This window comes from Pseudoalteromonas sp. SWYJZ12 (genome assembly GCF_015864395.1).
Lineage (GTDB): Bacteria > Pseudomonadota > Gammaproteobacteria > Enterobacterales > Alteromonadaceae > Pseudoalteromonas > Pseudoalteromonas arctica.
The window spans coordinates 173015-230685 of sequence record NZ_JADYXH010000002.1; the positions used below are offsets into that span (position 1 = coordinate 173015).

Consider the following 57671-nt stretch of genomic DNA (forward strand, 5'->3'; position numbering starts at 1 on the left):
GCGAATTTTGCTAATGCTTGGTTTTATTCAGCCTTTATTGTGGGTTGCAGGCGTGTTATTACTAGCGCTGGCTAAAATTTTAGACAATATGGAAATTGGCCACAATGTAATGCATGGTCAATACGATTGGATGAACGACAAGCAACTTAACTCACAACATTATGAGTGGGACATAGCGTGCGATGGACAAAGTTGGCACCGCGTTCATAACTTTGAGCACCATACGTATACAAATATTATTGGTAAAGACAGAGACTTTGGTTATGGCTTGTTGCGTTTAAGCGATGATTTTAAGTGGCGTTTTAAAAATGTATGGCAGTTTTTTACGTATATTAATTTAAGTGTGTTATTTCAGTGGGGCGTGTCGTATCACGAGTTGGCTGCAGAGCGTGTTTTTATTGGTAAAAAGAAAGAAAACCGCGAAGGGCTTGTATCACACTCTACATTAAAGCAGCGCTTTTTTAGTAAAGGCGCTCGCCAGTTAATTAAAGATTATGCGATATTTCCGTTACTTGCAGGGCCTTTATTTTTATGGGTATTGGCGGGGAATTTAGTAGCTAACTTAATCCGTAATTTATGGACATCGACCATAATATTTTGTGGTCACTTTACTGAAGAAACGCAAACTTTTAAACAAGAAGACTGCGTAAACGAAACCCAAGGGCAGTGGTATTACCGCCAAGTACTGGGTTCGTCTAATATTAAAGGGCCGCATTGGTTTCATGTTTTAACAGGGCATTTGAGCTGTCAAATAGAGCATCATTTATTTCCTGATATGCCGTCTTCGCGCTATCAAGAAGTAGCACCTCAAGTACAAGCTGTTTTGAAAAAACACGGTGTTGATTATCATACGGGTGGATTTTTTAGACAGTATACGTCGGTGTTAAAACGTATTATTAAATATTCGTTTAAATAAACATGTTTTAATTAACGAATGAAAAAATCGGTCTGTGTAACTACACTGACCGATTTTTTTGTTTATTGCACTCAATACGGTTGATTAGTAAACAGCACTTGCAAAAAATTCTCATAGTTAATTAAAAAAGCCTTACTTTAGCTATGGTTAAATGGCGGGTGATTGTCATACAATGGAGGGAAATAGACCACACAAGAGAGATTAAAATGGCCGCATTTGGTACCGTGTTTATGCCGCAGATGATTCAAGCTCGTTTTTCTGATAATAAATGGAGCGAAAGCTCAATTGTCCCTTCCGATAAACTTGAACTTCATGCTGGTGCGCACGTTCTTCATTATTCAAGTACATGTTTTGAAGGCTTAAAAGCCTTTCGCCATGAAGATGGTTCTGTTTATCTTTTTAGAATGGATGCAAACATTGCACGCATGCAACAAAGCTCAGCGCTATTAAGCTTACCGAGTTTTGACAGTGATATGCTAAAAACGATGATTATCGATATTATGCGTGAATACGCAGATGAAACGCCATTACCACCAGGCTCTATGTATATTCGCCCAACGCACATTGGTACTGAGGCGGCAATTGGTAAAGCAGCTGCGCCATCAATGAGCTCGCTTTTATACACGTTACTATCGCCAGTAGGTGATTACTTTGCAGGTGGTGCAACAGCACTGCGCGTATTGCTTGAAGAAGATGGCATGCGCTGCGCTCCGCACATGGGTATGGTAAAAAGTGGTGGTAACTACGCCAGTGCTCTAGCACCTATAAGTGCTGCACGAACTAAGTATCAAGCAGATCAAATTTTATTTTGCCCTGGTGGCGACGTACAAGAAACCGGTGCTGCTAACTTTATACTTATTGATGGCAACGAAATTATTACTAAAGCGCTTGATAGCACGTTTTTACATGGTGTAACGCGCAACAGTATTTTAACCATTGCAAAAGATTTAGGTATGACGGTAAGCGAGCGTAACTTTAGCGTTACTGAGCTACTAGAGCGTGCTGCTAAACCAGGTACTGAAGCGGCGCTTTCGGGCACTGCAGCTGTACTAACTGCTGTGGGTACGTTTATTCATAACGATAAAGAATACAAAGTAGGTACTGGCGAGCCAGGCCCTACGACTGCGCGCCTTCGCCAAGCATTGAACGATATTCAATGGGGTAAAAGTGAAGACAAGCACGGCTGGTTAACTAAAATCTAATTATAGATTTAATAGCAACTCGCATTAAAAAGCCACCTAATCGGTGGCTTTTGTGTGTTTGGTTACTTTAAGCTGTGCTTATTAGAACTTCATTTCTATTTTACCGTACACGTAGCGTCCGTTAAATCCATACGGCGAGAAGCTAGAGTAAGCAAATAAACGTGAGAAGGTGGTTACATCGTCAACATTTTCACGGGTTGCATCTGGGTAAACATCAAAAATGTTATTAGCACCTAAGCTCAGCGATACGTTTTCACTAAGCGAGTAGGCTACATCTAAGTCGGTTATCCATTTAGGCTTTAGCACTTCGTTACGTTCTGGGTTATCTGAAGGGTCTTGAGTTTCGCCGTAACGTGTTGTTCTAAGCGTTGTACGTATGTCGTCGTTAGTCCATGTTGCGCTTAAGTTGTACTTATTACGCGGTGTGCTTACTTCAAAACGACGCAGCTCAGTGCCTGAGAACAAGTTGTCTTGATCAAACCCTGCACCTTGAAGCTCTGCTGGTGGGTCGATAATATTTGTTACTTCATTTTTGCCGTAGTTATAACCTAGGTTAAAGGCTAAATCGCCGTAACCATCAGTTGCTACATTATATGAGGCAACCACATCAACACCACGGGTTTTGCTGTCAATTGCATTTAAGAAGAAACGACCTTGGTTAGCGCCTGTGCCTTGGAGTAAATCGGCAATAGCAGCACCCGATAAGTTGTTTGATAGCACAATGCGGTCATCAATTAATATTTGGTAGTAATCAACCGATAAGCTGAAATTAAAGTCGGTAGACCATGTAAAACCAACGCCGTAGTTTGTTGCTTCTTCAGCATCAAGACCTGGTGAGCCCAGTGCTTTTGCTACATCGCTGCTTGGTGCGAACGTACCTGTTTCGGTTGGTTCGCCATCAACAAATACAGTGGCTACTGAGGTAAAGTATTGCTGCTGCAAAGAAGGTGCTCTAAAACCAGTAGATACAGAGGCGCGTAGTGCTAGGTCTTCAGTTAATGAATAACGAGTTGCAATTTTACCGTTAAGTGTATCGCCAAAGTCCGAGTAATCTTCATAACGGGCGGCAACCGCTAAATTCCAATCGTCGGTTAGGTAGGTTTCAAGGTCTATATATAAGCTCACGTTGTGGCGGCTGTTATCGCCCTCTGATTCGGGTGTAAACCCCGGGAATACTTGTGCGCCCGCTGCGCCAAATGGGCCATCAACAGGGTCGGTTACTGCGCCTCCTGGGCCAAATGTGCCTTGTGCATATGATGCTTCTTCGCCTGCATCTATTTGGTATCCTTCGCGGCGATACTCAGCACCTACAGCTACGTTTACAGAGCTTTCTAAAAAGCTGACGTCTACTTCGCGACTAAAATCAACGTTTAAAGTAAGTTGATCGTAGGTAAGTGTTCCTGCATCAAAGCTTGTTTGGCTAGTAGGGCCGTATGAGGTATTTAAGCTATTTATAACACCAAACTCAAATGCATCTTGACCATATACGGCCGATACATCGTAATTCCATTCACTTACAAAACCTTTAGCGCCAAGTGCCAGTGAAAAGTCATCTATGTCTGAGGTAATAACAGGTAAAAAGCCGTCAGGGTAAACTTCTTCTATATTACGGCTATCGCTTGCACGGCGATAAAACCCGCCGCCTTCGCCTTCACGTTTGCTGTAAGAGCCAAACGAATATAAGTCGACTTCGTTTGTTAACTGGTAACCTGCGTTATAAAACATTGAAAAATCTTCAACATCGCCATTACCAAAGTTATGGTTATATCGATTTACGGTAAGTTCACGTGGGTCAAGCGCACCGTCTACTGAACCGTCATCTATGCGTGCGTAGTTTTCACGGTTATCGTAGTCTGAGCGGTTAGTTGAATGGCGGTCGCGGTATTCTGTTGAGATGTTTAAAAAGCCATTATCGCCAAGCTCAAAACCCATATTACCTTGCAGCGTTAGTGTTTGGCCGTCTGTTAAAGAGCGATCGCCCCCTTCGGTAAAGGCTAAATTACCATCACTGCCTTCAGAAACTGATTTTAGCTGTGGTACACCGTCCATTTCGGTTACGTTAGCACCATATATAGCCGCAACTGAACCACCGCTGCTGGCACTTTTAAGTACAATATTAATAACACCAGCTATAGCGTCAGAGCCATATTGCGCTGCTGCACCATCGCGTAATACTTCAATACGGGCAATAGCATTTGCAGGTATCGCATTTAAGTCAACCGATGATGAGCCACGACCCGTTGAGCCATTTAAGTTAAGTAATGCGTTGCTGTGGCGGCGCTTACCATTAACAAGTACTAATGTGTGATCGGGTGCCAAGCCACGAAGCTGAGCGGGGCGTACATGGTCGCTGCCATCAGTAAGTGATGCTTGTGGGAAGTTAAAGCTGGGTAATAAACTGCTAAGTAGGGCATTCGTTTCAGTAAAGCCTGAGTTTTTAAGTGCATCTGCACCAATTATATCGATGGGTACTGCGCTGTCTTCTACTGTACGGCCTAATCGGCGAGAGCCGATTACGCTTATTTGTTCGATGTTTTCTTCTGCTTTAGTGTCTTGCTCTGCAGCATTTACGCAGAGCGAACCAAGTAGTGCAGCAGACGCGCTCATTGCGAGTAATATTTGTGGTACCGATTGCTGTAATTTAAATAACGGTTTTCTATTCATGCTGTATTTCCCCATACCCATTGAATTATTTTAGTTTTGTACAAAAAGATTAATACCAACCCGCAATAATACTTAATCATTTTTAGGGGCTAAACGTGCCGTTACCTGCGTTAAAAAATTCTCATTTAGAGCAACTAAATAGCGAATTTTTTGCCTAGATATCAACACGTTTTTCCATCCTCAAAATAGATCACTTAATTAAGCGGATTGGTATAAACTTTTTTGTTACCTTGAACATATACTTAATTAACAAAGCCAGTCAATTGAATAGCATTCAATTAATTTAAGGGTTTTTATAATTACATTTGGTTGTTTTTTATAATGATCATTGTTTTAGTTATATAGCGAAGGTAATTGCTAAGTAATTGATGGATAATGAATTATATTTAAAAGTTAAATTTAACGTTTAATTAACTGGTAAGATGAGATGGATGGTTTAAATTAATTATGGGTAGGGAACCATTTTTATTGGGCTGGCAATAAATAGCTGTTGATCTATAAATATTTTTAAAAATGTAAAATAAAAGTACACCCATTAAATGTTAACTAAATTAACATTTAATGGGTGTACCATAAATTATGTACTACTTATTAGAACCTATACTTTAAAGCATGAAGCAATTTTGTTTTTATAAGTAATTGGTATAAAAAAGAGTGCTAAAAATAGTGTTAAAATTTAATTTTTCCAACAAGCATATCTTTAAACATTACCCAATCTCCCCATAAACTGTAAAAAGGGTGTTTAAAAGTAGCAGGGCGGTTTTTTTCAAAAAAGAAATGTCCGACCCACGCAAACCCATATCCAATAACAGGTAATAGCCACAATAAACTGTAGTGTTGTTTTAATAATGCTATTGCGATTACAGCAAGAACAAGTGTACTTCCTATAAAATGTAAGCGGCGGCAAATCACGTTGCGGTGCTCTTTTAAATAATAAGGGTAGAAGGCTTTAAAGCTTTTAAACGTGGGGTTTTTACTTTGCATAGTGTGCTCTTTTATTGTTTTTTATTTTAATGAGGGTCGTGCTATTAAAGCGTAAGTTTACATTTGTTTACAGCGATAAATGGCGCTTAACGCATCTAAATAGACAAAAGGGCTAAAAGTTAATAACTTAGGCGCACTATTAATAAATAAGAATGGAACTCAGGATGTTTAAACACACTCTAGCATGTGCTGTAATTGTAGCGCTTAGCGGCTGTTCAGAGCCAACTAATACGGTAACTCAAGAAGAAGTAAAAGCACCAATGAAGCAAGTTAATGCAGTTATATACCCAGAAACAAAAAAAGGCGATATCGTAGACACCTACTTTGAAGAAGCGGTTAGCGACCCATATCGTTGGCTTGAAGATGACATGAGCAGCGAAACTGCCGATTGGGTTAAAACGCAAAACAATTTAACGTTTTCTTATTTAGAACAAATACCTTATCGCGATAAGTTAAAGCAGCGCCTTGAAAAACTAATGAACTACGAAAAAATAGGCGCTCCTTTTACTGAAGGCGATTACACCTATTTTTATAAAAACGATGGCCTGCAAAATCAATATGTTTTGTACCGCAGTAAAGATGGCGGCGACGTTGAAGTATTTTTAGATCCAAATAAGTTTAGTGAAGATGGTACTACGTCTATGTCGGGTTTATCGTTTTCAAAAGATGGCTCACTGCTCGCGTATCAAATATCTGAAGGCGGCAGCGATTGGCGTAAAATTATAGTTATTGATGCACATACTAAAGAGCAAGTTGAAGAAGCGCTTGTTGACGTTAAATTTAGTGGCATTGATTGGTTAGGCAACGAAGGTTTTTATTATTCAAGTTACGAAAAACCTAAAGGCAGTGAGCTTTCGGCTAAAACAGATCAGCATAAAGCGTATTATCATAAGCTAGGTACTGCTCAGTCTGCTGACCGTGTTGTATTTGGTGAAACTGATGAGCAAAAACATCGCTATGTAGGCGCTGATGTAACCCATGACGGCCGTTACTTACTTATTTCAGCTAGTACGTCTACCTCAGGCAATAAGCTGTTTATAAAAAACTTAGCAAAAGAAAACAGTGAGTTTGTAACGGTTGTTGGAAATACTGATTCAGATACATCAGTTATTGATAACGAAGGCAGCAAGCTGTTTTTAGTTACTAACCTCAATGCACCAAACAAAAAAGTAGTGACGGTTGATGCAAGTAATCCAAGCCCAGAAAATTGGGTTGATTTAATTCCTGAAACTAAAAACGTACTAAACCTTACAAAAGGTGGCGATACCTTTTTTGCTAACTACATGGTTGATGCGATTTCGCAGGTAAAACAGTACAACAAAAAAGGCGAGCTAATTCGCGAAATTACATTACCAGGCGTGGGTACTGCACGTGGTTTTGGCGGTAAAAAAGATCAAACAACGCTTTATTATTCGTTCACTAACTACAAAACACCAGGTACTACTTATACGTTTGATGTAACTACGGGTGAATCGGGTGTTTATCGTAAGTCGGCTATTGACTTTAATAGTGATGATTACACGTCTGAGCAAGTGTTTTACACCTCAAAAGACGGTACTAAAATACCGATGGTAATTACCTATAAAACAGGCATTAAGCTTGATGGTTCAAACCCTACTATTTTATACGGTTACGGTGGTTTTAATATTAGTTTAACGCCAAGCTTTAGCCCCGTTAATGCAGTATGGCTTGAGCAAGGTGGTGTGTACGCCGTTGCTAATATTCGCGGTGGTGGTGAGTACGGTAAAGACTGGCACAATGCCGGCACTAAATTGCAAAAGCAAAATGTGTTTGACGACTTTATTGCCGCAGCTGAGTATTTAAAAGATAAAAAGTACACGTCTAAAAAGCGTTTAGCACTTCGCGGTGGATCTAACGGTGGTTTGTTAGTTGGCGCAGTAATGACTCAGCGCCCAGACTTATTTCAAGTTGCTCTTCCTGCTGTAGGTGTACTTGATATGCTACGCTACCATACATTTACTGCCGGCGCTGGTTGGGCATACGACTACGGCACCAGTGAGCAAAGCAAAGAAATGTTTGAATACATTAAAGGTTACTCACCACTTCATAATGTAAAAGCAGGTGTTGAGTATCCAGCCACTATGATCACAACTGGCGATCATGATGACCGCGTTGTTCCTTCGCATTCGTTTAAGTTTGCAGCTGAGCTTCAAGCAAAGCAAACAGGTAATAACCCAACGCTTATTCGCATAGAAACCAATGCGGGGCATGGCGCAGGTACTCCAACGAGTAAAACAATTGAGCAGTACGCTGATATATTTGGTTTTACGCTATATAACATGGGCGTAGAGTCGTTATAAAAGCGCTTTAACAAAATAGCTAACTTTAATAGTTGAGCAAAAAGGCCGAGTAAATTTAATTTACTCGGCCTTTTTAATGTTTGTTAGTAGTTAGCAGTTAGCTATTGCATAGGTGAAAACAATCGTTGATACGTTTTATAAGCGTACTCGTCGGTCATTCCGCTCAAATAATCGCAAATTATACGCATCCCTTGATTTTGTTTTTCGGCTTCTATGTATTGTGCTTGTGTAGTTTCGGGCAATAAACGCAGCGGATCGCTAGCAAACGCGGTAAATAACTCTATTAGTAAGTTTTGACCTTTGAACTCTATTTGCTGCATTTCGGGGTCACGTATTAAACGTTGAAACACAAAATGCTTAAGTATTTGCAATACACTGTCGTATTGGGCATCTAATTTAGCAGTGTACTTTAAAATAGGGCATTCAAAGGCATCGTTTTGAATATCTAAATGTATATGAATAATAAAGGTATTAACCAGCTCACCTATGGCGTCTTTTCGCTCGTAGTCATTTTTTGAAAACAAGCGCTGGGTCAGCGATTCAAGCATGGTGTTTAACCAGTCAAAGTTTAGTGCTTTTAAATGAGGTAGAGCATGAGTTTGCCAATCGTCTAATGTAAGTACATGTGTTGCAATGGCATCTTCTAAGTCGTGTACGGCGTATGCTATATCGTCGGCATGTTCCATTATGGCGCTGTCGAGCGATTTATACGTTGTTTTAGCGCGGTACTTATCAATAGCGGCATGGTTACCCAGCAACGTTTTATCGTTTTGACTCAGTGGCTCTACTATCCAATTGAATATGGCTGCATCGTCGTTGTACAACCCTTTGGCAGGTCGCCAATCATCTGCTTTTATAAATGCACGAGCGGTTGTATCGTCGGGAATTGTATGCCAAAGCGTATTAATAAACGCGGGGTATTTTATAAAACCTAATAAAGTACGACGAGTTAGGTTCATCCCGTGCCCATTACTGTAGGGCTCAAGTTTTGTAACTATGCGCAGTGTTTGTGCGTTACCTTCAAAACCACCGTGATCGCGCATCATGTAATTTAGCGCTATTTCACCACCATGACCAAAAGGCGGATGGCCAATATCGTGCGCCAAACACAGTGTTTCTAGCAGTCCGGTTGATGGAAAGTGCGTAAAGTCGCTATGTTGCGCTTTTAAGTGGCGCAATATGCCAGTACCAATTTGCGATACTTCTAAAGAGTGGGTAAGGCGAGTGCGATAAAAGTCGTTTAGGCCAATACCCATAATTTGGGTTTTAGCTTGCAAACGCCTAAATGCAGCGGCATGAATAATACGCGAACGATCGACCTGCCACGGCGAGCGATTATCGTTAGGACGATGTTTATATTGCTCTATTATTCGGCTTTGCCATTGTTTATCCATACTGCTTACTCACACATCGTTAATATTATTAAACTTTGCTCAGTATACCCATGGACTTATAAATTGCGAATGAACAAATGCACTACATAGGCTCTGTTTTATCTAAAACCCAAATACACTGCTGAAAATTCAACCGTAAAAGGTCATCAAACCCCAGTTATTCGCGTTTATAAAGTGGCTTAGGTATAATGCGCCTTCGTATGCTTGTGTATTAACCATGCATAGCTGTTGTTTCAAAGAGAGAATACATGTTAAAAACGATTTTTAAGCTTTTACTAACCGTGTTTTTTGTATGGGCGCTTGCATACCCGTTTATACAAAATGATGATGTTGATTTAGACGAGCAAACGTCAGAACAACCAAAAAAAGTGAAGAAAAAAGAAAAACCATTACATAATGTAAAACTGCCAAAGTTTTCAGAATTTAGTGATGTTAAAGAAAAAAAACATGCATTTTTTAGCTTTATTCGTCCGCACGTTGAAGCCGAAAATAAAAAAATATTACAGCAACGCGCTAAGCTCGAAATAGCACGCATGATGTTACAAAACGAATTACCTTTAGAAAAAAAGCAAAACAAAGATATTGCTAAAATTTTAAAGTCGTATGACTTACCAACCACGGTTGATACGCTAATACTTACGCAAGCACTACGCCGTGTTGATATAATTCCTAAAGAATTAGCGCTTATGCAAGCTGCAAACGAATCTGCATGGGGCACATCACGTTTTGCACGTATTGGCCTTAACTTTTTTGGTCAGTGGTGTTACACAAAAGGTTGTGGCATGGTGCCAAAACGCCGTAATACCGGGGCTGCGCACGAAGTTGCTGCGTTTAAATCAGTAAGAGCTGCTATAAACTCTTATTTTAAAAACATAAATACGCATCCTGCTTATAAAGATTTGCGCGCAATACGTGAAAACTTACGTCTTGAGCAAAAACCAATTTTAGCGACTGAACTTACACAAGGTTTAATGTCTTACTCTGAGCGCGGTGAAGCGTATATAGAAGAGTTAAACACGATGATTAGCCAAAATAGAGCCTACTTTGATGAATAAATACATTTTTAATTGTACCAACGCTATTGTGTTAGTACTGCTGAGCATTAGTGCGTTTAATGTAAATGCGAGAGAATTTGTGATGTCGTATGACGGTTTTTACGACCGCTTAAAAATTGTTAACAAAGGCGATTTTCAATATGCGCGAGTTAACTTTTACATTAGTGATATTGGTACTAATGAAACATGTGCGATTAAAAGCGGTACTATTTTAACCGAAAGAAACGAGTATCCACTTAACTTTACCGATAAAGCACAATTACTATTGCCGTTCGATAAGCAGCTTGATACCGATAAAGCGGTCATTGTAGTAGAGCCGCTCAACCCTGTACACGATTGCCAATTAAAGCTACAAATAGAAGCAAACGAACTTGAAGGTTTAGTATTTTCAAAGCAGTCGTTATATACCATTAACGAAGAACTTGATGAACTATTAACTGATTTGTCGGGCTTTTTTGTAAGTAAATTAATGTGGTTTTTATTACCAGAGCAAAAGGGCGTAGCAGTTACATTTAAAAGCCCAATGCAATTTGATGATGAAAATATAACGTGTGAAAAGTCAGTGTGTTATTTTGCAGTTGAAGATAGCTGGGAAGATGATAGCGCGGTGCTTGGCGATATATCGCAAGTTATTAAAGTAACGCCTTGGATTGTTAAGTGATCATCGTTTAGCTAAATAGCAAACCTATAAAAAGCGGCATTTAGCCGCTTTTTTTATATCAAAATCAGTACTCGTTTTTAGCCTTTAGTTTTTATTTAATAAGTGGTGCTGATGAATCGCGCTGCATTAAAGTAGGTTCAAAAAAACGATTTATAACGAGGTTTTTATTTTGATATACGTCTTTAAGTACTAATTTAGCAGCCATTTCGCCCATTTTCCCGACCGGATTATCTATGGTCGTGAGTGTAGGGTATAGGTAGTTTGCAAAAATAACGTTATCAAATCCAACAATCGATAAATCAATTGGTAAGTTATAACCGTGCTCTCGTGCATACTTCATGGCACCGGAGGCCATTTCGTCATTGGCGCATACCAGTGCAGTAAAGCTAAGTTTTTCATCAATAAAATGTTTTAAGCCTTTACTACCGCCAGTTTCGTTAAAGTCGCCAATATAATAAAGCGTAGGATCAAATTTAACACCAGCCTCTGTAAGCGCTTGTTTATGACCTTCTAAGCGGTTAAAAGCATCGGCTTTAAACTGCGGGCCTGCAATATACGCTATTTGTGTATGGCCTTGATTTAATATCGATTTAGTGGCTAGGTAACCACCTAATTGATTATCTAGGCTGATGCAGTTGTCTTTTAGTTGCTCTACGTAACGGCTCATTAAATAAACGGGTGTAGAGCCTTGACTTAGTTTTATTAGGTAGTCGTCTGAGACGGCTTCTACGTGCAAAATAATAGCATCGCAGCGTCTGCTAATTAAAAACTCAATGCCTTCTTGTTCTTTGTCTTCTTCACTGTGTCCGGTGGTAATAATAACGTGTTTACCCGCAGCACGAAGCTCTGACTCAATACCTGCCATCATTTGGGCAAAGAAAGGACCATGTAACTCAGACACTAAAATACCGACACTGTTAGTACAGTTAGAGGCTAAAGATTGCGCTATTGAATTAGGCTTGTAGCCAAGCTGCGCCATAGCATCAAGCACTTTTTGTTTAGTTTTATCGCTTACACGGGTATTTTTGTTCATCACGCGAGAAACGGTGGCTAACGATACGCCCGCAAGCTCTGAGACTTGATAAATTGTTGCCATGTTATTTGTTCACTCGCTTATCCTTAACTACTTCGGCTAAATAATACCTTAGAGTATATATCTTAACTAGCTGTTAGTTTAGATTGAATATTTTCAACAATCTGATTAGTCAGTGTATATTTTTTCATTATGTAGGCAACAAATAATGAGCCAAAAGCAGGTAGTACAGTGAATGACAGTAAAATACCGTGTTGGGTATCAAGAGTTTGTACTGCATCGGCCTGATAACTGTAAAAAGATAACAACCAGCCTGCAATTGCTCCGCCTACAGCCACGCCCATCTTAATAAAAAATATAACGCCTGAATAAACCAAACCCGTAATGCGTACACCTGTTTTTTCATGCCCATAATCTATGGTGTCGGCCATTTTTGCCCACAACAACGGGGTTGCCATATCTAAAAAGAATTTCCATAAAACAAAGGCAGTAAATGCGAGTACTAATTGATCTTTACTAATAAAGTAACTAAAACCACAAATAGCGGCGGCAATAACTTGTAAGCTTATATAGGCCTTTATTTTACAAAAGCGCTTTGCAAGTGGTTGAGCTAAAGCACAACCTACCATGCTGGCTGCAACACCTAGCGTCATAAATAAAGTGATTAAATCGTCTCGACCTAAATAGTATTTTACGTAGTAAACAGCAAGCGTAAGCCTTAATACTTGCCCGGTAAGTAAAAAGAATGCAGCTAAGCAAAGTGTTCGCCATTGATCGTTTTTAATTAATGCTTTAACACTTTGGGCAAAAGGAATGTTTTGCTCTTTAGGCTGTTGTATACGCTCTTTTGTGCCTAAAAAACAAAGTAAAAACAGTACAAAACCTAAAATACTCATTGCAGTCATTGTGTATTGATAGCCCTTTGCTGCATCGCCTTGGCCAAAATACTCAACCATTGGCATAGTACAACCCGCTACTATAACGCCGCCTAACATACCAAATACAAACCGGTAAGACTGAATAGTCACGCGCTCTTTTACATCAGCCGTAAGTACGCCGCCCAATGCACAATAAGGAATATTGATAGCGGTGTAGACAACCATAAGTAAAGTGTAGGTAGTAAAGGCATAAATTATTTTATCGGTGCCTTCTAAATCGGGCGTAGTGAACGCTAAAATACTAATAATGGCAAAAGGGAGGGCAAGCCAAAGTAAGTAGGGGCGAAAGTGCCCCCAGCGCGTATGTGTTTTATCAGCAAGGTTACCCATTAACGGGTCGGTTACGGCATCAAAAATACGCACTGCTAAAAACATAGTACCTACAACAGCAGGCGATAAACCCACTACGTCTGTGTAGTACAGCATTAAAAACATCATAACTGTTTGAAAAATAATATTACTGGCGGTGTCGCCTAAGCCATACGCTATTTTTTCTTTTACACTGACCATGATTGTTTATCCCGCTTTATACTTGTTTTTAGTTGTGGGTATACTCTTATCTTTTAGAGATGAGTTCTTTATAAGCTAAGCCACTATTTTTAATGGTGCGTTGCTGCGTCTTATAATCTACATACACAATACCAAAACGTTTTAAATAACCTTCTGCCCACTCAAAGTTATCCATTAAGCTCCAAGCAAAGTAGCCATCTATAACAACACCTTGTTCAATCGCATTATGAACCGCATTTAAGTGATCATTATAGTAATTTAAACGATCTAAGTCGTTAACTTCACCATTATTATATGTATCGGGCATGGCTGCGCCATTTTCTGTTATATAAATAGGCGGTAGGGTGTATGTTTTATTTAGCGATACGAGCAAGTCGGTGAACGATTGCGGATAAATTTCCCATCCCATATCAGTCAACGGACCCGTTGGTGCAATGGGTTCATAAATGTCAGTAGGATGCGCCTTATAAACTTGGCGGGTATAAAAGTTAATGCCTAAGTAATCAATTGGCTGAGAAATTAATTCCATATCACCAGGGTGTATGTCTGGTAAATGATCGCTTGGTAATTGGTTAATTATATCGGGGTACTTACCATCCATTATTGGTTTCATGTACCACTGATTTAAGTAGTCATCAGCGTATTTGGCACTGTCTATGTCTTGTTGATTATCGGTAAGTGGGTATGCGGGTGTAAAGTTAAGCACAATGCCGTTTTGAGTATTAGGCGATGTTTTATTTAGCACGTTCATGGCCAGACCATGAGCGAGTAATAAGTGATGAGCTGCTTTTTTACCATACTGCTTGCCGACTAGGCCTGGGGCATGAATGCCAATTTCGTAACCCAAAAACGCGCTGCAAAAGGGTTCGTTTAATGTAGCGTACGAATACACTCGAGTTCCAAATGCGTTAGTAATTAGTTCTACGTATTGCTCAAATGCGTAAGCAGTTTTTCTGTTGAGCCAGCCGCCTTCATCTTCAAGGTGTTGCGGTAAATCCCAGTGGTACAAAGTAACAAAGGCTTTTATATTTTTTTGTTTTAGCTCATCTAAAATATCAGTATAAAACTTAACGCCTACAGGATTTAACTTTCCGTCTTGAGTCATCACGCGAGGCCATGAAATAGAAAGCCTGTAAGCATCAACACCTAGAGACTCTATTAAATCTATGTCTTGTTGCCAATTATTGTAATGATCGCAGGCAATATGACCATGTGAATTGTCAGCAATTTTACCTGCAGTACTACAAAAGGTATCCCAAATACACGGTAAGCGATGCTCATATCCGCCCTCTATCTGAAATGATGCTGTAGCTACACCATAAACAAAGTCTTTTGTTAATAGAGGTGAATTAAATGGTAATGATATTTTTGTCATTGGTTACAAACCTTTTTGAGAACTTAATTGCACGCTTAGCGCTTATTTTTACTGACTTTCAGCGGGTACAAAACATTATTAAAAATAAAAGTGGTTGAAATATGTAACATGTTCGTATTTAATTAGCCGTGAAAGCGCTTACATTTTTAGGTTAATGTTAATTAATCTTCAGGTCAACTCTTAAATACTGCGCCTTAGCGGGGTTTGTATTAATTACTTACTGAAGATCAATTTATAATAATAAATTGCGGAGAGCACATGGCTAGTTCAGCACCACTGACATCACACACACAGTCGCAAAACCACCAAGATAAAAACTATGGTTTTGCACTTACATCTTTAACTTCACTGTTTTTTATGTGGGGTTTTATTACCTGCTTAAATGATATTTTGATTCCGCATTTAAAAGCGGTTTTCGATTTAACGTATGTACAAGCAATGCTTGTGCAGTTTTGCTTTTTTGGCGCTTACTTTTTAATGTCACTCCCTAGTGGACACATTGTTAAAAAGCTTGGTTATAAAAAAGGAATCGTGGTTGGGCTTTTAATTGCGGCAGTAGGGTGTGTCTTATTTTACCCAGCAGCGTCTTTACATAGTTATCCTGTATTTTTATTCGCTTTATTTGTACTTGCCAGTGGCATAACGTTATTACAAGTATCTGCAAATCCTTATGTAAGTTTGTTGGGTTCAGCAAAAACAGCGTCGTCTCGTTTAACGCTTACTCAAGCTTTTAACGCGTTAGGTACTACGGTTGCACCATCATTTGGTGCTCTGTTAATTCTGGACTCAGCGTCAGATGCCTTTTTAACACCGGCACAAAATGCAGAATCAGTACAACTTCCTTACCTCCTTTTAGCTGCAATGCTTATTTTACTAGCCGGTATTTTTGCTTGGCTTAAATTACCAGACATTATGAGCGAGCAAAAAGAAGCGGCTAAAAACTCAGAAAAAATTGAAGGCAGTGCATGGCAATACCGTCACCTAACATTAGGTGCTGTGGGTATATTTATGTACGTTGGCGCAGAAGTGGCAATTGGTAGCTTTTTAGTAAGCTTTTTAGCACAAGAAAATATAGCAGGGCTAAAAGAGCATGCTGCAGCTCATTACATCACTTATTATTTTGGTGGTGCTATGGTTGGGCGTTTTATTGGTGCTGCTGTAATGCAAAAATTACCTGCTGGTAAAGTACTTGGCTTTAACGCAACCATGGCTATTATTTTAGTCGTTATTGCCATGAGCACGTCGGGTCAATTAGCAATGTGGTCAATACTATTGGTTGGTTTATTTAATTCTATTATGTTCCCCACTATTTTTAGTTTAGCGTTAAATGGACTTGGCAAACATACAGCTCAAGGCTCTGGTATTTTGTGTTTGGCGATTGTGGGTGGTGCAATAGTGCCACTTTTACAAGGTGCACTTGCTGATAGTGTGGGTGTTCAACTTTCGTATGTTTTACCTATTTTATGTTACATATTTATCGTGTTCTATGGTTTAAGCGGTAGCAAACCAGTTCAAGCGCAGGAGACTCTATAATGAAAACCCCTTTTACACTTAATAAAATAGCCTTAGCAACATTAATTGCATCAGTAGGTACTTTATCGGCTTGTTCAAACGACGCAGTAACATCGGTTGAAACTAATGAAACGTTATCTAAAACAGCGCAAATTTGGCCAAAACTTAATATTGCCGTTAAAAAAGATGCCGATATTGAAGCTAAAATAGTTAACTATTTAAAAGCCATGACACTTGAGCAAAAGGTTGCTCAAATGATTCAGCCAGAAATTCGTGATATTACCGTTGAAGATATGCGTAAATATGGCTTTGGTTCATATCTTAATGGCGGTGGCGCATTCCCTAATGGCGACAAACATGCAACACCAATGGACTGGGTAGCCTTAGCAGAGAGCTTTTATCAAGCTTCTGTCGATGACTCAGTTGATGGCAGTAGTATCCCAACTATGTGGGGCACCGATGCAGTACATGGCCATAATAACGTAATTGGCGCGACGCTTTTTCCACATAACATTGGTTTAGGCGCGGCGAATAATCCTGATTTAATCGAGCAAATAGCATCGATTACTGCAGTAGAGGTAATGGCTACGGGGATAGATTGGGTATTTGCACCCACTGTAGCAGTAGTACGAGACGACCGATGGGGCAGAACGTACGAAGGCTACTCTGAAGATCCAAAAATTGTACATGATTACTCAGCAGCCATAGTAAATGGCTTACAAGGTAAAGCCGATGGCGACTTTTTAAGCGACAAGCGTGTAATTAGTACCGTTAAACACTTTATTGGCGACGGTGGCACCGTTGATGGGGATGATCAGGGAAATAATATAGATAGCGAACAGTCGCTATTTGATATTCATGCCCAAGGTTATGTAGGTGGTTTGTCGGCGGGTAGCCAATCGGTTATGGCTTCTTTTAATAGCTGGAATGGCGTTAAAAATCACGGCAATAAATACTTACTTACAGATGTATTAAAAACACGTATGGGTTTTGATGGTTTTGTAGTGGGCGATTGGAATGGCCATGGGCAAATTAAAGGCTGTACTAACGAAAGCTGCCCAGAAGCTGTAAATGCTGGCCTTGATATATTTATGGTGCCAACAGGCGCGTGGAAGCCGCTATATGAAAATACAATTGCACAAGTTAAGTCAGGCGAAATTAGTATGTCGCGTATTGATGATGCAGTGAGCAGAATATTACGCGTAAAACTTCGCGCTGGTTTATTTGATAAACCAAGTCCGGCTAAGCGTCTTTACTCTGGAAAAACAGAGCTAATTGGTGCCCAAGAGCATCGCGAAGTCGCACGTCAAGCTGTGCGCGAATCGCTTGTATTACTTAAAAATAAAAATAACCTATTACCTATCGCAGCTAATCAACGCGTACTTGTTGCAGGTGATGGTGCTGATAATATAGGTAAACAGTCGGGTGGTTGGAGTATTACGTGGCAGGGGACTAATAATAAAAATGCTGATTTCCCTGGTGCTACTTCGATATATAAAGGGCTTGAAGAGCAAATATCTGCAGCAGGTGGAAGTGTTACTTTAAGTGCTGATGGCACGTTTGAACAACGTCCTGATGTTGCCATTGTTGTATTTGGTGAAGAACCTTACGCAGAAGGGCACGGCGATAAAGATAACCTTGAGTTTGAACGCGGAAATAAAAAGTCATTAGCACTTTTAAGCTCGCTAAAAGAGCAAGGCATTCCTGTTGTATCTGTGTTTATTTCAGGTCGACCTATGTGGGTTAACAGCGAACTTAACGCATCTGACGCGTTTGTAGCTGCATGGTTGCCAGGTACAGAAGGCGCAGGTATTGCTGATGTTTTACTAAAAGCGGCAGACGGCACCATTCAAAATAACTTTAAAGGTAAACTATCGTTTTCTTGGCCTAAGTCGGCGGTACAAACTGCGGTTAATAAAGGCGATGAAAATTACGACCCATTACTCCCTTATGGTTTTGGTTTAACGTACGGCGATAAAAACGTGTTAGCTGACGACCTTGATGAAGACTCTAAACTTGATAACTCAGGGCTTACGAGTATGGATATACTTGTTGGTGCACCTGTAGCACCATGGCGCTTATTGTTAAAATCGGGCAATGAGCTTTTAGATGTATCGAGTAGTACTCATGAATTTGGTGCAATTAAATACCGAACTGAGGACAAAATAGTACAAGAAGACGCGCGCCAATTTAACTTTAGCGGTGCAGAAAAAGCCAGTGCTGAAATAGTAACAAGCTTTGCAGAAGATACCATTGCCTACGTTGAAGCCGATAGTGTGATTAGCTTTGATATTAAATTAAACGAAGCACTAACGAGCGATATAGCACTTGCTATGATTTGCTCGGGCGAATGTGGTGCAAGCATTGATTTAGCAAACGTAGTGGATAAAACCATTGAGAATAAATGGCAGTCAGTATCAATCGATTTAGGTTGTTTTGCTGATAAGGGTGTTAATTTTGCAAACCTAACAAGCCCATTCAGCTTACGCAGCATTGGTAAAGCGTCAATTTCTGTGGCTAATATTCAGTTTGTGCCAAATAAGGCAGGCGAAGCTACACTGTCTTGTAAGTAGTTTATTAACTCTATTGTGTGTATACCAAAGCCCTTCGAATGAAGGGCTTTTTTTATGTAGAGGTTTAATACTAACCTGCATAAATACTTGAGCTAATTGATATAACTAAAAAGGAACAAGTCACTATAAATACAAAGGGTTACCACGTTTTTATAGGAAGAACCTTTTTTATAATAGCTTGTAAAATAATTAACACTGCATTAAGAGGTTTTTTTCGTCAAAGCTAACTACTTTATCTCTGCCGGTTTCTTTAGCAAGATAAAGGCGTTTATCAGCCAACGACAGTAAGTCTTTTACACTCATTTTACCATTTACAGAGTGACTCACTCCCGCGCTCACAGATAGTTTTATATGCGCGTTTTGATAATAAAACGGATGCTTAGAAATATTTTCACGTAAGTGCTCTGCATATTCTTTAGCTGCTCGTAGGGAATAGTCTGGTAGTAATATTGCAAATTCTTCACCGCCTATTCTGGCGCTAATACCTTCATCAAAAAATTGCTCTTTTATGTGCTGCGCAATCCATTTAATTGCTTGATCGCCCGTATCGTGGCCGTACTTATCGTTTACATGCTTAAAAAAGTCGATATCTAGAATAATTATAGATACATCTATATTATTGTTATTAGGTTGTCTAAGGACTGCTTTGGCGTTATTAAAGAAACCTCTGCGATTAAATAACTGTGTAAGAGAGTCGGTATTGGCAAGGTTCGATAGCGTGTATTCACTATTGGAAAATAACAAAAATGGCAGTATAAGAGCACTCAGTGTGGCTAATAGTAAATGACTAATAAGCACAATTTGCAAAGGGGTTGCTACATCTTGAATACTCGAACTAAGTACCGGTATTGATAGAAATATAGCATTTAAAAACATAACTCCACTGTGCACTAAAAAGCAGGTAATTAACGCCTTTTTCTGGGCTTTAGCAACAAAGCTCATGCTTTTGATTAAATACGCTGTGTAAATAAATAATCCGGCAATTACTAAACTCGTTAGCATTTTTGCTGCACCGAAAGGATAAATTGCCAATAACAATAAGCTAGAAAAACCAAATATGCAGTAAAGAGGCATTAAGCTAATATTTTGTACGTTTTTGTATTTATATAGTCCAACAATAATTAAAAGTGGGCTAGTAATCATTGAAACACTAGCTAAATAGTGGGTTATTAAAGGAAAGTCTATGAATAAGCGCAAACATGCCAGTATTTCGGCTAATGCAAATGTGGCACAGGCTAAACCAAATAATAAAAAAGATGTTTGTTTTTTATATTTATAAATTGAGAGAAAAAATAAGCTTATGAACAAGTTAAGGATAAAAGAGAAGAAGATCACAGTAGGCAAATGAAACATGATTTATTCTCTTTATTATAAAATGATGAAATATATATTTAACTAACTGTTGTAATTATTATGTATTAATAAGAAAAGGTCAATTCAGTTAAAAGGATTGCTTTTTCAATTTTTATATTTTACCTCAAGAATTATTAACGCCCGCTAAACCAAACTCGCTAAAGCTGATTTAATATCAGGATGATGAAAACTATAATTATGAACGAGTGCCTTTTTAGGGACTACAAATTGTCCCGTTGTTAGTAAGTCTGACATTTCACCCATTAATAATTTAAGCACTACGGTTGGCATAGGGATAAATGCAGGTCGCGATAACGCCTCGCCTAAGCTTTTACTAAATTGAGCGTTGCTTACAGGATTTGGCGCAGTTGCGTTAACTGGGCCAGATATTTCTGGATGCTTAATAATAAAAAGTATTAGCTGAATCATATCGTCGATGTGTATCCACGACATTCCTTGCTCGCCATTACCAATTGGGCCGCCTAAACACAATTTAAAGGCAGGGAGCATTTTACTTAATGCTCCACCTTTTTTAGCTAAAACAATACCCGTGCGCAAAAGGCACACTCTGGTGTGTTCTGATTGCGCGAGTAGCGCTGCATTTTCCCAGTCTTTACAAAGCTGGTGGCTAAATTCGTCGTGTGGGTTTTCAAAAGTTTCATCAATAGGGTTACTATTTTGTCGACCATAAAACCCAACGGCGCTTCCAGATATATAAGTATGCGGGGCAGTGCTACAAGCTTTAATAGCTTCACTAATTTGTTGTGTAACACCAATACGGCTGTCGCGTATTATTTGCTTTTGTTTGTCGCTCCAGCGTTTATTTACAATAGGTTCGCCAGCTAAATTAATAACAATATCAACAGTGTTAAAATCTACTGCATTGACATTGCTTACGGCTTTAACTTTATGGCCCAATAATACGTTTGCTTTAGTCGGATTTCGGCTAAGCACAGTAACAGTATTATGATGAAGTAAAAAAGGGCATAAGTGCTTACCAATTAATCCCGTCGCGCCAGTAACAAATATATGCATTATTAATCCTTACAATAAAATAGTAGCAAGTGATTAAAAAACATACTCGCTAGCAAACAGCTTTGCAAATTTATACGTAAAACAGGCTTTTATGATCACTTCGTAATTATTTCATTTAATTACCTTTTGCCTTACACTAAAGCCATATCATTAATAAAAGGATTAATAAATTGGCAAGTTTAACTGGAGTAAATAAAAGCTTAATAGTTTTTGCTTCCTTAGTGGTCGTACTCGCGGGGATAAAAGCGGCAAGTGTAATTATTATTCCGTTTATTTTGGCGGCGTTTATTGCCATTATTTGTAATCCGCTTATCAAGTTTTTTGCGCGCTACCGAATTCCTAAAGGCATTGCTGTTATGTTGGTAGTGCTTATTATAGTTGGCTTAGGTGTAAGCCTTGGCGGGCTTGTAGGGCAATCAATAAACGATTTTTCGCAGCAACTTCCTGAGTATAAAACACAACTCAAAGAAGAATTTGTATGGCTTGTAGATTTAGCATCTCAATACAACATACTGATTAATAAAGAACAGTTAATCAATATGTTCGACCCAGGTAAAATGGTTGATGTAGCCACTAATATGCTCACCGGTTTAGGTGGCGTAATGGCAAACATGTTTTTAATTATTTTAACCGTTGTTTTTATGTTGTTTGAAGGGCCAATGCTGAGCAAAAAAATACATATGGCACTTGAAGATCCCGATAGCAAAATGAAGCAAATTGACCGCTTTTTAGAGTCTATTAATTCATATCTGGCAATTAAAACACTAGTAAGTTTAGGTACGGGTATTATTGCTGCGTTTTACTTATGGATTTTAGACGTTGACTACTTTGTGCTGTGGGGGGTATTGGCATTTATGTTCAATTACATTCCTAATATTGGGTCAATTATTGCGGCTGTACCGGCTGTATTACTTGCGCTTATTACTCAAGGTCCGTTAATTGCGGGATTGGTTGCTGCAGGTTATTTAACAATAAATACGGTAATGGGCAATATTGTAGAGCCTAAGTTTTTGGGCAAAGGGCTGGGTCTTTCAACGCTAGTGGTATTTTTATCATTAATATTTTGGGGCTGGTTATTAGGTACTGTGGGTATGCTTTTATCTGTGCCATTAACGATGATTGTGAAAATAGGCTTAGAAGCCAGTGCAGAAGGTAAGTGGGTTGCCACTCTACTAGGCAGTGGCGAAGACGTTGCTAAAAATAACTAACATCTATAACTATCAAGGGCTGTAAAATTAAAGCCCTTGATGGTTAAGTTATCAGTAAATACAGGGCTATTAATTAACAAACAATTTAATAGCGTCATCCACCGCGTTTATTGCGCCTTCTAAATATCCTGCTTCTTGTTTTGCAAACTCACTCGCTACAAAACGAATGTTCAAGTTATTTAATTGCTCATCTAAGCCTGAAAAATCAAATTCTGGGTGCTGCGAAGGTTGAGTTTGATCGTCTCTATTAGCTACAAACTTATCGTCTGCCCAGTCTTTAATAAAATACCCCGTTGCCTTTTCAGCATCTTTACCATAAAAATAGCTAAGCTGTTGGGCACAGGCTTGAATTAATTGCTCTTTAGTTACTTGGTTTCGTGATAAGTAGGGCACACCTATAAAGCCAAATAATGCGGCGTAATTGCCATCTTCAGCACTGGCATCGTGAATTTCGACCATTGGGCCTACGCGACTAAAGCATTGTCCTGATAAGTTTTTATCACGCCAAAATGCATGTTCAAAAGTAGCTATAAATTTGGCTTGTCCTGCCATCCATGTAGGTACACTACTAAGGCGGTTTATGAGCGTTTGAGTAGCCCATAGTTCAGGTGTTAAGTGTGTTGTAACCATACGAGCAGGAATAGCTGAAATTAGTTTTTCAGTAGTAAGGTGCTTTATATTACCTAAGTGATTAACCGTAATTTGCCAGTTATTATCACCTTTTTTAAGCTCAGTGACATTGTGTTCTAATAACACTGAATCAGGATTAAGTTGCTCGTATAAGGCAGTTATTAAGGTATTCATGCCGTGTTTGAGTCTAAATAGTTGCATATCTCCAGCACCTGCAATTTGTTGAGGCTGCTTGGCGTTAGGGGCTTGATATAACACATCACCTTTGTTGTATTGCTCAAATATACTTAAGTGGAGTGACTTTACTAAAGCTTGGATTTTTGGTTGGTGAGGAAATATCCACGTAGGACCCAAATCAAAACTAACATCGTTATTTATTGGTGATTGCGCAGCAAAAATTCGGCCGCCTAATTGCGATTTAGCTTCCAGTAATAAGTACTCAATATTAAGCAGTTGTAATTTATACGCACTGTATAAGCCGGCCAGTCCGCCACCTATAATTATTACTGGTTTAGTCATTTGTTTACCTATTAGCTATTTAGCAATCTACTAGTAGGTAGTTTGTTTTGATATGAATAAATTGTCAAGTAGGCTAAAGGGAACGAGTAGTGAAACGTAATACCAATCTGCTTATATACGAGGTCTATTTAACGTTAAGAAAATTACGCTAGATCTAGGCAAAAATTTTTGTATCTAGTTGTTCTAAATAAAAAATTTTTAACGACGTTATAGTGCAATTTAATTCGTTAAATTGATCAAAGATTTATGCAGGTTGGTATAACTAGTTTAGTGTGCTTAAGTTACGTTAAAATGGGTGTTTTAGTGATTCTGTAAATTGATTTATAAGCTCTATTTCACAGAGTTTATAGCTAATGGCCGCTGTTGTCGCATTAGGAAGTTTTATTAAGTAACGCCATTGGCAGGCGCTCTCAAGGTACTTTTCGTTATTTTTAATGCTGCGCATAAATAACGGCAGTACTTGCGTATTACCTGTGCTTTCTTGTGATTTAGTTAGCTCATATTTGCGCTTTTGTATCCAACTGCCTTGTGCTTGCTTTGCTTTATCAATCTGGCTATCTAGGCATTGAATATACCGCTTAGCTTCATCGGTTGTTGCTTTAGCGGCTAAAGTACATGCTTCATTTGCAAAGCTGTACTGGTTTGTAGCTAATAGCACAATGGCAGTTAGTTTTAATAAATAGTTACTTTTTGTCATTGTAATTAAACTCTAAAATAAATTGAGCGCCGGCTAAGTTATCAGCATCGGTAATGGTAAGCGTCCCGTTATACGACTTAACTAAATCAGATACAATCGCCATGCCTACGCCGTGTCCGCTTTCGTATGTATCGAGGCGAGTACCACGTGTAAGTAAAGATTCACGTTTATCCTCTGGCACACCAGGGCCATCATCGCTAATTCCAATACACAGAGTTTTACTTTGGATTACTTGTATTTCTACTTGCGAGCGACACGCTTTACAGGCGTTATCAATCAAGTTACCGAGTAATTCCATTAAATCTGTTTGGTCACCTAAAAAGTAATCTTTTTCAGTTACAGTGCAGTTAAAAATAATATCTTTATCACGGTATACTTTTGCCATAGCACTGAGTATTGAATCAAGTACTGGCTTAATAGGGGTTTGCTTTTTCCACGTGTCTGATGCACCGGTTGCAGCACGCTTTAATTGGTGCTCGATCATCACATTAATTCGGTCGAGTTGTTCTTGTGCATCGGCATCGTTTGCCAATGGACTTGATTTTAGTACTGCAAGCGGTGTTTTAAGTGCATGAGCAAGGTCGCTTAATGAGGCTCTGTAGCGCTCTTTTTGGCGCTGTTGCGACTCAAGTAGCAAGTTTAGGTCTGCTTTTATTGTTTGCAGCTCTACAGGGTAGAGGCCTTTAATTTCTTGAATATCACCCGATTCAATCGCTTTTATTTCTTTATCGAGTCGTTGGAGTGGGCGAGCGCTCCAAATGAAACCAATCGCCATTAGGCCTGCAATTGCAATCCCCATGATAAACATCCAATCTACAAGGGTTTGCTTAAAGCCATCCATTATACGAAGTAGAGCGTCGTTACGTTTGACTAATATAAAGCGAGCTTGTTCTGATTGATCTATGTTGTTTAAAATTACAGTCAGGCTAAGTTGCCAGTACGCGGTATTATTATACTCCACGCGCCTGAAGTCGGCGGCACCGGCTTTGGTCTCTATTTGCTCTGGTACATAGTTTAAATTTACAGCCGATTCTGAGTTCCAAACAGGGTCATCATCGCGGTAAATCATTGCGTAGGTATCTGAATTTAATCTGTTTAACTCAGGCGCTAAAATAGTGCTGGGCATAATAATACCATGCTCAGTAAAGTCGACTTCAGATATTAGCGAGTAGAGCTGTGCCTCGAGGGTTTTTTCTGTCGCATCAACTAGTGAAGCGTAATACGCTTTGCCAATTGAATAAAATAAGATAGGGAGTGCGACTAATAAAACAAAGACAAGGATAAATCCTTGCCTTATTTTTAACGATATTTGCGGTATTACCACTGGCTTTTAAGCCTGTAACCACGCCCACGTAGTGTTTCTACTGGGTTTAGTACGCCTTCTGGATCAAGCTTTTTACGCAAACGTAGTACAAATACTTCAATTACGTTTGAATCAAGGTCGAAGTCTTGGTCGTAAATATGCTCAGTAAGTTCTGATTTAGAAATTACTTTTTGCGGATTTACCATTAAGTATTCAAGTACTTTATATTCGTAAGCTGTAAGGCTAAGTTCTTTATCATCAACCCATACTTGTTGTGAACGTGTATGAATTTTAATTGGACCCGCAGTCATTTCTGGATTTGCTTTACCAGCACTGCGACGAATTAATGCATTACAACGTGCAATAAGTTCTTCAACATGAAATGGTTTTGTAAGGTAGTCATCTGCACCTGCATCTAAACCTTCTACTTTATCCTGCCAGCGATCGCGCGCTGTCAATATTAAAATAGGGATAGTAATGCCTTGTGCTCGCGCTTTATTGATTAGCTCAATACCGTCTATTTTAGGTAAACCTAAATCAACTACGGCCATATCAAGCGGGTATTCTGTAATGTGGAAAAGACCTGCTTCACCATCGTGACATAAATCCACGCTGTAACGTTCTTTTTCTAAAGCATTACGTAGGTTATCTGCTAAATGTAAATCGTCTTCAATAACTAAAATTCGCATTTGTTAATCCTTTTTCACTTCGCCGGTTTTTTTATTTATATGTAAATCAACGACGTGGCCGTCAGATTTGAGTATTCGTACGGTATAAAAATCTGTTTTTTCGGTAATTTTTAAGGTCTTACCGCCTATTGTTTTCTTTGCAAGTATTACGGCTTTCTTTTTGTCCACCTCAGCATGAGATGCTTGGGTGGCCGTCGCTGCTTGAGCAAAGTTAGCTAAGCTAACACAAGCAATAAAACCGAGGCTTAATAATACGCGCATAATGGAAAACTCCTAGACCAGACCCACTTAGTTTAATTAACTAAGTTACTAAAATTCAAGTAAAAACGCTAAATTCGCTTTTATCTCAGTAATTTTAATTAAAATCTTGTGAACAAACCCTGAATTACAGTGCAACACACGCTCTTAGGGTTTAATACACTTTTAAGCAGGGAACACTTTTTTGAAAGGTTTAACAATTGTATTTTCATAGATGCCAGCGGCAACGTAAGGGTCAGCTGCTGCCCACTCTCGAGCTGCTTCTATTGACTCAAACTCAGCAACAACTAATGAACCGGTAAAACCTGCTTCTTGAGGATCTTCACTATCGACTGCCGGAAACGGACCCGCAGTTAATAAACGGTTTTGTGAATCAAGCTCACTAAGGCGTGCTAAATGTGCCGGGCGTGCTGCTTTTCTAAGCTCTAAGCTGTTTTCAACGTCTGTTGAGTGAATCATGTACAACATAAGGAATCTCATAAAAATTGTTAAATTTGATTAACGCAATACTACCACAGCGTTGAAAATTGGTGAATTAAAAGCGTATTTACACAGGTTTACACTTCGATTTTATTTTTAAGCTGTAATTGCTTGAAAATATCTGTGTAACACTGGTAGAGTCGCTGAAATATACAAAATAATAAAAAGGTTTTATGCATGAGCGAAAATAGAGAACGATTTAGTTCCCGTCTCGGATTCATAATGGCAGCGGCAGGTTCGGCTGTTGGTATTGGTAATTTAGTTGGTTTTCCGGTTTCTGCTACCAAAAATGGTGGTGGCGCATTCTTATTAATTTACGCCTTATTTGTCGTATTCATTTGTTTACCAGTCATGATGGCTGAAATGGCAATGGGTCGTAACGCTCAAAAAGATCCACTTGGTTCGTACAAGCTATTATCTAATAACGATAAAAAATGGAAGCTAGCAGGTTTTTTAGCGGTGCTTACACCATTTATGATTGCTGTGTTTTATATGGTAATTACGGTTTGGATTTTTGGTTACTTAACGCAAACAGGCCTCGGTAATTTAGATTTACTTGCAGATCCTGGCCACTTTGGTGTTTTTATTAATAGTTACACTGTGTTTGGTTATATGGCCGTTGTGGTTATTATTGTTAACTTAATTTTATTAGGGGGTGTTAAACAAGGCATAGAAAAAGCCGCTAAATTTTTAATGCCAGCCTTACTTTTCATGCTACTTGCCTTAGTTACTTATGTATTAACGCTTGATAACGCAATGGCCGGTGTTAAATACTACATTATTCCTGACTTTTCTAAGATGAGTGCAAGTGTACTTAATGGCGCATTAAGCCAAGCGTTTTTCTCGCTATCGCTGGGTATGGGTATATTAATGACTTACGCGTCGTACATTTCTAAAAAGGATGACATTGTAAGTAGCGCTAAAATGGTCGCTATTACAGACTCACTCGTTGCGTTTGTAGCGGGCCTAATGGTGTTGCCCGCTATATTTAGCTTTGATCCAAACACAGACCCATCAGCACTTTCTGACTCGTCTGTATCAATGATTTTTGTATACCTACCTAAAATATTATTAGCACTGCAAAATGATATTGGTTATGTAGGTGCATCTATTGTTGCGTTCTCATTCTTTTTATTAGTATTTTTTGCAGCGATTACTTCACTTGTTTCAATAGTAGAAGTACCGACAGCAACACTAAGTGACCGTAAAGGTATTAGCCGTAAAAAAGCATTGGGCATCCTTACACTTTCAACCGGTGTACTTACTATTTTATGTACAATGTCGTTTGGTATGATTGACAGTCTTACTTCGTTCACCAGTTATGGCGGCGTTAATAAGAGCTTTTTTGATATTATTGTTGATGTATTTTACGACACAATTTTACCGCTTAATGGCTTAATGGTGTGTTTGTTTGTAATGTACCGCTGGAAAAAAATACGCTTAACACAAGAGCTAAGCTTAGGTTCGCCTAATTATGCGGGAAGCTTGATGGAAAAGTACGTTAACTTTTCACTTTCAACGTTTATTCCTGTCATTCTAGCTGTGATATTTATAAATACAGTGGCGACTAAGTTTTTTGATTTAAAAATATTTGGTTTTTAAATAGACCTCTTTAAAAGCTTATTGAATAATAAAATGCCGCTCAGCTAAGCTCAGCGGCATTTTTTATAGGCGTTTTTTTACAGGTATCTGGTCTAACTATTATACCAACCTGCATAAATCTTTGATCAATTTAACGAATTAAATTGCACTATAACGTCGTTAAAAATTTTTTATTTAGAACAACTAGATACAAAAGTTTTTGCCTAGTTCTAGCGTAATTTTCTTAACGTTAAATAGACCCCATATATAAGCAGATTGGTATTAAAGAGATTTAAAATGAATAAAATTATTATTGGGTTTGCTTTTGCTATTTCATCATTTGGCGCATTTGCACAAAGCGCTGATGGTTGGCCAGAAGGCGGTGCAATGCACACCGGCAATACTTATAATTTAGAGGGCAATAGATACAAAACTAAAATCAGTAAAATGATGGATGAAATCTACCCACAACTAAATGACGATTACCAAGTAGATGCAGTTAAAGCACAAATAAAAGCATGGGAGCAGTATATAGATGCTACATGTAATGTTGTTGGAGTAGCAACAGGTGCTGGTGGCTCTTGGCCCTCAACGTATAGTGTTAAATGCGAAAGAAGCCTAAGTTATGATAGATACTTTGCGACTAAAAATGCGCTAAAGTGTGTTAATAAATTGAGTAAAGAAGAGTTTGTAGGACGTAGCGAAAAGTTAAATTGTTTAATTCAAACATTAAATATAAGAATATTTTAAGGTTTGCAGCAGCGCTACAGCTAAATTATACAGTTAGCTGTAGCATTTTAGGCTTTATAGCAACTCAATACTTACTGTTGCGCCTTTTTCGATATTGCCGCTTTGTGCTGGCACTACAATTAAGCAGTTAGCTTTACTAAGCGACGAAAGTACACCCGAGCCCTGTTTATTAAACGGGGCAACCACCAAGTCACCTTGCTCGTTAGTTGTTGCAGTACCTCGCTGAAAGTCAGCTCTGCCAGGGCGCTTTTTAATAACGGATGTAGTAACAGCGTTAAAACGCATTTTAGGGTTTACTTCACCAAGACCCGACAGCTTTTGCAGTGCCGGCTCTACTAACTGATTAAACGTAACAGCAGCCGACACAGGGTTACCTGGCAAGCCAAAAAAGTAACTGTTACTTAGTTTACCAAAGGCAAAAGGTTTGCCTGGTTTCATGGCTATTTTCCAAAAGTGAATTTCGCCAATTTCGTTGAGCACTTCTTTAGTAAAGTCGGCTTCACCAACCGATACACCGCCTGAGCTTATTACGGCATCGGCAAGTTCGTTCGCTTTCAAAAATGCATTAGTAATGAGTTCTTTGTCATCAGGAATAATTCCTAAATCAATCACGTCTATATTTTTTTGTTGCAGCGCACTAATAATAACAGCGCGGTTGCTTTCAAAAATAGCGCCTTGCTTAAGAGGCTGACCAGGTTCAATTAGCTCATCGCCAGTAGAAAGCACGGCTATTTTTAAGGTTCTTACCACGTCTATATTGGCAATCCCTAAAGATGCAAGTAATCCCACATCAACGGCTTTTAATTTATCGCCTGCTTTTAAAATAACATCGTCTATTGCAATATCTTCGCCAGCAAAACGCACGTTTTCATTTAGTTCTGGTTGCGCGGTGAACGTAATTTTATCGCCATCTACCGAGGCGTTTTCTTGCATTACAACGCCGTTAGCGCCTGGTGCAATGGCGGCTCCGGTCATTATTCTTACGCATTGCCCAGGGGTAAGCGTTCCTTCAAAAACTTGACCCGCAAACACGCTACCTACTTGTGTATAAGTTAAGCTTTTATCTGAAATACACAGCGCATAGCCATCCATTGCAGAGTTGTTATGAGCGGGTACGTTTATAGTTGATTTAACATCGCTTGCTAAAACGCGATCAACACTTTGCATTATAGTGATGGTTTCAACGTCTTTAACAGGCGTTATTGAGCCAAGTATATTTTGTATTGCAGTTTCAATTGGTAATAAACCGGGTGCATTGCAAACATCGTTCATATATATTGCTTACTTAAATCATTTTATTTTGAAACAATACTTATAATGTCAAAGCTTTACAATACATGGTTGGGTTATTTTTTGCTTATAGCATGCATGCTTTCGTGCAGCGTAAACGCAAAAGAAACGCTGCAAGTAGCCGTAGCGAGTAATTTTAAAACTGTATTGCAAACCCTACTAAAAAAATCCCCATTACCTAATGTTGACGTGAAAATATCAGCCGCTTCTAGCGGTGTTTTATATTCGCAAATAGTGCATGGCGCGCCATTTGATGTGTTTTTATCGGCTGACGATTTTCGACCGCAATCACTTATTAAAGAAGGTTATGCGGAGCAAAGCAGTTTAATCACTTACGCGTTAGGCGAACTTGCTTTGTGGCAACCAAAAGCTGAAAAAGTAAATGATAAAGTAGCTATTGCTAATCCGCGTTTTTCACCATACGGGCGTGCCTCAGAGCACTACGCTAATAACCATTTTAAAAAGCCAGTAAATTATGTGTACGGGAATAATATTACGCATGCGTTTCAGTTTGTTGAAAGTGGTAATGTAGGAGTAGGGCTGGTGGCTGTTTCATCACTAAAGGCGGCTTACAGTAACACGCAAGATCAAAAATATTTAGATTACACCGTGCTGCCTACAAATCAATATCCCGATATAATTCAACAAGGCGTTATTATTAGCTCGACTAAAAAGCGTGCTAGCGCTCAGCAGCTTATGCAATTTTTAATGGCAGAGGCTACGCAGCAGCAGTTAATTGAATTAGGTTACAGAATAAAGGACAACAATGCTTCAAAGTGATTTAACCGCGCTGTGGTTAACTATAAAACTTGCCTTTATAACCGCAGTACTCCTTCTTGTATTTTGTATTCCACTGGCTTACAAGCTCGCTGGCTATAACGGTAAATTTAAACCATTTTTAGAGGCATTAATTGCAATGCCTTTAGTGCTGCCGCCTACGTTGTTAGGGTTTTACTTACTTGTTTTATTTTCGCCTGATCACGCTTTTGGGCAGTTTTGGTTTTGGCTAACGGGTACACAGCTTGCGTTTAGTTTTCAGGGCGTTGTTATTGGCTCGCTTTTTTATTCGCTGCCTTTTGTAATGCAGCCTCTTGTGGCTGGGTTTAAACATATTAATCAAACCTATAACGAAGCTGCGATTGCGCTTGGGTTAAGCCCATTTAAACGCTTTGTGCATTTAATTATTCCACTTTTAAAACCCAGTATTGGTAGCGCGTTTGCTTTAGGCTTTGCGCATACATTGGGTGAGTTTGGTTTGGTATTAATGATTGGCGGTAATATTCAGGGGCAAACACAGGTGGTGTCTATTGCGCTTTATGACCATGTTGAATCGTTAAATTATACGGCAGCGCATCAGCTTTCACTTATTTTACTGGCTATTTCGTTTGCCTGTTTAGTGCTGTTATTTAAGTTTAATAAAAGCATTGTAGGGGTTAAGCAATAACATGATTAAGTTAAGCCTTTTTAAAGCACTCAATAATTTTGATTTAGATATAAACCTTGATCTTGAGTCGTTTAATGTACTCGGTGTTTACGGGCCTTCTGGCTCGGGTAAGTCAACATTACTGCGTTGTATTAGTGGTTTAGAGCCTGCAAAAAGTGTTTATGTAAACAATCAACCAGTGCATGAGCTGCCAAGCGATAAACGCGGTATAACGCTTCAGTTGCAATCGTGCCCGTTGTTTCCTCATTTAGATGTGGTAGGTAATTTAGCGTTTACACAAAAACACTGCGGGAATAAGCAAACAAGCTTAACGCTAGAATACGTTGTTAAAACACTTGAATTACAAGACTTACTAAACCGTGATGTACAAAGCTTATCGGGCGGCGAACGCCAACGTGTAGTATTTGCGCGTACGCTGTTAGCAGGTCAAAAATTTATAATGCTTGATGAGCCTTTTAGTGCGCTTGATTGGTCATTGCGTTTTAAAACGCTCACTAAACTTAGCGAGTTTGCAGTTAAGTTTAATATTAAATTTATAATAGTAAGTCACTCATTAAAAGAGCTGCTATTTTGCTGCGATACCCTTATTCAGCTTGATAAAGGGAAGGTGATAAACCAAGGTGCAAGTGCACACGTTGCAAAGGCTATTTATGCAAACGATAGGCAAACACCGCTGAGCTTAATTAATTACGATGTGGTTAAATTTGATGAAGACTACGGGCTATATCAACTGCAATTACAGCAAAGTGAGCAACCGCTTTTTGTGCTTCCTGCACTTATAGATAGCAGTAATAAGCTAATTATAGAAAGTGAGCAAATGTCGTTTAGTGCGTTAAAGCCTGAGCAAACAACGCACAGTAATATTTTAAAGTCGATATTAACTCAGGCTGAGCTTATTAATAATAAGTGGCAGCTAACGCTTAATGTAGATGGGCAAACATTGTATTGCTTGGCTTCAAGACGAGTGTGGGACAAAAACGACTTTAAAGTGGGCGATGTGCTTTATACAACAATCAGTAATCTAGAATAACTAAATGCTGCACACCGCACATTGACTGTTTTTAGCTATTTTAAAACGATTAAACTCCATGCTTAAACCATCCACCAGCAATAAGTGTTCGCTTAAGCCGCTGGGTAAACCAGCAAGCATTTTTAGCGCTTCAGTAGCCTGAATACTGCCTATTAGCCCCACAATTGGGGAAAGTACGCCGGATTCAGAGCAGCTTTGTGTTTGTTCACTAAAAAATTGTGATAAACAGCCATAACAGTGGCTGTTTTCATCCATAGTAAAACACGCGACTTGTCCTTCCATACGTATTGCAGAGCCTGACACTAGCGGAACTTTAGCTTTAAAACAGGCGCTATTAAGTGCATTACGCGTTGCGAGGTTATCTGAGCAATCAATTACTATATCAATGTTATTAAATAGCTGTTCTGTGGAGGTACTTGCATCAAAAAATGCCTCAATAGTGTTTATGTCTATTTCACTATTAAGCGCGTTAAGCTGTTTTTTAGCAGCACTGCATTTTGAACTACCAATATCACTTTCTTTATACAGTATTTGCCTTTGCAGGTTGGTCACGTCTATTTCATCGTTATCAACTAAGGTAAGGGTCCCAACGCCAGATGCCGCTAAGTATTGACCTACCGCACACCCAAGCCCACCCACACCAATAATTAAAGCATGCGATTGCCATAGTCGCTCTTGTCCGTCTATATCAAGCTGCGGCAGCATAATGTGCCGAGAATAGCGCAGTTGCTGCTGGTAAGTTAGCGGTGTTTTTTGCATTTTCAAACTTCTCATACTTTTTTTGAACAATACCAAGTTGTTAAATCCAAGAGCAAGTAGTAACGCTTTTTATTTGCACTCTAACAACCCAGAGCCCTTCACTCATATAGTGCAACTATAACGTATAAAAACAACTGTTGCATGTAACTATATGAAATTTATGGTTTTTAATTAGTGGCTCAGTAATTGCTATATCGGGTTAACTTAAATTTAACAAACATTGGGCTGCTACTCATATAAAAGGGTGGGGCATTAATAAAACAATAATACGTTTACGAGGAAAATAAACATGCAACCGAGTTCAGGGTTTAACCTAATATCGTTTAGCGGAAAAATGAAAGTATTGCATCTAAGTTGGATGGTCTTTTTTGTGTCATTTTTTGTATGGTTTAACCATGCTCCTTTATTAGGTGCCATAGCGGGTTCACTTGGGATCACCATGGCACAAGTTAAAACATTACTAATTTTAAATGTAGCGTTAACTATTCCAGCGCGTGTTGTGGTGGGTATGCTAACCGATAAATTTGGTCCCCGTATTGTTTATGCGGCGCTACTTATTAGCTGTAGTATTCCATGTTTTATGTTTGCTATGGCAACCACATTTGAGCAAGCCGCAATAGCGCGTTTTGCTTTAGGCTTTATTGGTGCTGGCTTTGTTGTGGGCATTCGTATGGTGAGTGAATGGTTTCCTGCTAATGAGTTGGGTATAGCGGAAGGTATTTATGGCGGTTGGGGTAACTTTGGTTCAGCAGCAGCGGCTATGTTATTGCCAATTATTGCACTAATGTTTGGCGGCGAAGATGGCTGGCGTTATGCAGTGGGTTTAACCGGTGTATTAAGCGTTATATTTGGTGTTATTTGGTATTTAAATGTAACCGATACGCCAAAAGGCGGTACATACTTTAAACCTAAAAAAGTAGGCGCAATGGAAGTTACCAGTAAAGGCGACTTTGTATTACTGCTTATTATGAAAATCCCTATGTACGGCGCATTAGCATTACTTACTTGGAAGCTTTCGCCAACCGGTGCTAACTTAATTTCGGCTAATTTTGTACTTGCCGTGTATGCTTTTTTAGTCCTACTTTATATTTACGAAGTGTATAAAACCTTTGACGTAAATGGTCATATTTTTAAAGAGCCTGTACCTGAGTCGCATCGTTATGAGTTTAAGCAAGTGGCTGTTTTAAATATTTTATATTTTACAACTTTTGGTTCTGAGCTTGCGGTTGTCTCTATGTTGCCGCTGTTTTTTATGGATGTGTTTGCGCTTGATATGGTGTATGCCGGTATTTTAGCCTCTGCTTACGCATTCATGAACTTAGCATCTCGCCCTGGTGGCGGTTGGATTTCAGATAAATTAGGTCGTCGTATAACACTTATTGTACTTACGATGGGTCTTGCTGTTGGTTATTTTGTAATGGGCTTGGTTGATGCATCGTGGCCTTTATGGCTTGCTGTAGTAGCTGCTATGGCATGTTCGTTCTTTGTGCAAGCAGGTGAAGGCGCTGTATTTGCCGCAGTACCGCTAATTAAGCGTCGTTTAACAGGGCAAATTGCAGGTATGACAGGCGCATACGGTAATGTTGGTGCAGTAGTTTACTTAACGGCATTGTCACTTGTTGATTATCAAACCTTCTTTTTCATTATTGCGGGTAGTGCATTACTTGGCTTGGGCGCACTGTTTTTTATGAAAGAACCAGACGGACACATTACCGAAGTAAATGAAGACGGCACCGTTGAACTTATTTCAGTGACTTAAGGCATTATTGACCATGTTTGATGAAACACTCCACGCTAAAGCGCTAAAAAATGAACTCAACGTTTCATTTGGCGGGCACAGTGCTAAAGGGTTAAAAGCAGAAAACCAAGATGCGTTTGCAGCTCTTAATACCAAAGCGCAAGAAAAAGAGTCTAAAGGCGTTATTGCCTGTTTAGCCGATGGGTGTTCATCAGCAAAAAATGCTAAACAAGCGTCTCAACTTTCGGTTACTCATTTTATAAATGAGTATTTAAATACCCCCGAAAGTTGGGCTGTTAAAAAGTCAGTGTCGAAGGTATTAGCGAGTTTAAATCAGTGGCTTTATTCGCAATCAGTTAATTACAATCACCTTGGTCAACGCCAAGCCGATTGGATGACCACTTTTACAGCACTTATTTTAAAGTCGGCAACGGGTTATATATTTCACTTAGGTGATACGCGTATTACCCGCTTGCGAGGAAATAAAATAGAAGCGATAACACGGGATCATAAAGTAAACGATACGCTAACGCGTGCACTTGGCGCACAACTTCATCAAGAAATAGATGTTTACGAAGTTGACCTTAAAGCAGACGATATTTATATATTAACCTGCGATGGCGTACACGATGTGCTCCCAAACAGCGATATAGCTAGACTAATTAATGAACACGTTAATTTAGATCACACTAATTTAGAAAATGCAGCTAAAGCAATTACCGAGCTTGCATTAGCACGAGGCAGTGACGACAACGTAAGTTGTTTGCTTGTAAAAGTAGAAAATATTGCCGAGCAAAAGTTAGATGAGCTTTATCATTCGCTAACACGACGAAAAATTCCACCTGCGCTTAATGTTGGACAAAAAATTGATGACTACACGGTTATCCGTAAATTGCATGCCAGTAGTCGCTCGCATATTTATTTAGTGCAACAAGCGCCCGATATACCGCCAGTGGTTTTAAAAGCACCTTCGGTTAATTTTGAAGACGATGTGCACTACCTTCAAGGCTTTATAAGAGAAGGTTGGGTAGGGCAACGCATAAACCATTTAAACGTGATGAAAGTACTAAGTACGCAATCGCAGAGTCGTTTTTTGTATCATATTTGTGAGTACATGGACGGGCAAACACTCAGTGATTGGAAGCACGATGTGCCGCACCCAGAAATAACCCAAGTGCGCAGTATTATTGAACAAATAGTACATGCACTAAGGGCGTTTCAACGACTCGATATGGTACATCGCGATTTAAAACTCGATAATGTAATGATAGATGCGCACGGAAAAGTAACGCTAATAGATTACGGCACAGTAAGTGTTGCAGCTATGGACGAGTCGGTTAAACAAATTGCGGATGATTGCCCGCAAGGCACTGCCGACTACACTGCACCCGAAACACTTATTACTATGCACGCCGATTTTAAAAGTGATTTGTTTTCACTTGGCGTTATTGCATACGAGTTATTGTGCTCAAAATTACCTTACAAACCACTGCCACTTAACCACGTAGCGCCAAAAGATTACAGCCATTGGCACTACACAAGTATTCGTAAATACAGAGCCGATATTCCGTTTTGGTTAGATCAAGCCCTTATGAAAGCGCTTGCCCCTAAACCAGAGCTCAGATACCAAGCTTTTTCTGAGTTTATAAACGATATCAACAAACCTAATCCTTATTTAGAAAGTACCGCTAATAAAAGCTCAATAATGAAACGCGATCCAGTTATGGTGTGGAAATGTATTTCGCTGTGTTTATTTATTGCTTTGGTATGTGTATTAATAATTAAAACTTAGAGAACCAAAATGCTTAACTATAAGAACAACTTACCTATTATTTTTATACTGGGTTGCTTCACTGCGCCTTCAATAAGCCAAGCTTCGCAAACTGATCTTGATTTTAGACTGCGTTTTGAAAGCGTTGATCAAGAAAATGCCTTAAAAGATGCAAGCGGCTTAACACTTAGAACCCGCTTAACGCATCAAACAGACGAGGTTAATGGTTTTTCAGCCGTTATTGAAGTAGAAGACACTCGCAGCCTATTGGGCGTAGATGATTACAACAATACGGTGGGGAAAAACACTAATTACTCTGTTATTGCAGACCCAGAAAGCACTGAGATAGACCAAGGTTTTGTTAAATATGCCCGCGATGGTCTATCGCTAAAAGTAGGACGCCAAGTAATAGCCCTTGATGGGCAGCGTTTTGTTGGGCACGTAGGTTGGCGCCAAGATAGGCAAACCTTTGATGCAGCAACCATTAATTACGCATTTAATAACATAGATTTACAGTACAGTTATTTAAATAAGCGTAACCGCATATTTGCTGACGATAAAGATATTAAATCGTCCGATCATCTAATTAATGCAAGCTTTAAAACAGACTACGGTAAAGTGGTTTTATACAGTTACTTATTAAGTGACGATGCACTACAAGACGACAGTTTAGACACTTATGGCGTCTCTTTTAACGGTAATAAAACCCTAAACGACATAAAATTTTATTACAAAGCGGAGTATGCAACGCAGTCTGCGTCAACAAGCGTGAGTGATTTTGATGCCGATTACTATGCACTTGAAGGCGCTGTTGATTTAAATGGTTTGGGTATAAAAACAGTAACATTAAAAGTTGGCATAGAGTCACTTGGCTCTGATAATGGCGATTACGGGTTTGAAACACCGCTTGCCACGTTACATAAATTTAATGGTTGGGCAGATACGTTTTTAAATACACCCGCACAAGGCTTGGACGACACTTACATAAGCTTAAACGGTAAAGCGTTTGACGGAAAATGGCTGGTGGCTTATCACAGTTTTGATGCTAATGAGCAATCAAATGGGGTTGACGATTTAGGCAGTGAACTAAACGTACAATACGTTAAACCTATTAATAAACAATACGCAGTGGGTGTTAAATACGCTGATTACTCAGCGGGCGATACTGCTGCTAGTAAAGTCGACACTCAAAAATTGTGGGTATGGATGAGCGCTAAATTTTAATCCTCTTTATCTTCTAATATTCACTTGTAATTTATAGCGACACAAGATGGTGCAATTGCACCATCTTGTTGAGCTTTATGCTTTTTACCTCTGCACCAATGTAGGCAACCTACTGATTTTAAGTGCTTATATATTTGGCTTACATATTGCTATAACAAACCTATAACAAATCATTCGATTTCAATTTTAGTCAATTACTAAAGTAGATATCATTTTAAGGTGAGTAAATGCCAAGTAAGCAGCGTGTTGTAGTAGTAGGAAACGGAATGGTGGGGCACCATTTTGTGCAGCAGCTGGTTTCTCAAAATCAGGCTGATGAGCAATTTGAAATTACGGTACTTAGCGGTGAAGACCGTTTAGCGTATGACCGCGTACAACTATCCTCTTTTTTTAAAGGCAAAACCGCAGACGACCTCGCACTTACATGCAATAAAACCTATGACGATTGGCAAGTTCGCTTTCATACTCATTCTAAAGTGGTTGACATAAATCGTGATACGCAAACTGTAACGACCGCTAAAGGGGAGTCGTTTGAATACGACAAGCTTGTGCTTGCTACAGGTTCATTTCCATTTGTACCGCCTATACCGGGTAAAGATCGTGAGCATTGCCTTGTTTATCGCACCATTAACGATTTACATGCAATAAAAAACTCAGCCCACGGCAGCAAAGTAGGCGTGGTAATTGGTGGCGGTTTACTGGGTCTTGAGGCTGCAAACGCATTAAAGCAACTGGGTTTACAGACTCACGTAATAGAATTTGCACCGCAACTTATGGGCGTACAAGTTGATGCGGGTGGCGGTCGGCTACTAAAAAACAAAATTACAGATTTGGGCGTTACGGTACATACGTCAGTGGCGACTGAGGAAATAGTAGAAGGTGAAAGTTGCCGTTACAAAATGTGTTTTAAAGGCGGCAAAACCCTTGAAACCGATATGATTGTATTCTCAGCAGGTATTCGCCCTTATGATAATTTAGCCCGCGAGTTTAATTTAGAGTTAGGCGAGCGCGGAGGTATTGTAATTAATAACCACTGCCAAACGAGCGACAAAAACATATACGCTATTGGCGAATGTGCACTGTGGAATAACTTTATTTTTGGCTTAGTGGCACCCGGTTACGCTATGGCTAAAATAGCAGTTGGGCATATTTTACAAGATACGCAGCAAGGTACTTTGCAAAGTACTGGTTTAGACAATAAAGCCGATGAATTTAGCGGTGCCGATATGAGCACTAAGCTTAAATTAATGGGTGTTGAAGTGGGCTCTATTGGCGATGCGCATGCACGCAGCGAAGGCGCAATAAGCTATTACTTTGAAGACCAACCCAATGGCATTTATAAAAAAGTAGTCACTAATTCACAAAGTAATAAGCTGATTGGCGCAGTACTTGTTGGCGATACCAGCGATTACGATAATTTACTGCAATATCATTTAAACGACATTGAACTTACCACTGCGCCCGAAGCGCTCATTATGCCCCTTGCTGGCGACATAGCAGAACTAAGCGCCGACGACTTGCCTGATGACGCCATTATTTGCGCTTGTCATAAAGTAACTAAACACACCATTGAACAAACAGTCGCTAAAGGCTTTATAGACCTAGCAAGTGTGCAGCAAAGCACCAAAGCCAGTACCGGCTGTGGAGGTTGTGAAAAGCTCGTTCAAAACGTAATAAACAGCGCACTCGCTAAAGCAAGTAACACTATTAACGTAGTTACTCTTAATGAGCCTGTAAAACAGCCCGCATAAATTAAAGCACACTAAAAGAGAGCAGTATGGCAACCGCAAACACGTCACCAACTATAAATAAAACGAGTTTAAAACAAACAACATGTGCTTACTGTGGTGTAGGGTGTGGTGTTGATATTTCACTTTTTAATAATGTGCCAACCAAGCTTGAAGGCATGCGAGAGCATCCCGCAAACTTTGGTCGTTTATGTGTAAAAGGCACGCATTTGCTTGACACAACAGGCAGTGATAATCGCTTAACGTCGCCTCTTATTAATAACCAATCCGTTACGTGGGATGAAGCAACTGACCATGTCGCCAATAAATTTAACGACATAATACAAAAGCACGGACCCGATGCTGTGGCTTTTTATGTATCGGGGCAGTTACTTACTGAAGATTACTACATCGCAAATAAATTAATGAAAGGCTACATAGGCTCAGGTAATATTGATACTAATTCACGCCTGTGTATGTCGTCTGCTGTGGCAGGTTATAAACGCGCTTTTGGTGAAGACGTAGTGCCGTGTACCTACGAAGATTTAGAGCAAACTGAGTTACTTATATTAATTGGCTCAAATGCAGCGTGGACTCATCCGGTTTTGTATCAGCGAATGGAGCGTGCAAAGCAGCTTAACCCAAATATGAAAGTAGTGGTTATTGATCCGCGTAAAACTGACACCGCTGAGCTTGCCGACACATTTTTAAATATAAAACCAGGCAGTGACGCCGCACTTTATAACGGTTTACTTAATTATTTACATGAGCATAACCACCTCGATACGCAATTTATTGATCAGCACACAAACGGCTTTGAAAGCGCACTGCAAGAGGCAACAAAATGGAGTTGTGAGGCAGTTAGCGATTTTTGCGATATAGCAATTGAGCAAGTAACTGAGTTTTACGCGCTATTTGCTAACAGCCCAAGTGCGATTAGCTTTTACTCAATGGGTATAAATCAATCAAGTTCGGGTGTAGATAAATGCAACGCTATTATTAATGCGCATTTAGCCTCAGGTAAATTACTTAAACCAGGCAACGGTCCGTTTTCGATTACTGGGCAACCCAATGCGATGGGCGGGCGCGAAGTAGGTGGTTTGGCTAATCAGTTAGCGGCGCATTTAGATATTGAAAACGAAGCGCATCAATCACTTGTGCAACGTTTTTGGCTCTCGCCAACTGTGGCTAACAAAGCAGGCAGCAATGCCATTGATATGTTTGATGAAATAGCCGCAGGCAAAATAAAAGCAGTGTGGATAATGGCAACAAACCCAATGGTGAGCTTGCCCAATAACGCCGCTATTAAAAAAGCATTAGAGACCTGTGAGCTGGTGGTTGTATCTGACTGTATTGCAAAAAGTGATACGTTAAAATTTGCCGATGTTGCTTTTCCATCAACCGGATGGGGTGAAAAAAACGGCACAGTAACTAACTCAGAGCGCAGAATATCAAGGCAGCGCCCGTTAGTAGCGCCTTATTCAGGAGCTAAAAACGATTGGCAAATTATGTGCGAAGTTGCTAAAAAAATGGGCTTTGAAGGGTTTGACTTTACAGACCCAAGTGGCATTTTTGAAGAATGGGCACAATTAACCGACTTTGAAAATAACGGCAGCCGATTATTAAACCTCTCTGGTTTAGTTGGGCTCACAAAAAGCCAGTACGATAACTTAAAACCCATTATGTGGCCTGTTGTTAAAAATCAGCCTCATAAAAATGGTCAGGTTTTTACAGATAACCAATTTAGCACCGCTGATAAAAAAGCGCGTTTTATACCTATAACGCCGCAATTACCTGTGCAACAAACATCAAGTGATTACCCGTTTGTAATGAACTCAGGGCGTATACGCGACCAATGGCATACCATGAGCCGCACAGGTAAAAGCACTGCGCTTTCATCGCATATTACACGCCCGTATATTGAAATTAATCCGCTTGATGCCAGTAAATTAGCAATTAAACAAAACGATTTAATAAGTGCGATTGCCCAAACAGGGCAGGTTACCGCGCATGCAAAAGTAACCGATGCCGTGCGAAAAGGTGAATGCTTTATGCCTATTCATTGGAATAAGCAATTTGCGTCATCAGCAACAGTAAGTGGGTTGTATCAATCGGTAGTTGACCCTCTATCTGGTCAGGCTGAATGCAAACACGGCGCTGTTAATATAGTTAAAGCACCCTTTGGGCAATATATGCAGCTGTTTGCTAAAAACGAACTTGTTATAAATAGTGATTTTTGGCTCAAAGTTAATGCAAGTAATTGCTTTAATTACCAATTGGCACTTAATGAACCACAAAGTGATTTACTGTATTACTGCCAAACCTTAACCGGTTTACAAGGGCAGTGGTCGGCTATGAATACGGCAAAAGCCATGCATGTGCAGTGTATTCAAAACGATCAATTAGCGTTTGTTGGTGTTATTTCTAATGAGCAAAAAGAAATGTCACTTGAGTGGATAAACCATTTATTTGCAGAGCCATTACTGACCTTTAGACAGTTACAGTCTTTGCTTTATGCAACCCCCGATGAAGAATTTACCCAAGGTGCACAAGTGTGTAGCTGCTTTAAAGTAAGAGAGCAGCCAATTATAAACGCCATTAAAAACGGTGCAAACACAGTCGAGCAATTGGGGTCTGAACTTAAATGTGGGACGAACTGCGGTTCGTGTAAAACACAATTAAGCCAATTAATAAAACAACATTACAAAGCAGGTTCTAGCAGCATTGATGTTGCGGTTGTAATGTAAAGAAAAAAGGAAGCATATGCTTAATGATCAATTTGGTCGGCAGTTTAACTATTTGCGTCTCTCAATAACCGATGTATGTAATTTTAGTTGTAGTTATTGTTTACCAAACGGGTATCAGTGCGATGCGCCGCGTAATTTTTTAAATAAAAACGAAATTAGCACGCTGGTAAATGCGTTTGCAGAGCTAGGTACTAAAAAAGTGCGCATTACAGGTGGCGAACCATGCTTACGAAACGACGTAACCGATATTATAAAGCTCTGTAAAAATACGCCAGGCATAGAAAAAGTAGCTATTACTACCAACGGGTTTAATTTATTAAATAAAATTGATGAATTTGCTGAAGCAGGGCTTGATGCGCTTAATGTCAGCATTGATAGTTTAAATCCGAGTATGTTTAAACTCATAACAGGGCACGACAAACTTAACCTTATTTTAAAAGGGATTGAGCGCGCGGTAGAGCTGGGCATAAAAGACATAAAAATAAATGCAGTGCTTGCCAAGCAGTTTAATAAAAACCAGTTGAAGGATTTTTTAGCGTGGGTAAAGCACCACAAAGTTACGGTACGCTTTATAGAATTAATGGAAACAGGTGACGGCGCCACCTTTTTTGAAGAAAACCACTTAAGTGGGCAAACGGTTAAAGCCCAATTACTCGACCAAGGTTGGTTACAAGTAGTTAGGGGGAAACTAAACGGACCCGCTGAGGAATTTTGTCATCCTGATTACGATGGTCGTATTGGTTTAATAATGCCGTACAGTAAAGATTTTTGTAAAAGCTGTAATCGCTTAAGAGTGTCGGCGCTGGGTAAATTACACTTATGCTTGTTTGCCGAGCAAGGTATAGATTTACGTGAACTACTCAACGAGGATGATACTGCAGCGACCGTAAAGGCAATTCGAGCTGCTATGGGCAATAAAGAAATAAGCCATGAGCTAGATAAACGCTTAACAGGTGCGACAACTCACTTAGCTATGTTAGGTGGCTAACATGGGAGCTAATATAAAATCTAATATAAAAGCTAAGCGAGATTTTACAGGCGTTGTGCTTGCTGGTGGTAAGTCATCAAGAATGGGCACAGACAAAGCCGATTTAGTTTTAAAAAATAAAACGCTATTGCACAATGCGTGTGATTTATTAAAAGAGGTAGGCGCTAAAAACATATTGGTAAGCCGCAACGTTACAAATCCAGTCAAGTCATTGAACAATTATTCACCGAGCGATTATCCCTCAGAAAAGTACGTTAAAGATATACACCCAAATAGTGGACCCCTTGGCGGAATTTACTCAACATTAATAGCCACCGAGCACGACTTACTTATTACTGCGGTAGATATGCCACTGCTTACAAGTAGTTTGTTAAGCACAATAGTGCTGGCTTCTCAGACAAATAACGTACAAAGTGTGAGCAATCAATTAAATCAGTCACAAATACATGCTTGGCACTTTGAAAATGAACCACTACCGCTGTATATTCGTAATACAAGCAGTGTAAAAAATCATTTAAAACACATACTCACAAACGCAAACAGTCATAAATCAATAAAACAGTTTACCCAAAGCATTGGTGTGCAAACGCTTTTATGTAATAAAGCGCATGCATTAATAAACACCAATACACCGGCGCAATTTAAAGCTGTAAATGAGCATTTTGACCTAAGCATTAACCTATTGAGAAGAACATTATGAGCCACACAAGCGATACACAAATACCTTTAAACATTGCCGTACTTACAGTAAGCGACACGCGCGATGCGATTACCGATACTTCTGGTCATTACTTAATTAAAGCGCTAACTGAGGCGGGTCATCACTTAGCAGATAAAGAAATTGTAAAAGATGATGTTTACCAAATGCGCGCTATTGCATCGCAGTGGATAGCCGACGACACCATTCACGCTATTTTAGTGACTGGTGGTACAGGATTTACCGAACGCGATTCAACACCTGAGGCATTTGCGCCGCTGTTTGATAAAAGCGTAGACGGCTTTGGTGAGCTATTTAGACATATATCGTATGGTGAAATTGGTAACTCAACTATTCAATCACGTGCACTGGCAGGACTTGCTAACAACACCGTTATTTTTTGTATGCCAGGCTCTACAGGCGCATGTAAAACAGCGTGGACAGGCATTATAAAAGATCAACTTAACTCAATGCATAAACCGTGTAACTTTGCACCGCACATTACCATTGGTAAAAAGTGTGAATCGCGTGAGCAATAGTATGTTAAGCCACGTAGACGAAAACGGCCAAGCGAATATGGTTGATGTATCGCTCAAAGACGTAACCTTGCGCGATGCCTCAGCTGAAGCATTTATTAGCATGAGCAAGCTTGCCTTTGAACAAGTAATGCTTAATCAAAACAAAAAGGGCGATGTGTTAGGCGTGGCACGTATTGCGGGTATTCAAGGCGCTAAAAAGTGCGCCGATTTAATTCCGCTTTGTCATCCGCTTGCACTTACTAAAGTAGCTGTTGATTTTGAACTTGATGAAGCAAACAGCCAAATTAAAATAACCAGCTACTGCAAACTTGCCGGTAAAACTGGGGTTGAAATGGAAGCGCTAACGGCGGTATCTGTGGCTGCACTTACTTTGTTTGATATGTGTAAAGCAGCCGACCCACTTATGGAAATTAGTGGCATGCGTGTTACTCAAAAAGCTGGGGGCAAAAATGGTAGTTGGCAACGCGATTAATCCAAACGATGTTTTACCTAGCGCTGGAAAAGTAGAGTTATTGTTTTTTGGGCAACTAAAAGAGCGGTTAAAGTGCAGTAAATTAAGCCTTGAGATTACGCAGCCGCTTACTATTTCAGAGCTTAAATTAAGATTAGTTAGCCAATACCCGCATTGGCAACCGTGGCTGGAGGAGCGTGAGCTACTTGCAGCGCTTAACCAAACTATGTCATCAAGCGATGAAATAGTGAAAGCAGGGGATGAGCTTGCCTTTTTTCCGCCGGTTACAGGTGGCTAATGAGCATACATATTCAAGTACAAACCGATGATTTTAATGTAGGTGACGAGCACAATACGCTTTGCAGTAATAACAAAAGCGATGGCGCTGTTGTCACCTTCACAGGTTTGGTAAGAGAGTTCAGCAGTGGCGATAACGTTATTGCACTTGAGCTTGAACATTACCCTGGTATGACCGAGCAACTCCTTCAATCTATTGCAGAGCAAGCACAAACTCGCTGGCAACTGGCGCGAATATGTATTATTCATCGCGTTGGTTACTTAGCACTTGGCGAGCAAATTGTATTTGTAGGCGTAACTTGCCGCCATCGCCAAGCCGCGTTCGAAGGCGCACAATTTATAATGGATTATTTAAAAAACCACGCCACGTTTTGGAAAAAAGAGCACTTTAAAGACTCATCAAACTGGGTTGAGTTTAAACAAAGTGACAAACAAGCGATGGGTAGGTGGCTAAAGAAGCCATAAACGTAATGTGCGAATAAAGATGCGTTTAAAATTTATCTCAAAAAGAGAATCAATAGAGTCTGCTGCTCTTTGGGTCGCGGCTCTATTAATTTTAGTAATCATGTTAGAGCTAATAACAGGTTGGTCGATAGGTGGAAAGAGCTCGCCGAGTCAATCTAAAAATATTAACCCTGAACAGTTTTGGTTTGAAATAAAATTGCACTGCAGCTTAGTCTTATGGTTGATTTTTAGATCATTTTTTACATTCCCATTTTTTAGAGCTATGTACAATAGCTTGCTTCACTTTAGGGAAAAACACAAAATAATAGCAAATATCCTTTTTTATATACTTACCCCCATATTTGTAGTGTTTCTAATTTTAACTTTATTATATATTAACGACTTATAATATTGCTTTGTTGATCATCAAGGATGAATGATGAAAACCTACACTCTCTTATTATTGGCTATTTTTATACAACCGTTCTGTATTTACTTTGCTTTATATGCAAAAGCAAAATATTCATCAGAAAATAAGCCAATTAATCAGCTTGCATTAGGTGTTACGCCAAGTCTTGCATATCTATCTGCAGAAGATTTCTGGGGGGCATTTGTTTTAATGTTTATGGTTACAGCCGTGTCACTTGTTTTATCGTTATTACTAAACTTTAGATATGTGATGACAAGAAAAATAAATACGAGTGCAATCCTAACTTCAATCGTTTCATTCCTCTTAGTAGCAGGTTTCTTTTATTGGTTAGCTGGCCACTTTATAGTTGAAAACTGGTATGAAAAATTTTGGCCTTCGCTTTATTTTTTGGGGCTACTTTTTAGTATTTTTGTTATAAAAATTATTGAAAAGAAGCGAAAAATTAAAGATGGGCTGAGCAATATGCTGGTACTGGCTTTATGTGTTGCTGCGTCAGTTGTTTCTGCATTTGGGGATGCATTTATTTTATGCACACTTATTAATGTATTTTTACTTATCCCAATAGGCGGCGCTATTGTGAGCAGTGGTGTTGACAAAACTTCTGCTGGTGGTATCGCCTTTTTTTATGGTTACGTATTTATTATGAGCTTGCCTATTTCTGGCCTGCTTTATTTAGCGCTTAGCTCTACTTAATACCTATCAAAAAATAGATTTAGATATTATTATAATTTAGCTCTGGGCTATTTAAAGTATTAACCAAAGGTTTTATATGAAAATCATCTCGACTAATATCTCTAAAATTAAAACTCTTATTCATAATGGTAAAGAGGTAAAAACGGGAATATTCAAAACCCCAACTAACGAACCTGTTGTTATTGAAAAACTAAACATTATAGGTGACGAGCAAGCTGATTTAGTTAACCACGGCGGGGTAGATAAAGCGGTATATGCTTTTTCGCACAATCATTATGAGTATTGGCAGAAGACTCTTGAAAACGAGAACTTAAGTAGCGGCATATTTGGCGAAAACTTCACGATTTCTGACCTTGATGAAGCGAATATACACATAGGTGACCATATTCGAATTGGTACTGCACTGCTTGAAGTAAGCCAGCCTCGTGTACCCTGTTTTAAACTCGCTATCGCCCTTAATAATAAAAACAGTCTTAAACTGTTTACGCAGCATTACTGCACTGGCGTTTATTTTAGGGTACTAGAGCAAGGCGTTGCAAAAACGGGTGATAGTGTTGTTATCGAGAAGAAAGCCTCGCACGACATATCAGTTAAAAAACTGTTCCAGGCATTTTTTGATAAAAAATACGTAGGTTATGAAGACATACTTTTAGAAGCATTAACTTTGCCAGAGCTTGCTGTAGAGTGGCAAGAAAAGCTAAAGAAGAAGCTTGCTATTAAAAGTGAATAAAGCAGTTTAAAACTGTTTTATTCCCGCGCTATCACTCTTTAAAAAGTGTTGCTGCAACCTATTTATTAAACTTTGAAGAACAGGTCCTGTTGATTGGCTTCTTGAAACAACGCATCCTACAGGAGTAAGCCAATCGCCTTGTTCATGAGTAACGGGTAGCGTTACCACTTCAGCTTGGTTTATATACCTCTTAATAGCAAACTCGGGTACAAGCGCCCAACCAATACCCTGAACTACTAAGTCGATAAGGGTTTGATGTGTATTTGCGTACCAAATTCTAGAGCTAATTGCGTAGCTAAACCATAACTCTTTTTGGCTAAGGCTGCGATGAACACATTGCCTATGGGCTTTTAAATCATTGCTTGTTACAGCCTTTAGCTTTGCAAGCGGGTGTTCTGGTGATGAAATCGTTAAAAATCGAGCTTGACCTAATAGAAAATAATCCATATCAACTTTTAGTTCCCCATCACTATAAATGATACCTACTTGTGCTTTTCCTATTTTTACTAAGTTTTCTACATCGTCAGTTGTTGTCGATATTATTTCGAAATTAGTAATCGGGAACTGATCAGCAAGTGGGGCAATCACTTTTAAAATATCTTGATTATTTAGGCTTTCATCAATAGCTATAATTACCTCATGCTCATAATTTTTTGCTAATGCATCCACTTTTTGGTCAAAATACTTTTGCTGATGAAGTATAGAGTATGCGACAGGTAACAATGCCTTACCACTGATCGTTAAGCTGGGTATATTTTTATTACGCGTAAACAATGTTTGATTAATCGCTATTTCAAGATTAGAAATAGCTTGGCTAATTCCCGATTGTGCACGGTTAAGCTTTCGGGCTGTTGCCGAAAAAGATCCTGTTTCTACCACGGTTACAAAAATTTTTAGTTGCTCAAAACTATACATATCATTCAACTTAAAGGTGAGTACTTATTTGCTTATCTTATCACTAAAGGTGATGGCTACTAACTTTGCAAATAATTAAATTATGTCACTATTATTTTCTTTAATTATTTGGCGTAAAGGGGTTAATTATGGATGCAAAAATGGGGTCGCTAGAGAGGATGTTTCAGGCTGTTTTGTTTGAAGTATTAGCGGTAACGCTGTCGATTATTGGTTTGGCTGTATTTACAGAGCATGCAATATCGGCTTTATCAGGCACTATGATTATAATTGCAACGATTGCGATGTGTTGGAATTTTGTTTTTAATTGGTTTTTTGACAAAGTAGCTACCGGTGCAAAAGAGCAACGTTCTGTATTATTCCGTATTTTTCACGTGATTTTATTTCAAGGCGGGTTACTTGTTTTTACTATTCCCGTAATGGCGAGCATTTTAAACGTAGGCTTATGGGAAGCATTAATAATGGATATCGGCGTAACTTTTTTTATAACCCTTTACGCTTTTACTTTTAACCTAGTGTACGACCACACACGAGCCTATATTTTTCATTCAAAAAATGCTGCATGTTAATACACTTTTTAAATATGGGATGACTTAACAAAGTTTTGTATTTAGCTACTGGTGTATTTGCCAATGCACCAGCACTTTTAGAGGCGTAATATTACCCAAGTTTGCTTTATAGTGGCAAAAAACTAATAAAGGATCTTTTTATTAAAAGTGAATAAAGCTAAATATCAACTGTTATTCATAGAGGAGCTAGTAATAAAGATAAAATCTGCTATAACTAAGGTTATAAATACTATAATTATTATAGTGTTATTTAAAAATTGTTGGGTTAGTAGCTAAAATAGGTGTCGTATATGAATATCTCAAGAAAACTGATGCTTATTGTAATATTAACTGCAGCAGAGATAAGTATTACTGTCTACTCAGCTTTTGAAATAGCTAAAGGGGCTAAGTTTCATCAACTTAACTTTCTTCATTTAAAGTATACACATCAACTTACCAAGTCAGTTAAAAAAATAGAAAATGATATCCCCATAGATATAAATGCCATTGAGTCGGATATATTGTTAATTAGGCAGCAACCTATTGAATGTATTGAACAAATAAACCCGTTAAATTATGCTGTTATGAAAGTTATTAACACAGATCATACATTAACAATCTGTGAAAACGATATTGAAATTGCTGATAAAGCCTTATTGTCAGTTAATCAGTATAAAAAGGGGGAACTTAGTAGAGACGCTTTTTTACTAAATCTTAATACTTCGCTAAGTGGCTTTAATAAAAATACGGAGCTGTTTGAGGAACCAATTAGAAAAACAGTATCGTTTATACTAATGACGTTAATTCCACTTGTTATAATCATATCTTTTTTTAATATTCTTTTTATAAGTTATCTTTCTCGCACAATATCGAGCTCTATTCGAAATCTAACTCTACTTTTATCAAGTAAGCCCGAAAACAATATTAATCTGGACGATGAACTTGATATAAAAACGTCGGGTGAATTAAAAGCACTCGTTATCGCGGCCAGACAGCGAATTAAAAATGATCTTTTAAATATTGAAAACAGTATTGAACTCAAAGAGATTATAAACAGCCAAACAGCTTCCCTGCAGCAAGCAAATGATGAGCTTGCCCAGTTTGCTTATCGGGCTTCCCATGACCTAAAATCACCGCTGTCAGGGGCTAAATCCTTAGCGCATTTTGTTATCGAAGATATAAAAGCGGGAGACACAGAGGAGGCAAGCCGAAATGCACTGGTTATTTATCAACAAATGGAAAAGTTAGAAACACTTGTTGTTGATATTTTATTGTTAGCCAAAGCCGAAATTGGTAATGAAGATAAAGATGTAATTGACTTTAATCAGTTAATTATTGATATGAAAGAACGACTGTCTTGGCTCATGAAAGATAACCCTTGTACGCTCGAAACAACAATTAATTTATCAGTACCTATAAGGTCAGAAAAAGCGCGTTTTGCTCAAATTATTGAAAATTTGATATCAAATGGGTTGAAGTATTACGACAGAAATAAAGACTCGCCTTATGTCCGCTGTGATATTTTTAATGAGCAAGAGACGTTTTTTATTACTGTTACAGATAACGGAATGGGAATACCACAAAAGCATCAAAGTGAAGTGTTTGATATGTTTAAGCGATTTCATGCACAGACGAGCACAGGCTCTGGTTTAGGGATGGCGCTGGTTAAAAAACATATTGAGTATTTAAATGGTGAAGTATCACTGCAAAGCTCTGATGAAGGTACGACGTTTAAAATAATAATACCAATGGATAAGCTAACATGACAAAAATTAAACCCCCTATATTAATTGTCGATGACAATGAAGTTGACCGGTATATTCTTAAAAGATTAATTAAAGAGGCTGAATTAGATCTTACAATTTTTGAAAAAAAAGATGGCCAGGAAGCATTAGAATTTCTAGAAAATTATGAAGCTAACAGAAAAGAGTACCCTGATGGATTTCCTCCAATACTCATATTTTTGGACATCAATATGCCAAGAGTCAATGGTATTCAGTTTTTAGAAGAGTTTTCTAAACTGAGGAAGATGATAGAAATCAGCTCGTGTGTGGTTATGATGTTTAGCTCATCAGAAAGAGAAGAAGAAAAAAAGATTATAATGTCACACGATTTTGTTAAAGGTTACCTTGTAAAAGGAAGCTTTCAGGCAGCAGAGTTAAAAGAAAAAGTATTGGCTGTCATCGGTCAGCATTTGGAAAAACACAGCTGATTTGCATGTGTTTTAAGTTTTAACCCGCTAGGCGGTGCCAATTAAAGAGCCTTTAGTTTGAGTATGTGGCACAAACCAAAGGTTTTAGCTTAAGGTTACACAGATGTTTGATTTAAGCTTCAATTTTACAAAGGCTCAAAATAACCTATTTATTAAAGTTTTATTTTTTTACTATAGTCATCGAGCAGCAAATTAATTTCGTTTACAGGCATAGGCTTTGAAAAGAGAAAACCTTGCAAGTAGTCTATATTTAATTTTTTACACAGCTGATGCTGGGTTTCAGTTTCGATTCCTTCAGCTACCACAGAAAAATCTAGTTTCTTCAGCATTAAAGATAAGCTCTCGATTATTTTTAATCGCTTATTATTTTCTCCACCTAACGATTGCATGCTTTTGTCTAATTTTACTATATCAATAGGGTAGGAAATAAGGTGAGATATGGATGAATAACCCATACCAAAATCGTCCAAAGCAATCCTAAACCCTTTATTTGACAAAGAAGTTAATATTTCAATCACTTCTTTACTGTTTTCCATAAAAGCTGTTTCTGTTATTTCCAGAATAATACTACTGGTTTTTAAATTGTATTTTTCGACCGTCTCTAATAGATACGTTTGTAAAACTTCTCTTTGCAGCTGTATCGGTGAAATATTAATAGATAGAGTTAACGGCGTTTGATAGTCTTTCTGCCACAAAGATAACTGCTTTAAAGCGCTCGCAATTATCCATTTTCCAAGAGGGGCTATTAATCGGCACTCTTCAGCAATAGGAATAAACTCATCGGGGGTATAATTAACGGTTGTATCTGGCCAACGGATAAGGGCTTCGACACCTGTCATTATTTGTGTTTTTGAACAATAAACAGGTTGATAAAATAGCCTAAAGTTTTTTTCTTCTATATGCTCTTTTATACTATTTTGAATATCTACCCGACGACTAAATTCATATTGATATTGCTCTTTGTAAAAGCTTATTCTACTTTTACCACTTTGTTTTGAGCGATACATTGCAATATCAGCACATTTTAGCAGTTCATGAGATTCAGTAGCATCATTTGGGTATATGGCGCTTCCAATGCTAACACTGCAATTTAAAGTTCTGCCTTCATGCAAAAAGGGTTTAGAAACTTCAGCTAAAATTCTATTTGCTATCATACCTATTTGATTAATATTGCAAATTCCACCTATTATAACTGCAAATTCATCGCCTCCTAAGCGTGCAAATCCTTCATTTTGCCTCAGGCAACTATGAATCCTTTCTACTGTTTGTATTAAAATTTCGTCGCCGACACTATGCCCAAGCGTATCATTAATATTTTTGAAGTTATCTAAATCTAAAGCAAGTAACGCCACGCAGTTTTTAGCACGTTTATTGTTAGCTATCATTACTTTTAGTATTTCTTCAAAATGATATCGATTAGACAAACCAGTAAGCTGATCCCGTTCTGCCATATGCTTTACAGCAAGATAACTGTTGTGCATACGTTGTTCTGCCTCGAAGCGTTTTTTGGCATATATAAGCGCTTTATTTAAACTATCCCTCGTTATATCACCTTTTGGTAAAAAGTCTTGAGCGCCGGCTTCTATACACTCAATAGCCAAAGCTGAATTTTCTGAGGAGCTAATCATGATAATTGCGGTGTTACCGAGTTTAGGCTTTGCACGCATTTCAATTAGCATTTCAATGCCATCTTCTTTAGGCATATTATAATCGAGTAGTATTATATCAAAGTGCGTGTCTTCAATGGCTTTCAAGCCCTCGGATACGCACGTTACCTCGGTAATGTCATGATGATGAGAGCCATCAGAAATAAGCATTTTTTTAATTAATTTGCGATCAACTAAGTCATCATCAACAATTAAAATATTCATAAGTTCCTTCTAAGAGCAGCATCTACATGATGCTCGTTTATAATTGATAATTTCATAGTTAAACTTTGGGCCAATAAATAGTGAATGTACTGCCAAGTTCTCCATCGGAGGCTACTTCAATTTTGCCCCCATAATTAATAATGAGCTTATTGGCAATACAGAGTCCAATGCCGCTCCCTTCAACATCATCTCGAGATTGCAATGTCTGAAATAACTTAAATATGAGTGAAAAATATTTAGGGTCAATTCCAGGGCCATTATCTGTTATCTCAATAATGTAATATTGATTAGAGGGGATAAGTGAAATATCGATAACCGGGTGCTCTTTATTGTTATGTTTTATTGCATTACTAATAAGATTTTGAAAAACAGTTTTAAAAGGGATCAGCGGTATATCGAGTACTTCGTTATTGGCGTGTATATCAACAGTGACAGCTTGTGGAACTTCTAAAATTTGTTCTATATCTTGGTAAATACTTTCTAAAGATATGTTTGCATGAGTTGAATCACAGCTATTTATTCTCGAGTAGCTTAGTAAATCTTCTAGCAGTACTTGCATTCTATTAGCCCGGCTGAGCACAAGCTGAAAGTTTTCTAGGTGCTCTTGAGGGAGTAAATCTTTACAGTCATCATAAATCCACTCTAATAAACGTTTTATAGCATTTAATGGTGACTTTAGATCGTGTGAAGCAATACTGGTAAATTCATCTAGTTCATCGCTCATTATTTGTAATTTTTTGATTAGGCGATCTTTTTCAGTTTCGTCTTTTTTTAGCTCGCTAATTGTTGAGTGAAACTTAGAACTGTTTATTTTATCTAATGAATTTTTACGTTGGACTAACTGATTAACAAAGTTTTTTTGTAAACTATTTAAGATTAATTTTTCTTTTTCGGTAAGTAGTGAATCACTTGCTCGGTCAAATATAAACCATCCAAATTTAAGGTTTGAGGGCAAAATAATAGGTGATACCACTCTAAATATTTTAGGAGCATGCTCGATAATCGATTCATTAAAAACGTCATCAGATAGTTGCTCTTTAGCTACTGTTATTTTTGAACCTGATTTATATAGCTCGACAGCACGTTGAGGCAGGTTAGCAACAATAGAGAATGAGCTCGTATCAAAAATGTTTAAAATTAGCTCAGCAAAGCTTTCTAAGCTTGTTTGAATGTCATTATCAAGAGAAGTCGTTAATTGCTGCTCATCTATTAATGATACACCTTCTAAATAACTCTCTACATTGGGCATTCAAACTCCTACAACAGTATTAAATAAATATGCCTCATTAAAATGAGATGCAACAAATGATTAACTTATTGTAGTTGATTATTTTGAATGTGTTGAATTATTCACTTTATAAATTAACGCCAAATTAAAGCCTTACCTTATTATAGTCAGTAGCTTATGAATCTATTTTCTAATAAGGTAAAACTAAGTCTGATCGTGAAATTTATGACTGAATAAATAAGTATTATGTTGGGTAGTGTTCTTACTAAAGATCAACATGCCCAAGTAAAAACAGCATATTTAATCGCTCATTTGTATAATTGTTTGCGCTACGCTAAATAAGGTTTTATGCGTATCCATTGCTTGTTTTTGTAGCTGTTTATGGGCTTGCTCTTCAGTGAGCTTTAACTGCTCAATAAGTATGTACTTGGCTTGGTGAATTACCTTTTGCTCACTAATTACTTTTTTAGCATCAAGTAACGCTTGGTTTATTTGTTTAATATGCTGGCTTTGCTCGATAATTAAGTCGTACATACTTTTATTACTATTGAGCTTATCGGCCGCTATGTTTTGGCTCACTTCTGGCTCTGGTTGCTTAACGGCTAATTGGCCAAAAGTAGGGGCTATGTGTTGCTCTACCATATTGTTAAGTACCTGCTTATTTGTATTTAAGCTACGTTGAGCACAGGCTATTTGCATTGCTGCGGTATCAATTAACTGATCTGCTATATTTTGTTCAATTTTGTGCATTATATCTATGCGCGTAGTGGTTACTTCGTACCATACTTCGCTAAGTTGTGAGAGCGGTTGAGCGTTCTCGTCATCGAGCTTTTGCAGTAAACTTCTAAGTTGCTCTACCTGATTATTAACCTGATGCGTTGTTAGTGTGCCAAAACATTTTAAAAGGTGCGCATCGGCGTACTCATTAAAAAAGTCAAAGCTGTGGTTTTGCTCTTGTACAAAATGCGCGAGTTGTTGTTTTTGTTCTGTGGTAAATTTACTCGCTGCAAATGCTTGTGCACCACAGGCACGCTCTTGTCCTGCGTATTCTTTACCTTGCATAAAATTAAAAAATGCGACTAATAAGCGCGTTATTTTGGGATCGCTTGCGCCATCAGCTGCCTCTAAAATAATATTGAGTAAACTAGCAATTAACTGAGTGAATGACTGCGTAGCATGTACCGCACTAATGTTTTGTTGTGCTATTTGCTTGCGCAATACCGGTAATGCATCGAGTGCTTGTAAGCTATAGGTAATTAAATTAAATAACCGAGTATGGCCAGTATCGGCGTTGTCGTTTATAAATGTTTGTTTAAGAGAATCATAAAATGCAGTTTGTGCGCTGTCGCTTAAAGGGATTTGTTCTTGTAATTGGGTTTTAAATCGCTCTCGATTTGAGGCCAAAAATATATTACTCATCGCGCGCTCTTTTTGTAACTGATGTACAAAATCGCCTAATTTAGTAAGCGAGGCACAACTGTTTTGTAATTGCTTTAGCGCGTGTATTTCTTGATACTTTGCTGCTAATAAAAACTGTTTTGTGAGAGGATTGCTTGTCGCCATTGGTATTATTCCACACTTTTTTGTTTTTAAAGTGCAACCACTGTTCCAATCATTAATAAATTTCATCATTGAATTTAAAATCAAGCTAATACAATTGCTTAAAGTGTTGTTTTTGTTTGCCACTGTTTTTCTATAATTTAAATTACCATTACTTTTAACTTATTTGGTGCATTTAAACATGTTATTGCACACAACTTGAACCCAAATTAAAAACAAAAAAAGCGCCTACTCCTGGGGAGGTAGTAAGCGCGAAAAGTGCATTATTCATTTTGTATCATGCGTTAACATTTATACTGTTTAATAACTCAGGGCTAATTGCCATTTTATGATTTATTACTTCACCAATCATAATAAGGGTAGGACCTTGAAGGTTGTGTTTAGCATGCTCATTTACTATCAGTTCAAGCGTACTAGTAATTACTTTTTGCTTAGTGGTAGTGGCATTCTCTATTAGTGCAATGGGTGTATTACTTGGCCAGCCCACTGATTGCAAACCGTTGCTTAGCGTTTGTAAGCGCGAAAGCCCCATATAAACCACTAAAGTGGGGTTGTTGTTTGCAGGCATAAACGCGTAATTTTGCCAATGAGGTTGCTTGTTAGGATCGGCAAACTGCGCCGTTAAAAATGTAACACTACGCGCTACATCGCGTGCAGTGAGCGGAATACCCGTATAAGCAGAAGTAGCACAAGCCGTTGT

Annotated in this window: 50 protein-coding genes (2 of these 50 running past the window's edge); 29 read left to right on the top strand and 21 right to left on the bottom strand. The window is 38.6% G+C overall.

Annotated elements, in window-relative coordinates:
• On the top strand, positions 1-916 hold the 3' portion of the coding sequence (locus I6F42_RS03010) for an acyl-CoA desaturase (RefSeq protein WP_197150830.1). Its footprint begins 137 nt before the window's first position; the window shows 916 of its 1053 coding nt (coding positions 138-1053); the start codon falls outside the window, past its left edge; it ends in the stop codon at positions 914-916.
• A 143-nt stretch (positions 917-1059) separates the two neighbouring features.
• Positions 1060-2118: a branched-chain amino acid aminotransferase gene (locus tag I6F42_RS03015; protein ID WP_269435109.1), complete on the top strand. Its 1059-nt coding sequence runs from the start codon at positions 1060-1062 to the stop codon at positions 2116-2118.
• An 81-nt stretch (positions 2119-2199) separates the two neighbouring features.
• On the opposite strand, the gene I6F42_RS03020 is transcribed toward I6F42_RS03015, so the two are convergent.
• Positions 2200-4782 (bottom strand): TonB-dependent siderophore receptor, encoded by a 2583-nt coding sequence (locus tag I6F42_RS03020; RefSeq protein WP_197150831.1) that lies wholly within the window; start codon positions 4780-4782, stop codon positions 2200-2202.
• Between the two features lie 669 nt (positions 4783-5451).
• Complete coding sequence (locus I6F42_RS03025) at positions 5452-5766, bottom strand: DUF962 domain-containing protein (protein WP_165723651.1); 315 nt, start codon at positions 5764-5766, stop codon at positions 5452-5454.
• Between the two features lie 164 nt (positions 5767-5930).
• Here I6F42_RS03025 and I6F42_RS03030 point away from each other — a divergent pair, with 164 nt between their 5' ends.
• Positions 5931-8087 carry a prolyl oligopeptidase family protein gene (locus tag I6F42_RS03030; RefSeq protein WP_197150832.1) on the top strand — a complete coding sequence of 719 codons (2157 nt, stop codon included), beginning with the start codon at positions 5931-5933 and terminating at the stop codon, positions 8085-8087.
• Positions 8088-8188: 101 nt separating this feature from the next.
• On the opposite strand, the gene I6F42_RS03035 is transcribed toward I6F42_RS03030, so the two are convergent.
• Positions 8189-9481 carry an anti-phage deoxyguanosine triphosphatase gene (locus I6F42_RS03035; RefSeq protein ID WP_197150833.1) on the bottom strand — a complete coding sequence of 431 codons (1293 nt, stop codon included), beginning with the start codon at positions 9479-9481 and terminating at the stop codon, positions 8189-8191.
• Between the two features lie 248 nt (positions 9482-9729).
• Between I6F42_RS03035 and I6F42_RS03040 the strand changes: the two genes are divergently transcribed.
• Positions 9730-10536: a glucosaminidase domain-containing protein gene (locus I6F42_RS03040; RefSeq protein ID WP_024593475.1), complete on the top strand. Its 807-nt coding sequence runs from the start codon at positions 9730-9732 to the stop codon at positions 10534-10536.
• On the top strand, positions 10529-11197 hold the full coding sequence (locus tag I6F42_RS03045; protein ID WP_197150835.1) for a DUF2987 domain-containing protein: 669 nt from the start codon (positions 10529-10531) through the stop codon (positions 11195-11197). Before I6F42_RS03040 ends, I6F42_RS03045 begins: the two co-directional genes overlap by 8 nt.
• Positions 11198-11288: 91 nt before the next feature.
• On the opposite strand, the gene I6F42_RS03050 is transcribed toward I6F42_RS03045, so the two are convergent.
• From I6F42_RS03050 to I6F42_RS03060, 3 genes are all read right to left on the bottom strand, one after another.
• A complete protein-coding gene (locus I6F42_RS03050) occupies positions 11289-12293 on the bottom strand; it encodes a LacI family DNA-binding transcriptional regulator (protein ID WP_010552528.1) in 1005 nt (334 codons plus the stop codon).
• Positions 12294-12355: 62 nt separating this feature from the next.
• A complete protein-coding gene (locus tag I6F42_RS03055; protein WP_197150837.1) occupies positions 12356-13678 on the bottom strand; it encodes a glycoside-pentoside-hexuronide (GPH):cation symporter in 1323 nt (440 codons plus the stop codon).
• A 46-nt stretch (positions 13679-13724) separates the two neighbouring features.
• Positions 13725-15053: a GH1 family beta-glucosidase gene (locus I6F42_RS03060; protein ID WP_007585304.1), complete on the bottom strand. Its 1329-nt coding sequence runs from the start codon at positions 15051-15053 to the stop codon at positions 13725-13727.
• Positions 15054-15311: 258 nt separating this feature from the next.
• Here I6F42_RS03060 and I6F42_RS03065 point away from each other — a divergent pair, with 258 nt between their 5' ends.
• Positions 15312-16586 carry a sugar MFS transporter gene (locus I6F42_RS03065; RefSeq protein WP_197150839.1) on the top strand — a complete coding sequence of 425 codons (1275 nt, stop codon included), beginning with the start codon at positions 15312-15314 and terminating at the stop codon, positions 16584-16586.
• Entirely contained in the window at positions 16586-19138 is a 2553-nt protein-coding gene (locus tag I6F42_RS03070) for an exo 1,3/1,4-beta-D-glucan glucohydrolase (RefSeq protein ID WP_197150841.1), read from the top strand. The genes I6F42_RS03065 and I6F42_RS03070 overlap by 1 nt, the downstream gene beginning before the upstream one ends.
• 189 nt (positions 19139-19327) lie before the next feature.
• On the opposite strand, the gene I6F42_RS03075 is transcribed toward I6F42_RS03070, so the two are convergent.
• Complete coding sequence (locus I6F42_RS03075; RefSeq protein ID WP_197150842.1) at positions 19328-20281, bottom strand: GGDEF domain-containing protein; 954 nt, start codon at positions 20279-20281, stop codon at positions 19328-19330.
• Positions 20282-20635: 354 nt separating this feature from the next.
• Positions 20636-21526, bottom strand: coding sequence for a TIGR01777 family oxidoreductase (locus tag I6F42_RS03080; RefSeq protein WP_197150843.1), 891 nt, complete (start codon positions 21524-21526; stop codon positions 20636-20638).
• A 170-nt stretch (positions 21527-21696) separates the two neighbouring features.
• Here I6F42_RS03080 and I6F42_RS03085 point away from each other — a divergent pair, with 170 nt between their 5' ends.
• Entirely contained in the window at positions 21697-22734 is a 1038-nt protein-coding gene (locus tag I6F42_RS03085; RefSeq protein ID WP_007585280.1) for an AI-2E family transporter, read from the top strand.
• Between the two features lie 69 nt (positions 22735-22803).
• Here the strand turns inward: I6F42_RS03085 and I6F42_RS03090 are convergent, their stop codons facing one another.
• The 6 genes from I6F42_RS03090 to I6F42_RS03115 all read right to left on the bottom strand — a co-directional run bounded on the left by I6F42_RS03090 (position 22804) and on the right by I6F42_RS03115 (position 27298).
• Complete coding sequence (locus I6F42_RS03090; RefSeq protein WP_197150850.1) at positions 22804-23883, bottom strand: FAD-dependent oxidoreductase; 1080 nt, start codon at positions 23881-23883, stop codon at positions 22804-22806.
• Between the two features lie 286 nt (positions 23884-24169).
• Complete coding sequence (locus I6F42_RS03095; protein ID WP_197150851.1) at positions 24170-24580, bottom strand: hypothetical protein; 411 nt, start codon at positions 24578-24580, stop codon at positions 24170-24172.
• Positions 24567-25904 (bottom strand): ATP-binding protein, encoded by a 1338-nt coding sequence (locus tag I6F42_RS03100; RefSeq protein WP_197150852.1) that lies wholly within the window; start codon positions 25902-25904, stop codon positions 24567-24569. The genes I6F42_RS03095 and I6F42_RS03100 overlap by 14 nt, the downstream gene beginning before the upstream one ends.
• Complete coding sequence (locus I6F42_RS03105; RefSeq protein WP_007375447.1) at positions 25898-26572, bottom strand: response regulator transcription factor; 675 nt, start codon at positions 26570-26572, stop codon at positions 25898-25900. The genes I6F42_RS03100 and I6F42_RS03105 overlap by 7 nt, the downstream gene beginning before the upstream one ends.
• A gap of 3 nt (positions 26573-26575) precedes the next feature.
• A complete protein-coding gene (locus I6F42_RS03110) occupies positions 26576-26833 on the bottom strand; it encodes a PepSY domain-containing protein (RefSeq protein WP_002959808.1) in 258 nt (85 codons plus the stop codon).
• Between the two features lie 162 nt (positions 26834-26995).
• Positions 26996-27298 carry a YciI family protein gene (locus I6F42_RS03115; RefSeq protein WP_010552536.1) on the bottom strand — a complete coding sequence of 101 codons (303 nt, stop codon included), beginning with the start codon at positions 27296-27298 and terminating at the stop codon, positions 26996-26998.
• A 189-nt stretch (positions 27299-27487) separates the two neighbouring features.
• Between I6F42_RS03115 and I6F42_RS03120 the strand changes: the two genes are divergently transcribed.
• Both I6F42_RS03120 and I6F42_RS03125 read left to right on the top strand, forming a co-directional pair.
• Entirely contained in the window at positions 27488-28912 is a 1425-nt protein-coding gene (locus I6F42_RS03120) for a sodium-dependent transporter (RefSeq protein ID WP_197150853.1), read from the top strand.
• A 276-nt stretch (positions 28913-29188) separates the two neighbouring features.
• Positions 29189-29641: a hypothetical protein gene (locus tag I6F42_RS03125; protein ID WP_197150854.1), complete on the top strand. Its 453-nt coding sequence runs from the start codon at positions 29189-29191 to the stop codon at positions 29639-29641.
• Positions 29642-29695: 54 nt separating this feature from the next.
• Here I6F42_RS03125 and glp read toward each other — a convergent pair whose 3' ends face one another.
• Entirely contained in the window at positions 29696-30913 is a 1218-nt protein-coding gene (gene glp, locus I6F42_RS03130; RefSeq protein ID WP_197150856.1) for a gephyrin-like molybdotransferase Glp, read from the bottom strand.
• A gap of 45 nt (positions 30914-30958) precedes the next feature.
• Here glp and modA point away from each other — a divergent pair, with 45 nt between their 5' ends.
• From modA to I6F42_RS03145, 3 genes are read left to right on the top strand one after another with little or no spacing between them, the layout of a single operon-like run.
• Positions 30959-31711, top strand: a complete 753-nt coding sequence (gene modA / locus I6F42_RS03135) for a molybdate ABC transporter substrate-binding protein (RefSeq protein ID WP_197150857.1) — start codon at positions 30959-30961, stop codon at positions 31709-31711.
• Complete coding sequence (modB, locus tag I6F42_RS03140) at positions 31698-32375, top strand: molybdate ABC transporter permease subunit (RefSeq protein ID WP_002959821.1); 678 nt, start codon at positions 31698-31700, stop codon at positions 32373-32375. The genes modA and modB overlap by 14 nt, the downstream gene beginning before the upstream one ends.
• Position 32376: 1 nt before the next feature.
• Positions 32377-33405, top strand: coding sequence for an ATP-binding cassette domain-containing protein (locus I6F42_RS03145; RefSeq protein ID WP_197150859.1), 1029 nt, complete (start codon positions 32377-32379; stop codon positions 33403-33405).
• On the opposite strand, the gene moeB is transcribed toward I6F42_RS03145, so the two are convergent.
• Entirely contained in the window at positions 33406-34164 is a 759-nt protein-coding gene (gene moeB, locus I6F42_RS03150; protein ID WP_197150861.1) for a molybdopterin-synthase adenylyltransferase MoeB, read from the bottom strand.
• 289 nt (positions 34165-34453) lie between these two features.
• Here moeB and I6F42_RS03155 point away from each other — a divergent pair, with 289 nt between their 5' ends.
• From I6F42_RS03155 to I6F42_RS03215, 13 genes are all read left to right on the top strand, one after another.
• Complete coding sequence (locus tag I6F42_RS03155) at positions 34454-35923, top strand: NarK family nitrate/nitrite MFS transporter (protein WP_007585259.1); 1470 nt, start codon at positions 34454-34456, stop codon at positions 35921-35923.
• A 13-nt stretch (positions 35924-35936) separates the two neighbouring features.
• Positions 35937-37694 (top strand): bifunctional protein-serine/threonine kinase/phosphatase, encoded by a 1758-nt coding sequence (locus I6F42_RS03160; protein ID WP_197150862.1) that lies wholly within the window; start codon positions 35937-35939, stop codon positions 37692-37694.
• Between the two features lie 9 nt (positions 37695-37703).
• Positions 37704-38897, top strand: coding sequence for an alginate export family protein (locus tag I6F42_RS03165; protein WP_197150867.1), 1194 nt, complete (start codon positions 37704-37706; stop codon positions 38895-38897).
• A 227-nt stretch (positions 38898-39124) separates the two neighbouring features.
• Positions 39125-40648, top strand: a complete 1524-nt coding sequence (locus tag I6F42_RS03170) for an FAD-dependent oxidoreductase (RefSeq protein ID WP_197150869.1) — start codon at positions 39125-39127, stop codon at positions 40646-40648.
• A 26-nt stretch (positions 40649-40674) separates the two neighbouring features.
• Complete coding sequence (locus I6F42_RS03175) at positions 40675-43371, top strand: nitrate reductase (protein ID WP_197150870.1); 2697 nt, start codon at positions 40675-40677, stop codon at positions 43369-43371.
• A gap of 16 nt (positions 43372-43387) precedes the next feature.
• Complete coding sequence (gene moaA, locus I6F42_RS03180) at positions 43388-44359, top strand: GTP 3',8-cyclase MoaA (protein ID WP_197150871.1); 972 nt, start codon at positions 43388-43390, stop codon at positions 44357-44359.
• 1 nt (position 44360) lies between these two features.
• Entirely contained in the window at positions 44361-45059 is a 699-nt protein-coding gene (locus I6F42_RS03185; RefSeq protein ID WP_197150872.1) for a molybdenum cofactor guanylyltransferase, read from the top strand.
• The gene (moaB, locus tag I6F42_RS03190; protein WP_024609783.1) at positions 45056-45595 is read left to right on the top strand and encodes a molybdenum cofactor biosynthesis protein B; all 540 of its coding nucleotides are present in this window, start codon (positions 45056-45058) and stop codon (positions 45593-45595) included. The genes I6F42_RS03185 and moaB overlap by 4 nt, the downstream gene beginning before the upstream one ends.
• A 1-nt stretch (position 45596) precedes the next feature.
• Complete coding sequence (gene moaC / locus I6F42_RS03195) at positions 45597-46067, top strand: cyclic pyranopterin monophosphate synthase MoaC (RefSeq protein ID WP_024593775.1); 471 nt, start codon at positions 45597-45599, stop codon at positions 46065-46067.
• Complete coding sequence (locus I6F42_RS03200; protein WP_197150873.1) at positions 46045-46344, top strand: MoaD/ThiS family protein; 300 nt, start codon at positions 46045-46047, stop codon at positions 46342-46344. Before moaC ends, I6F42_RS03200 begins: the two co-directional genes overlap by 23 nt.
• Positions 46344-46808, top strand: coding sequence for a molybdopterin synthase catalytic subunit MoaE (moaE, locus tag I6F42_RS03205; RefSeq protein ID WP_197150875.1), 465 nt, complete (start codon positions 46344-46346; stop codon positions 46806-46808). Before I6F42_RS03200 ends, moaE begins: the two co-directional genes overlap by 1 nt.
• A 418-nt stretch (positions 46809-47226) precedes the next feature.
• Complete coding sequence (locus tag I6F42_RS03210; RefSeq protein ID WP_010552552.1) at positions 47227-47910, top strand: hypothetical protein; 684 nt, start codon at positions 47227-47229, stop codon at positions 47908-47910.
• 76 nt (positions 47911-47986) lie between these two features.
• Entirely contained in the window at positions 47987-48640 is a 654-nt protein-coding gene (locus I6F42_RS03215) for an MOSC domain-containing protein (protein ID WP_010552553.1), read from the top strand.
• A 6-nt stretch (positions 48641-48646) separates the two neighbouring features.
• Here the strand turns inward: I6F42_RS03215 and I6F42_RS03220 are convergent, their stop codons facing one another.
• Positions 48647-49555 carry a LysR family transcriptional regulator gene (locus I6F42_RS03220; RefSeq protein WP_197150878.1) on the bottom strand — a complete coding sequence of 303 codons (909 nt, stop codon included), beginning with the start codon at positions 49553-49555 and terminating at the stop codon, positions 48647-48649.
• Positions 49556-49683: 128 nt separating this feature from the next.
• Between I6F42_RS03220 and I6F42_RS03225 the strand changes: the two genes are divergently transcribed.
• The 3 genes from I6F42_RS03225 (at position 49684) to I6F42_RS03235 (ending at position 52312) form a co-directional block, all read left to right on the top strand.
• Positions 49684-50121 carry a PACE efflux transporter gene (locus I6F42_RS03225; protein ID WP_007585216.1) on the top strand — a complete coding sequence of 146 codons (438 nt, stop codon included), beginning with the start codon at positions 49684-49686 and terminating at the stop codon, positions 50119-50121.
• A 290-nt stretch (positions 50122-50411) separates the two neighbouring features.
• Positions 50412-51866, top strand: a complete 1455-nt coding sequence (locus I6F42_RS03230) for an ATP-binding protein (protein ID WP_197150879.1) — start codon at positions 50412-50414, stop codon at positions 51864-51866.
• Positions 51863-52312 (top strand): response regulator, encoded by a 450-nt coding sequence (locus I6F42_RS03235; protein ID WP_010552557.1) that lies wholly within the window; start codon positions 51863-51865, stop codon positions 52310-52312. The genes I6F42_RS03230 and I6F42_RS03235 overlap by 4 nt, the downstream gene beginning before the upstream one ends.
• A 152-nt stretch (positions 52313-52464) precedes the next feature.
• Here I6F42_RS03235 and I6F42_RS03240 read toward each other — a convergent pair whose 3' ends face one another.
• The 4 genes from I6F42_RS03240 to cobA all read right to left on the bottom strand — a co-directional run.
• Positions 52465-54183: a GGDEF domain-containing response regulator gene (locus I6F42_RS03240; protein ID WP_165726344.1), complete on the bottom strand. Its 1719-nt coding sequence runs from the start codon at positions 54181-54183 to the stop codon at positions 52465-52467.
• A 58-nt stretch (positions 54184-54241) separates the two neighbouring features.
• Positions 54242-55432, bottom strand: coding sequence for an ATP-binding protein (locus I6F42_RS03245; protein ID WP_197150880.1), 1191 nt, complete (start codon positions 55430-55432; stop codon positions 54242-54244).
• A 279-nt stretch (positions 55433-55711) separates the two neighbouring features.
• Positions 55712-56974: a nitrate regulatory protein gene (locus tag I6F42_RS03250; protein ID WP_007585210.1), complete on the bottom strand. Its 1263-nt coding sequence runs from the start codon at positions 56972-56974 to the stop codon at positions 55712-55714.
• A 274-nt stretch (positions 56975-57248) separates the two neighbouring features.
• Positions 57249-57671, bottom strand: partial view of a uroporphyrinogen-III C-methyltransferase gene (gene cobA / locus I6F42_RS03255; RefSeq protein WP_197150881.1) — the end only. The gene runs 441 nt beyond the window's last position; 423 of the gene's 864 nt are visible here — the last part of the coding sequence; the start codon falls outside the window, past its right edge — the gene reads right to left on this strand; the stop codon is at positions 57249-57251.

Excerpts from the sequence above, each read along its gene's own strand:
- I6F42_RS03015 (WP_269435109.1), top strand. The coding sequence starts at position 1,060 with ATGGTTAAATGGCGGGTGATTGTCATACAATGGAGGGAAATAGACCAC.
- I6F42_RS03020 (WP_197150831.1), bottom strand. The coding sequence starts at position 4,782 with ATGAATAGAAAACCGTTATTTAAATTACAGCAATCGGTACCACAAATA.
- I6F42_RS03025 (WP_165723651.1), bottom strand. The coding sequence starts at position 5,766 with ATGCAAAGTAAAAACCCCACGTTTAAAAGCTTTAAAGCCTTCTACCCT.
- I6F42_RS03030 (WP_197150832.1), top strand. The coding sequence starts at position 5,931 with ATGTTTAAACACACTCTAGCATGTGCTGTAATTGTAGCGCTTAGCGGC.
- I6F42_RS03035 (WP_197150833.1), bottom strand. The coding sequence starts at position 9,481 with ATGGATAAACAATGGCAAAGCCGAATAATAGAGCAATATAAACATCGT.
- I6F42_RS03040 (WP_024593475.1), top strand. The coding sequence starts at position 9,730 with ATGTTAAAAACGATTTTTAAGCTTTTACTAACCGTGTTTTTTGTATGG.
- I6F42_RS03045 (WP_197150835.1), top strand. The coding sequence starts at position 10,529 with ATGAATAAATACATTTTTAATTGTACCAACGCTATTGTGTTAGTACTG.
- I6F42_RS03050 (WP_010552528.1), bottom strand. The coding sequence starts at position 12,293 with ATGGCAACAATTTATCAAGTCTCAGAGCTTGCGGGCGTATCGTTAGCC.
- I6F42_RS03055 (WP_197150837.1), bottom strand. The coding sequence starts at position 13,678 with ATGGTCAGTGTAAAAGAAAAAATAGCGTATGGCTTAGGCGACACCGCC.
- I6F42_RS03060 (WP_007585304.1), bottom strand. The coding sequence starts at position 15,053 with ATGACAAAAATATCATTACCATTTAATTCACCTCTATTAACAAAAGAC.
- I6F42_RS03065 (WP_197150839.1), top strand. The coding sequence starts at position 15,312 with ATGGCTAGTTCAGCACCACTGACATCACACACACAGTCGCAAAACCAC.
- I6F42_RS03070 (WP_197150841.1), top strand. The coding sequence starts at position 16,586 with ATGAAAACCCCTTTTACACTTAATAAAATAGCCTTAGCAACATTAATT.
- I6F42_RS03075 (WP_197150842.1), bottom strand. The coding sequence starts at position 20,281 with ATGATTACTAGCCCACTTTTAATTATTGTTGGACTATATAAATACAAA.
- I6F42_RS03080 (WP_197150843.1), bottom strand. The coding sequence starts at position 21,526 with ATGCATATATTTGTTACTGGCGCGACGGGATTAATTGGTAAGCACTTA.
- I6F42_RS03090 (WP_197150850.1), bottom strand. The coding sequence starts at position 23,883 with ATGACTAAACCAGTAATAATTATAGGTGGCGGACTGGCCGGCTTATAC.
- I6F42_RS03095 (WP_197150851.1), bottom strand. The coding sequence starts at position 24,580 with ATGACAAAAAGTAACTATTTATTAAAACTAACTGCCATTGTGCTATTA.
- I6F42_RS03105 (WP_007375447.1), bottom strand. The coding sequence starts at position 26,572 with ATGCGAATTTTAGTTATTGAAGACGATTTACATTTAGCAGATAACCTA.
- I6F42_RS03110 (WP_002959808.1), bottom strand. The coding sequence starts at position 26,833 with ATGCGCGTATTATTAAGCCTCGGTTTTATTGCTTGTGTTAGCTTAGCT.
- I6F42_RS03115 (WP_010552536.1), bottom strand. The coding sequence starts at position 27,298 with ATGTTGTACATGATTCACTCAACAGACGTTGAAAACAGCTTAGAGCTT.
- I6F42_RS03120 (WP_197150853.1), top strand. The coding sequence starts at position 27,488 with ATGAGCGAAAATAGAGAACGATTTAGTTCCCGTCTCGGATTCATAATG.
- I6F42_RS03125 (WP_197150854.1), top strand. The coding sequence starts at position 29,189 with ATGAATAAAATTATTATTGGGTTTGCTTTTGCTATTTCATCATTTGGC.
- glp (WP_197150856.1), bottom strand. The coding sequence starts at position 30,913 with ATGAACGATGTTTGCAATGCACCCGGTTTATTACCAATTGAAACTGCA.
- modA (WP_197150857.1), top strand. The coding sequence starts at position 30,959 with ATGTCAAAGCTTTACAATACATGGTTGGGTTATTTTTTGCTTATAGCA.
- modB (WP_002959821.1), top strand. The coding sequence starts at position 31,698 with ATGCTTCAAAGTGATTTAACCGCGCTGTGGTTAACTATAAAACTTGCC.
- I6F42_RS03145 (WP_197150859.1), top strand. The coding sequence starts at position 32,377 with ATGATTAAGTTAAGCCTTTTTAAAGCACTCAATAATTTTGATTTAGAT.
- moeB (WP_197150861.1), bottom strand. The coding sequence starts at position 34,164 with ATGCAAAAAACACCGCTAACTTACCAGCAGCAACTGCGCTATTCTCGG.
- I6F42_RS03155 (WP_007585259.1), top strand. The coding sequence starts at position 34,454 with ATGCAACCGAGTTCAGGGTTTAACCTAATATCGTTTAGCGGAAAAATG.
- I6F42_RS03160 (WP_197150862.1), top strand. The coding sequence starts at position 35,937 with ATGTTTGATGAAACACTCCACGCTAAAGCGCTAAAAAATGAACTCAAC.
- I6F42_RS03165 (WP_197150867.1), top strand. The coding sequence starts at position 37,704 with ATGCTTAACTATAAGAACAACTTACCTATTATTTTTATACTGGGTTGC.
- I6F42_RS03170 (WP_197150869.1), top strand. The coding sequence starts at position 39,125 with ATGCCAAGTAAGCAGCGTGTTGTAGTAGTAGGAAACGGAATGGTGGGG.
- I6F42_RS03175 (WP_197150870.1), top strand. The coding sequence starts at position 40,675 with ATGGCAACCGCAAACACGTCACCAACTATAAATAAAACGAGTTTAAAA.
- moaA (WP_197150871.1), top strand. The coding sequence starts at position 43,388 with ATGCTTAATGATCAATTTGGTCGGCAGTTTAACTATTTGCGTCTCTCA.
- I6F42_RS03185 (WP_197150872.1), top strand. The coding sequence starts at position 44,361 with ATGGGAGCTAATATAAAATCTAATATAAAAGCTAAGCGAGATTTTACA.
- moaB (WP_024609783.1), top strand. The coding sequence starts at position 45,056 with ATGAGCCACACAAGCGATACACAAATACCTTTAAACATTGCCGTACTT.
- moaC (WP_024593775.1), top strand. The coding sequence starts at position 45,597 with ATGTTAAGCCACGTAGACGAAAACGGCCAAGCGAATATGGTTGATGTA.
- I6F42_RS03200 (WP_197150873.1), top strand. The coding sequence starts at position 46,045 with ATGGTAGTTGGCAACGCGATTAATCCAAACGATGTTTTACCTAGCGCT.
- moaE (WP_197150875.1), top strand. The coding sequence starts at position 46,344 with ATGAGCATACATATTCAAGTACAAACCGATGATTTTAATGTAGGTGAC.
- I6F42_RS03210 (WP_010552552.1), top strand. The coding sequence starts at position 47,227 with ATGAAAACCTACACTCTCTTATTATTGGCTATTTTTATACAACCGTTC.
- I6F42_RS03215 (WP_010552553.1), top strand. The coding sequence starts at position 47,987 with ATGAAAATCATCTCGACTAATATCTCTAAAATTAAAACTCTTATTCAT.
- I6F42_RS03220 (WP_197150878.1), bottom strand. The coding sequence starts at position 49,555 with ATGTATAGTTTTGAGCAACTAAAAATTTTTGTAACCGTGGTAGAAACA.
- I6F42_RS03225 (WP_007585216.1), top strand. The coding sequence starts at position 49,684 with ATGGATGCAAAAATGGGGTCGCTAGAGAGGATGTTTCAGGCTGTTTTG.
- I6F42_RS03230 (WP_197150879.1), top strand. The coding sequence starts at position 50,412 with ATGAATATCTCAAGAAAACTGATGCTTATTGTAATATTAACTGCAGCA.
- I6F42_RS03235 (WP_010552557.1), top strand. The coding sequence starts at position 51,863 with ATGACAAAAATTAAACCCCCTATATTAATTGTCGATGACAATGAAGTT.
- I6F42_RS03240 (WP_165726344.1), bottom strand. The coding sequence starts at position 54,183 with ATGAATATTTTAATTGTTGATGATGACTTAGTTGATCGCAAATTAATT.
- I6F42_RS03245 (WP_197150880.1), bottom strand. The coding sequence starts at position 55,432 with ATGCCCAATGTAGAGAGTTATTTAGAAGGTGTATCATTAATAGATGAG.
- I6F42_RS03250 (WP_007585210.1), bottom strand. The coding sequence starts at position 56,974 with ATGGCGACAAGCAATCCTCTCACAAAACAGTTTTTATTAGCAGCAAAG.